The sequence below is a fragment of the Flagellimonas sediminis genome, from assembly GCF_010500845.1.
Lineage (GTDB): Bacteria > Bacteroidota > Bacteroidia > Flavobacteriales > Flavobacteriaceae > Flagellimonas > Flagellimonas sediminis.
In genome coordinates this window covers 519,043-576,713 of the sequence record NZ_JAAAMI010000001.1, presented here as the reverse complement: position 1 = coordinate 576,713, position 57,671 = coordinate 519,043, and the positions used below count along the sequence as shown (strand labels likewise).

Annotated in this window: 57 protein-coding genes and 1 pseudogene (2 of these 58 only partly in view); 13 read left to right on the top strand and 45 right to left on the bottom strand. The window is 41.5% G+C overall.

The window, feature by feature from the left end; translation table 11 throughout:
* The 17 genes from GTK07_RS02485 to GTK07_RS02405 all read right to left on the bottom strand — a co-directional run.
* Positions 1 to 582 carry the 5' end (the start) of a murein hydrolase activator EnvC family protein gene (locus GTK07_RS02485; protein WP_163632698.1) on the bottom strand. It extends 645 nt beyond the left edge of the window, so only the first 582 of its 1,227 coding nucleotides appear in the window; its start codon is at positions 580 to 582; its stop codon lies off the left edge, out of view.
* Between the two features lies 1 nt (position 583).
* Positions 584 to 1,333 carry a lipoprotein insertase outer membrane protein LolB1 gene (gene lolB1 / locus GTK07_RS02480; protein WP_235855427.1) on the bottom strand — a complete coding sequence of 250 codons (750 nt, stop codon included), beginning with the start codon at positions 1,331 to 1,333 and terminating at the stop codon, positions 584 to 586.
* Between the two features lie 32 nt (positions 1,334 to 1,365).
* Entirely contained in the window at positions 1,366 to 2,286 is a 921-nt protein-coding gene (locus tag GTK07_RS02475) for a tetratricopeptide repeat protein (RefSeq protein WP_163632696.1), read from the bottom strand.
* Between the two features lie 39 nt (positions 2,287 to 2,325).
* On the bottom strand, positions 2,326 to 3,342 hold the full coding sequence (locus tag GTK07_RS02470) for a sugar phosphate nucleotidyltransferase (protein ID WP_163632694.1): 1,017 nt from the start codon (positions 3,340 to 3,342) through the stop codon (positions 2,326 to 2,328).
* A gap of 90 nt (positions 3,343 to 3,432) precedes the next feature.
* The gene (gene dut, locus GTK07_RS02465) at positions 3,433 to 3,867 is read right to left on the bottom strand and encodes a dUTP diphosphatase (RefSeq protein WP_163632692.1); all 435 of its coding nucleotides are present in this window, start codon (positions 3,865 to 3,867) and stop codon (positions 3,433 to 3,435) included.
* Positions 3,857 to 5,323, bottom strand: coding sequence for a lipopolysaccharide biosynthesis protein (locus tag GTK07_RS02460; protein WP_163632690.1), 1,467 nt, complete (start codon positions 5,321 to 5,323; stop codon positions 3,857 to 3,859). The genes dut and GTK07_RS02460 overlap by 11 nt, the downstream gene beginning before the upstream one ends.
* A gap of 124 nt (positions 5,324 to 5,447) precedes the next feature.
* Positions 5,448 to 6,308 (bottom strand): ATP synthase F1 subunit gamma, encoded by an 861-nt coding sequence (atpG, locus tag GTK07_RS02455; RefSeq protein ID WP_163632688.1) that lies wholly within the window; start codon positions 6,306 to 6,308, stop codon positions 5,448 to 5,450.
* A 100-nt stretch (positions 6,309 to 6,408) separates the two neighbouring features.
* Positions 6,409 to 7,989 carry a F0F1 ATP synthase subunit alpha gene (atpA, locus tag GTK07_RS02450; RefSeq protein ID WP_163632686.1) on the bottom strand — a complete coding sequence of 527 codons (1,581 nt, stop codon included), beginning with the start codon at positions 7,987 to 7,989 and terminating at the stop codon, positions 6,409 to 6,411.
* A 2-nt stretch (positions 7,990 to 7,991) separates the two neighbouring features.
* On the bottom strand, positions 7,992 to 8,531 hold the full coding sequence (gene atpH / locus GTK07_RS02445; protein WP_163632684.1) for an ATP synthase F1 subunit delta: 540 nt from the start codon (positions 8,529 to 8,531) through the stop codon (positions 7,992 to 7,994).
* A 4-nt stretch (positions 8,532 to 8,535) separates the two neighbouring features.
* Positions 8,536 to 9,036 carry a F0F1 ATP synthase subunit B gene (locus GTK07_RS02440; protein ID WP_163632682.1) on the bottom strand — a complete coding sequence of 167 codons (501 nt, stop codon included), beginning with the start codon at positions 9,034 to 9,036 and terminating at the stop codon, positions 8,536 to 8,538.
* Between the two features lie 91 nt (positions 9,037 to 9,127).
* The gene (gene atpE, locus GTK07_RS02435) at positions 9,128 to 9,319 is read right to left on the bottom strand and encodes an ATP synthase F0 subunit C (protein ID WP_053970734.1); all 192 of its coding nucleotides are present in this window, start codon (positions 9,317 to 9,319) and stop codon (positions 9,128 to 9,130) included.
* Between the two features lie 31 nt (positions 9,320 to 9,350).
* The gene (gene atpB, locus GTK07_RS02430; protein WP_163632680.1) at positions 9,351 to 10,490 is read right to left on the bottom strand and encodes a F0F1 ATP synthase subunit A; all 1,140 of its coding nucleotides are present in this window, start codon (positions 10,488 to 10,490) and stop codon (positions 9,351 to 9,353) included.
* A 505-nt stretch (positions 10,491 to 10,995) separates the two neighbouring features.
* Positions 10,996 to 11,226 (bottom strand): AtpZ/AtpI family protein, encoded by a 231-nt coding sequence (locus GTK07_RS02425; RefSeq protein ID WP_163632678.1) that lies wholly within the window; start codon positions 11,224 to 11,226, stop codon positions 10,996 to 10,998.
* Positions 11,204 to 11,629, bottom strand: a complete 426-nt coding sequence (locus GTK07_RS02420; RefSeq protein WP_163632676.1) for a bactofilin family protein — start codon at positions 11,627 to 11,629, stop codon at positions 11,204 to 11,206. Before GTK07_RS02420 ends, GTK07_RS02425 begins: the two co-directional genes overlap by 23 nt.
* Positions 11,630 to 11,635: 6 nt before the next feature.
* A complete protein-coding gene (gene porW / locus GTK07_RS02415; RefSeq protein WP_203583700.1) occupies positions 11,636 to 14,188 on the bottom strand; it encodes a type IX secretion system periplasmic lipoprotein PorW/SprE in 2,553 nt (850 codons plus the stop codon).
* A gap of 163 nt (positions 14,189 to 14,351) precedes the next feature.
* Complete coding sequence (locus tag GTK07_RS02410) at positions 14,352 to 15,047, bottom strand: ABC transporter ATP-binding protein (protein WP_163632674.1); 696 nt, start codon at positions 15,045 to 15,047, stop codon at positions 14,352 to 14,354.
* Between the two features lie 27 nt (positions 15,048 to 15,074).
* A complete protein-coding gene (locus GTK07_RS02405; RefSeq protein ID WP_163632672.1) occupies positions 15,075 to 16,544 on the bottom strand; it encodes a DUF5687 family protein in 1,470 nt (489 codons plus the stop codon).
* A 117-nt stretch (positions 16,545 to 16,661) separates the two neighbouring features.
* On the opposite strand from GTK07_RS02405, the gene GTK07_RS02400 reads away from it, so the two are divergent.
* Complete coding sequence (locus GTK07_RS02400; RefSeq protein WP_163632670.1) at positions 16,662 to 17,708, top strand: ferredoxin--NADP reductase; 1,047 nt, start codon at positions 16,662 to 16,664, stop codon at positions 17,706 to 17,708.
* Here GTK07_RS02400 and GTK07_RS02395 read toward each other — a convergent pair.
* Positions 17,705 to 18,487 (bottom strand): patatin-like phospholipase family protein, encoded by a 783-nt coding sequence (locus GTK07_RS02395; protein ID WP_163632667.1) that lies wholly within the window; start codon positions 18,485 to 18,487, stop codon positions 17,705 to 17,707. The two genes, GTK07_RS02400 and GTK07_RS02395, sit on opposite strands and share 4 nt — an antisense overlap.
* 239 nt (positions 18,488 to 18,726) lie before the next feature.
* On the opposite strand from GTK07_RS02395, the gene GTK07_RS02390 reads away from it, so the two are divergent.
* From GTK07_RS02390 to arsS, 3 genes are all read left to right on the top strand, one after another.
* On the top strand, positions 18,727 to 19,284 hold the full coding sequence (locus GTK07_RS02390; RefSeq protein WP_163632665.1) for a fasciclin domain-containing protein: 558 nt from the start codon (positions 18,727 to 18,729) through the stop codon (positions 19,282 to 19,284).
* 317 nt (positions 19,285 to 19,601) lie between these two features.
* On the top strand, positions 19,602 to 19,937 hold the full coding sequence (locus GTK07_RS02385) for an arsenosugar biosynthesis-associated peroxidase-like protein (RefSeq protein WP_119639159.1): 336 nt from the start codon (positions 19,602 to 19,604) through the stop codon (positions 19,935 to 19,937).
* Between the two features lie 101 nt (positions 19,938 to 20,038).
* Positions 20,039 to 21,127, top strand: a complete 1,089-nt coding sequence (gene arsS / locus GTK07_RS02380) for an arsenosugar biosynthesis radical SAM (seleno)protein ArsS (RefSeq protein ID WP_163632663.1) — start codon at positions 20,039 to 20,041, stop codon at positions 21,125 to 21,127.
* 139 nt (positions 21,128 to 21,266) lie between these two features.
* Here the strand turns inward: arsS and GTK07_RS02375 are convergent, their stop codons facing one another.
* Positions 21,267 to 21,818, bottom strand: coding sequence for a hypothetical protein (locus GTK07_RS02375; RefSeq protein WP_163632661.1), 552 nt, complete (start codon positions 21,816 to 21,818; stop codon positions 21,267 to 21,269).
* 307 nt (positions 21,819 to 22,125) lie between these two features.
* Here GTK07_RS02375 and GTK07_RS02370 point away from each other — a divergent pair, with 307 nt between their 5' ends.
* Positions 22,126 to 22,743, top strand: a complete 618-nt coding sequence (locus GTK07_RS02370) for a TetR/AcrR family transcriptional regulator (protein WP_163632659.1) — start codon at positions 22,126 to 22,128, stop codon at positions 22,741 to 22,743.
* On the opposite strand, the gene GTK07_RS02365 is transcribed toward GTK07_RS02370, so the two are convergent.
* The 3 genes from GTK07_RS02365 to GTK07_RS02355 are packed head-to-tail and all read right to left on the bottom strand — an operon-like array spanning position 22,740 to position 25,347.
* Positions 22,740 to 23,789, bottom strand: a complete 1,050-nt coding sequence (locus tag GTK07_RS02365) for a glycosyltransferase family 9 protein (protein WP_163632657.1) — start codon at positions 23,787 to 23,789, stop codon at positions 22,740 to 22,742. The genes GTK07_RS02370 and GTK07_RS02365 overlap by 4 nt on opposite strands.
* The gene (locus GTK07_RS02360) at positions 23,773 to 24,378 is read right to left on the bottom strand and encodes a DUF4254 domain-containing protein (protein WP_163632655.1); all 606 of its coding nucleotides are present in this window, start codon (positions 24,376 to 24,378) and stop codon (positions 23,773 to 23,775) included. Before GTK07_RS02360 ends, GTK07_RS02365 begins: the two co-directional genes overlap by 17 nt.
* 36 nt (positions 24,379 to 24,414) lie before the next feature.
* Positions 24,415 to 25,347: a DUF6427 family protein gene (locus tag GTK07_RS02355; RefSeq protein ID WP_163632653.1), complete on the bottom strand. Its 933-nt coding sequence runs from the start codon at positions 25,345 to 25,347 to the stop codon at positions 24,415 to 24,417.
* Between the two features lie 39 nt (positions 25,348 to 25,386).
* Here GTK07_RS02355 and GTK07_RS02350 point away from each other — a divergent pair, with 39 nt between their 5' ends.
* On the top strand, positions 25,387 to 25,608 hold the full coding sequence (locus GTK07_RS02350; protein WP_163632651.1) for a DUF6341 family protein: 222 nt from the start codon (positions 25,387 to 25,389) through the stop codon (positions 25,606 to 25,608).
* Here the strand turns inward: GTK07_RS02350 and purD are convergent.
* The 19 genes and pseudogenes from purD to GTK07_RS02260 form a co-directional block, all read right to left on the bottom strand.
* Complete coding sequence (gene purD, locus GTK07_RS02345; protein ID WP_163632649.1) at positions 25,597 to 26,874, bottom strand: phosphoribosylamine--glycine ligase; 1,278 nt, start codon at positions 26,872 to 26,874, stop codon at positions 25,597 to 25,599. The genes GTK07_RS02350 and purD overlap by 12 nt on opposite strands.
* A 146-nt stretch (positions 26,875 to 27,020) precedes the next feature.
* On the bottom strand, positions 27,021 to 27,992 hold the full coding sequence (locus tag GTK07_RS02340; protein WP_163632647.1) for a UDP-glucuronic acid decarboxylase family protein: 972 nt from the start codon (positions 27,990 to 27,992) through the stop codon (positions 27,021 to 27,023).
* A 65-nt stretch (positions 27,993 to 28,057) separates the two neighbouring features.
* The gene (locus GTK07_RS02335) at positions 28,058 to 29,425 is read right to left on the bottom strand and encodes an exopolysaccharide biosynthesis polyprenyl glycosylphosphotransferase (RefSeq protein WP_163632645.1); all 1,368 of its coding nucleotides are present in this window, start codon (positions 29,423 to 29,425) and stop codon (positions 28,058 to 28,060) included.
* A complete protein-coding gene (locus GTK07_RS02330) occupies positions 29,422 to 30,150 on the bottom strand; it encodes a WecB/TagA/CpsF family glycosyltransferase (protein WP_163632643.1) in 729 nt (242 codons plus the stop codon). The genes GTK07_RS02335 and GTK07_RS02330 overlap by 4 nt, the downstream gene beginning before the upstream one ends.
* 46 nt (positions 30,151 to 30,196) lie before the next feature.
* The gene (locus GTK07_RS02325; RefSeq protein WP_163632640.1) at positions 30,197 to 31,456 is read right to left on the bottom strand and encodes an O-antigen ligase family protein; all 1,260 of its coding nucleotides are present in this window, start codon (positions 31,454 to 31,456) and stop codon (positions 30,197 to 30,199) included.
* A 175-nt stretch (positions 31,457 to 31,631) separates the two neighbouring features.
* Complete coding sequence (locus GTK07_RS02320; protein WP_163632638.1) at positions 31,632 to 32,897, bottom strand: O-antigen ligase family protein; 1,266 nt, start codon at positions 32,895 to 32,897, stop codon at positions 31,632 to 31,634.
* Between the two features lie 8 nt (positions 32,898 to 32,905).
* Entirely contained in the window at positions 32,906 to 34,030 is a 1,125-nt protein-coding gene (locus tag GTK07_RS02315; protein WP_163632636.1) for a hypothetical protein, read from the bottom strand.
* Positions 34,031 to 34,238: 208 nt separating this feature from the next.
* Positions 34,239 to 34,988, bottom strand: coding sequence for a glycosyltransferase family 4 protein (locus GTK07_RS02310; protein WP_235932407.1), 750 nt, complete (start codon positions 34,986 to 34,988; stop codon positions 34,239 to 34,241).
* A pseudogene (locus GTK07_RS19510) lies at positions 34,989 to 35,375 on the bottom strand (glycosyltransferase); the annotation flags it as partial. It abuts the gene before it with no gap.
* Positions 35,372 to 37,534 carry a polysaccharide pyruvyl transferase family protein gene (locus GTK07_RS02305; RefSeq protein ID WP_163632631.1) on the bottom strand — a complete coding sequence of 721 codons (2,163 nt, stop codon included), beginning with the start codon at positions 37,532 to 37,534 and terminating at the stop codon, positions 35,372 to 35,374. The pseudogene GTK07_RS19510 and the gene GTK07_RS02305, both read right to left, overlap by 4 nt.
* 100 nt (positions 37,535 to 37,634) lie before the next feature.
* On the bottom strand, positions 37,635 to 38,936 hold the full coding sequence (locus tag GTK07_RS02300) for a flippase (RefSeq protein WP_163632629.1): 1,302 nt from the start codon (positions 38,934 to 38,936) through the stop codon (positions 37,635 to 37,637).
* 114 nt (positions 38,937 to 39,050) lie between these two features.
* Positions 39,051 to 39,605: a dTDP-4-dehydrorhamnose 3,5-epimerase gene (gene rfbC, locus GTK07_RS02295; protein ID WP_203583699.1), complete on the bottom strand. Its 555-nt coding sequence runs from the start codon at positions 39,603 to 39,605 to the stop codon at positions 39,051 to 39,053.
* Positions 39,602 to 40,471 carry a glucose-1-phosphate thymidylyltransferase RfbA gene (gene rfbA / locus GTK07_RS02290; protein ID WP_163632627.1) on the bottom strand — a complete coding sequence of 290 codons (870 nt, stop codon included), beginning with the start codon at positions 40,469 to 40,471 and terminating at the stop codon, positions 39,602 to 39,604. The genes rfbC and rfbA overlap by 4 nt, the downstream gene beginning before the upstream one ends.
* Before the next feature lie 8 nt (positions 40,472 to 40,479).
* Positions 40,480 to 41,538, bottom strand: coding sequence for a dTDP-glucose 4,6-dehydratase (gene rfbB, locus GTK07_RS02285; protein WP_163632625.1), 1,059 nt, complete (start codon positions 41,536 to 41,538; stop codon positions 40,480 to 40,482).
* 59 nt (positions 41,539 to 41,597) lie between these two features.
* On the bottom strand, positions 41,598 to 42,374 hold the full coding sequence (gene rfbD, locus GTK07_RS02280) for a dTDP-4-dehydrorhamnose reductase (protein ID WP_163632623.1): 777 nt from the start codon (positions 42,372 to 42,374) through the stop codon (positions 41,598 to 41,600).
* 74 nt (positions 42,375 to 42,448) lie between these two features.
* Positions 42,449 to 43,498 (bottom strand): hypothetical protein, encoded by a 1,050-nt coding sequence (locus tag GTK07_RS02275; RefSeq protein WP_163632621.1) that lies wholly within the window; start codon positions 43,496 to 43,498, stop codon positions 42,449 to 42,451.
* A gap of 3 nt (positions 43,499 to 43,501) precedes the next feature.
* Complete coding sequence (locus tag GTK07_RS02270) at positions 43,502 to 45,190, bottom strand: DUF6909 family protein (RefSeq protein WP_163632619.1); 1,689 nt, start codon at positions 45,188 to 45,190, stop codon at positions 43,502 to 43,504.
* 51 nt (positions 45,191 to 45,241) lie between these two features.
* Entirely contained in the window at positions 45,242 to 46,741 is a 1,500-nt protein-coding gene (locus GTK07_RS02265) for a GH3 auxin-responsive promoter family protein (RefSeq protein WP_163632617.1), read from the bottom strand.
* Positions 46,742 to 47,611 (bottom strand): M23 family metallopeptidase, encoded by an 870-nt coding sequence (locus GTK07_RS02260; protein WP_163632615.1) that lies wholly within the window; start codon positions 47,609 to 47,611, stop codon positions 46,742 to 46,744.
* A 165-nt stretch (positions 47,612 to 47,776) separates the two neighbouring features.
* On the opposite strand from GTK07_RS02260, the gene tatA reads away from it, so the two are divergent.
* The 3 genes from tatA (at position 47,777) to GTK07_RS19150 (ending at position 50,682) form a co-directional block, all read left to right on the top strand.
* Complete coding sequence (gene tatA, locus GTK07_RS02255; RefSeq protein ID WP_163632613.1) at positions 47,777 to 47,974, top strand: twin-arginine translocase TatA/TatE family subunit; 198 nt, start codon at positions 47,777 to 47,779, stop codon at positions 47,972 to 47,974.
* Positions 47,975 to 48,197: 223 nt separating this feature from the next.
* On the top strand, positions 48,198 to 50,258 hold the full coding sequence (locus GTK07_RS02250; protein WP_163632611.1) for an OmpA family protein: 2,061 nt from the start codon (positions 48,198 to 48,200) through the stop codon (positions 50,256 to 50,258).
* Positions 50,259 to 50,511: 253 nt separating this feature from the next.
* Positions 50,512 to 50,682, top strand: coding sequence for a DUF6747 family protein (locus GTK07_RS19150; protein WP_203583698.1), 171 nt, complete (start codon positions 50,512 to 50,514; stop codon positions 50,680 to 50,682).
* A 78-nt stretch (positions 50,683 to 50,760) separates the two neighbouring features.
* Here the strand turns inward: GTK07_RS19150 and GTK07_RS02245 are convergent, their stop codons facing one another.
* The 3 genes from GTK07_RS02245 to GTK07_RS02235 all read right to left on the bottom strand — a co-directional run bounded on the left by GTK07_RS02245 (position 50,761) and on the right by GTK07_RS02235 (position 54,682).
* Positions 50,761 to 51,759: a DUF4837 family protein gene (locus tag GTK07_RS02245; RefSeq protein ID WP_163632609.1), complete on the bottom strand. Its 999-nt coding sequence runs from the start codon at positions 51,757 to 51,759 to the stop codon at positions 50,761 to 50,763.
* 12 nt (positions 51,760 to 51,771) lie between these two features.
* On the bottom strand, positions 51,772 to 53,376 hold the full coding sequence (locus tag GTK07_RS02240; RefSeq protein ID WP_163632607.1) for a lytic transglycosylase domain-containing protein: 1,605 nt from the start codon (positions 53,374 to 53,376) through the stop codon (positions 51,772 to 51,774).
* 115 nt (positions 53,377 to 53,491) lie between these two features.
* Positions 53,492 to 54,682: a phosphoglycerate kinase gene (locus tag GTK07_RS02235; RefSeq protein ID WP_163632605.1), complete on the bottom strand. Its 1,191-nt coding sequence runs from the start codon at positions 54,680 to 54,682 to the stop codon at positions 53,492 to 53,494.
* Between the two features lie 133 nt (positions 54,683 to 54,815).
* Here GTK07_RS02235 and GTK07_RS02230 point away from each other — a divergent pair, with 133 nt between their 5' ends.
* Genes GTK07_RS02230 through GTK07_RS02215 form a run of 4 tightly spaced genes read left to right on the top strand, consistent with a single transcriptional unit; the run spans position 54,816 to position 57,493 of the window.
* A complete protein-coding gene (locus GTK07_RS02230; protein ID WP_163632603.1) occupies positions 54,816 to 55,967 on the top strand; it encodes a DNA polymerase III subunit in 1,152 nt (383 codons plus the stop codon).
* Positions 55,968 to 55,980: 13 nt separating this feature from the next.
* A complete protein-coding gene (locus tag GTK07_RS02225; protein ID WP_163632602.1) occupies positions 55,981 to 56,376 on the top strand; it encodes a DoxX family protein in 396 nt (131 codons plus the stop codon).
* Positions 56,377 to 56,420: 44 nt separating this feature from the next.
* Positions 56,421 to 56,987 (top strand): Crp/Fnr family transcriptional regulator, encoded by a 567-nt coding sequence (locus tag GTK07_RS02220; RefSeq protein WP_163632600.1) that lies wholly within the window; start codon positions 56,421 to 56,423, stop codon positions 56,985 to 56,987.
* 50 nt (positions 56,988 to 57,037) lie between these two features.
* The gene (locus GTK07_RS02215) at positions 57,038 to 57,493 is read left to right on the top strand and encodes a DoxX family protein (protein ID WP_163632597.1); all 456 of its coding nucleotides are present in this window, start codon (positions 57,038 to 57,040) and stop codon (positions 57,491 to 57,493) included.
* 50 nt (positions 57,494 to 57,543) lie between these two features.
* Here the strand turns inward: GTK07_RS02215 and GTK07_RS02210 are convergent, their stop codons facing one another.
* A protein-coding gene (locus GTK07_RS02210; protein WP_163633454.1) for an OmpH/Skp family outer membrane protein crosses the window boundary here: on the bottom strand, positions 57,544 to 57,671 show its 3' end. Its footprint extends 379 nt past the window's final position; only the last 128 of its 507 coding nucleotides appear in the window; its start codon lies beyond the right edge, outside the window — the gene reads right to left on this strand; it ends in the stop codon at positions 57,544 to 57,546.

Sequence of the window (57,671 nt, the reverse complement as noted above, 5' to 3'; positions counted from 1 at the left end):
TGCCTTGGTGTTCTCTGCCAACAATTGTTCCTTTTCTTTACGCTGACGTACCAAATCTTGATTTAATTGGGTCAATTCCTCTGTCTTTTTGATGATATTCTCCCCCTGTTTCTTCCGGTGCTTGGCATATTGTTGCATATACTGAAAGCGTTTGAATGCCTGAAAGAAGTTTTCGGCGGAAAGAAGGAACATCAATCTATTGCTCTGCGATTTGTTCTGATAGGTCTTTTGGATCAGGTTGGCATAATCTTCTTTAAGCAGCTTGAGATCCTCTCTTAATTTACTGATGTTCCTGATGTTGACATTGATCTGCCGATTGAGTAGATTGGATTGCTGGTTGGTGACCCGAATAAGCTCTTGACGAACGTTGATTTTATTGTCCAACGCCTCCATTTGGTCCAAAACGGTACCCTTTTCCTTTCGTTCCGCGAACAATAAACGGTTAATTTCCTTGATTTCCTCCTGAAGACGTTCCCGTTTGGCCTCCAAGGATTTCTGCTCACTGGTCTGAGCAAAGGAATTTTGCGATATAAAAATCGTAAGTATAAGAAAGTAAAAACAATATGAAATTTTACCTTTCATATTACTTTAATGTAATTTTGTCAAATCCTTTAGGCACTTTGTAAGGAAAATTCATAGGTTTGTTCAGTTCCAGGTTACGAAAACTAAGGTCGATCTTGGTCAACTCCCCAGCTTCCTCAGCCGTAATCAGGATTTCATCGGGCAACACGTTCCCTGAAATATCCTGATAGGTATATTTTGCGCTCAACTGTCTTGCTTTTTCAGGCTGTGAAATTTCTTGGGTCGCAATCTTGAAGTTTTTCGGTTCCAATTGGAACAAGATTTTAAAAAGCTCCTGGGCATTTTTGGGCTTTAATTGGTAGTTGCCATCATAAATCTCGGAGTTATACTTTTCCTTTCTCAAATCCATTACGGCATTGCCCAACAACAGGTTCTGTACTTTTTCAAAATCGAGGTCCGTTCCCAACAAATGGCTTAAATAACTAAAGTCACCATCAAAATATTCATTTTCCAATTTGTTATAGAAGGAAACTTTATCCGGTGTGATGTGGGCCTTGACCACTCCAAGAGGAGCACTCATCCAGATTACCTTGTCCTTTTCCATCCGAAGGCTCACATTCACCCCTTGTGACTCGTCACCATTGGTATAATCAATCTTCACCCGACCACTCAACGTTTTAAAACGGGGTTGGTTGGTATAATGGTTGTTGATGATATTTTTTGCGGACAACCTAGCATCCGCTTCGCCTCCAGTAACGGATTTGGTGCTTTTACAAGCTCCTAGGGTAAGCACAAGAAGTAGCATTCCCATTGTTCTAACATATTTGACTCTTCGCTTCATCATCATAATCCGGAATTTATCTTGTTCAAATATTCGTTCGCTTTTTGGGTGTTACCAATTTGGGTATACGCTTTTGAAAGTTCCCTGTACATATTGTTCTGCAAAGGTCCGTCTTCCAAAAGATAATCGAGACCACTCTCCAAAACCTCAATGGCCTTATTGGCATTGGAAGTATTGTTAAGGGCAGTGCCATAGGCAAAATAAAAATAGGGCTGTAAAGGATAGGTGTCCAACGCCTCCTTGGATACGGTCAAGGCATTCTTATAATCCGAAGCGGCCAACAGTTTCTCCAACTGCGTCCGCAACTTGGCAACAGGGTCATCTGTATTCCTTTCTTCTTGTTGCACAACCGGAACAGCGGTTTTTTCCTTTTCCCCTTGGATGGAATCATTGATTTTTTGCCCCAATTCCAATACCAAAGGTGAATTGTTCAATTCCTTCAAGATTTTTTGGGCATCGGCATATTGCTTTCTTTTGAAATAGCACAGCGCTAGGTTTTCCTTCAACTTTTGGTTTTCATATGGAATCTGTGCCTTGATGGTTTCCAAAGGACTTTCTTGTTGTTCCAATACAGAAACCAAATTGTCCAAATACCAATAATCCGAAGGTTCGGCAAGAAGCGCTTCAATGGCATATTCCTGGGCCTGAACGAATTTTTTGTCCAACAAATACGCTTTGGACAGTTCGTAGTCTACCACATCGTCATTGGGGTCCAGCTGTTTACATTTTAAGAACAGATCAATGGCGCGGTCGTAATTTTGGATGCCTTTTTGCTTGAGTGCCTCAAAAAAGTTTTCTTGAAACTCATCGGTATATTCTTCCAGATACACCTCGGCACTTTCCTGTTCTTCTTGGGCATAGGAGGCATTCCATGTCATTGCTGACACTGCAACTCCCATCCAAAGAAAAAACATCTTTTTCATATGATTCAGGTCCCCATCTGTTCAAAAATCGTATCGAAGTTATTCCAAAACGGAATAATCCCCTATGCTAATGGACTCAAAATTACCATTAAAAACCACATAATTGCCGATCATGGCATTATCAAGGTTGGCATTGTAAATTTTACTCTCGTTTTGGATGATACTGTTCTTTACAGTGGAATTTTCCAAAACGGTATTGTCCCCAATGGACACATAAGGCCCAACCGTGGTGTTTTTAAGCACCACGTTTTCACCAATATAACATGGCTCTATGATGTTGGCGTTTTCCAGCGTCACGGAATCCGAAATCATATTTTCGCCTTCCCTTTCCAAAAAGCCCAACATCCTCTGATTGGTTTCCACCGTCACATTTTTGTTGCCGCAATCCATCCATTCATCCACTTTACCTGGAACAAATTTCATGCCCTTTTCCATCATCCTTTTGATACCATCATTGATCTGGTATTCCCCTCCATTGGTAATATCATTATCGAGGACATGTTGTAGTTCATTTCTAAGCACGCTCACGTCCTTGAAGTAATAGATTCCGATTACGGCGAGGTCGGAAATAAACTCCTTTGGCTTTTCCACCAATTCCACAATTTCGGAATCCACGTTCAATTTGACTACGCCATACGCTTCGGGTCTATCGACCTGTTTCACCCAAATAACACTATCGGCGGACTTATCCAGATCAAAGTCGGCCCTGATCAAGGTGTCGGCATACGCAATCACTGCAGGCCCACTCAAGGATTCTTTGGCACTCATGATGGCGTGACCGGTGCCCAAAGGTTGGTCCTGCCGGTAAATGGAACCTTTGGCACCCAGTTCAGCGGCCAGTTCCATTAAACTTTCCACCACGTCATCGCCGAAAAAAGCTGGTTCACCCAAAATAAAGGCAACTTCCGTAATGGGCTCTCCCAGTACTTTGGCAATATCGCTTACCAAACGATGCACGATAGGTTTGCCTGCAACGGGAATGAGCGGTTTGGGAATGGTCAACGTATGTGGTCTTAAACGGGATCCTCTTCCCGCCATGGGAACGATTATTTTCATAATATATGCCCGACAAAGCGGGTGTCTTTAATGGTTAAGTTTCTTTTTCACTTTAAGTCTCGACTTGTGCTAGACCTGACAATTGGTTATTTATTTTGTGCCGGTACTTCCAAATCCACCTTCACCCCTTGTCGTATCGGAAAGTGCATCAACTTCTACCCAAATGGCGCGTTCGTGCTTGGCGATGACCAATTGGGCTATGCGCTCCCCATTTTCAATCACAAAATCCTCAGAAGAGATATTGGCCAATATCACACCCACTTCTCCCCGGTAATCGGCATCAATGGTGCCAGGGGCGTTCAAAACTGTAATGCCTTTTTTAGCCGCCAATCCACTACGTGATCTTACTTGGGCTTCATAACCAATGGGCAATTCTATAAAAATACCGGTTGGTATTATAGCTCTTTCCAAAGGTTTCAACACAATTGGTTTTTCTACGTTAGCCCTAAGATCCATACCTGCAGAGGCCAACGTTTCATAGTGGGGCAACTGGTGTTCTGATCGATTGATGACTTTAATTTCCACGTTTTAAAAAAATGATTTTTAATTTATCCCCTTCCATCTTATATACTAACCCCAAAAATAGCAAAAGTAGCATGCTGCCCGCTATTAAATTTCTATTAAAAACATAGAAGGAAAGGATTGAAAACACCAGTGAAACCGTAAGATAGAACACGATCTTCCGCATGTTATAGGGAATGGGGTAATACTTTCTTCCAAAATAATAGGACAACATCATCATACTTCCATAAGCGGTCAAAGTGGCCCAAGCCGATGCCATATACCCTGCCTTGGGAATAAAAACAAAGTTGATGCCCAGGGTCAATATCGCCCCTACGGATGAAATATAGGCGCCGAATTTGGTTTTATCGGTGACTTTGTACCAAACGGACAGGTTATGGTAGATTCCCAAGCAAAAGCTCGCCAGAAGGATGATGGGCACAATATCCATCGCTTCCCAAAACGCGGCATCGCGAACCAATAGTTTTTTCAGGGGATCGATAAAGACCATGACACCCAAGAAAATAAGGCTGCCCATGAGTACAAAATAATTGGTAATCTGGGCATAGGTCTTTTGCGGGTTCTCTGCCCCTGCGTGGCTAAAGAAAAAGGGCTCTACCCCCAACCGAAAAGCGGTGCCGAACAATGTCATAAAAACCGCCAGTTTATAACAGGCCGAGTATTTCCCTATTTCCGCCTTGGCAACATCTTCGGGCAACAAGCGATCAAGGAGCACACGATCAAAAACCTCGTTTACGGTAAATGCGAGTCCCGCTACCATTACCGGTAGCGCATATTTGAGCATCTCATTCCACAAACGCTTATCAAACTTATACTTACTGTCAAAATAGATGCCACTGACCCATAAAAAGGCAACCCCACTGGAGATTACGTTAGCAATAAAAACATATTCTATCTGAAAATCTTCTTTATGCATGGCGGTCCAGAGCGATCCGCCATTTTCAAAGGCCATTTTTGGCAGCAGGGTCAAGAAAAATATGTTCAACACCAAATTCATTGCCACGCTGGCCACTTTTACTATGGAATACCGAAGGGGGCGTTCCTGTGCCCTAAGCCAAGCAAACGGAACAATGGTCAAGGCGTCAAAGGCCAATATCAGGATGATATAGACTATAAGTGATTCCTTGACATCTATCAACGAGGCTAAATCCTTTTTGAATATTAGGGCCACCACAAAAAACAGTACAGAAGATACCAGTAATGATATCAGCGAAGTTGAAATGACCCTTTCTTTATCGACATTTTTGTTAAAAAAGCGGAAAAAAGCCGTTTCCATTCCGTAGGCAAGGACCACATTAAAAATGGCAAACCATGAAAAAACCACCGAAATCTCACCATACGTTTCGGGGCTCATAACCGATGTGTACAGCGGTACCAGCAAAAAGGATAGCACCCTTGGCAAGACCGTGGCCAGGCCATAGATAAAAGTCTGCTTAAAAAGCCTCTTTAACGGATTCAATCGGTGCGTGTTCTTTTAATCCTTGTTTAGGTGGCTACAAGTTACGGAAAAGCCTTTATCCACAATGGCAGAAAAACAAAAAGGCCACCCGAAGGCAGCCTTATCTGTTTTATATGTTCATGGATTAACCGTTCAACGCTTCCGCTCCACCAACAATCTCCAAAATCTCGTTGGTAATGGCGGCCTGACGGGCCTTGTTATAGGTCAATTTCAATTGGTCCCTAAGATCTTTGGCATTATCGGTCGCCTTGTGCATGGCCGTCATACGGGCACCGTGCTCACTGGCAAAAGAATCTCTGATGGCCTTGTACAACTGCGTTTTCAAGGATTTGGGAATCAATTGCTTTACGATTTCCACTTTGGATGGCTCAAAGATATAGTCCGCTGCTTTAGAAGCATCGCCTTCCGTACTTACAATGGGCAAAAATTGCTCTGACATCACAATTTGGGTAGCGGCATTCTTGAATTTGTTATATACCAATTCAATCTTGTCATAATTCCCTAAGGTGAATTGCTCCATCAAAAACTCGGCAATTTCAGCAACATGGTCAAAGGTCAAATCATCAAACACCTTACTATGGTTGGCAACAATGGTGTTCTTTTTGCGAAGGATGTCGTTTCCTTTTTTACCGATGGCCACAAAATCTACCTGTTTTCCGGCATAAGTTTCGTTTACCAACGTGTTGCATTGCTTTATAATATTGGAATTGAAAGCTCCACAAAGTCCCCTGTTGGATGAAATGGCCACCACCAAAACTTTGTTTACGGCCCTATTTTCGGCAAATACGCTACCTCCGTCACCGTCCAAGCTGGCGCTTAGACCTTGAAGAAGTTCCGTTAACTTATCCGCATAGGGGCGCATGGCCGTGATGGCATCCTGGGCCTTTTTCAACTTTGCAGCAGATACCATTTTCATGGCACTAGTAATCTGCATCGTTGAGCCGATGGATGAAATCCTATTCCGTATTTCCTTTAGATTCGCCATATTCTATTTTGTCATTCCGCACTTGATGCGGAATCTTTTTAGTTATGGATTCCTGCCCTTTCCTTCTACTATGCTCAGGAACCAGCAAGAATGACAATTGTTATGCCTTATACTTACTTGAAAGATCCTTGCAAACAGCGGTCAAAGTATCGGTTACCTCGTCGGTCAATTTACCGGCTTTAAGGTCATCCAATACATTTCTGTGCTTGGCATTCAAGAACTCCAAGAAATCCTTTTCAAACTCTTTTACCTTATTCACCGGAACATCCCTCAACAAGTTCTTGGAACCGGCAAAGATGATGGCTACCTGATCTTCTACAGTGTAAGGATCGTTCTGACCTTGTTTCAAGATCTCCACGTTCCTACGTCCTTTTTCGATCACGTTCAAGGTAGCGGCATCCAAATCCGATCCGAACTTGGCAAAAGCTTCCAATTCACGGAACTGTGCTTGGTCCAACTTCAAGGTACCGGCCACTTTTTTCATGGACTTGATCTGCGCGGAACCTCCCACACGGGATACGGAGATACCCACGTTGATCGCAGGACGAACCCCTTGGTTGAACAAATCCTGCTCCAAGAAAATCTGACCATCGGTAATGGAGATTACGTTGGTAGGGATATAAGCCGAAACGTCACCTGCTTGGGTTTCGATGATAGGAAGAGCAGTCAACGACCCACCCCCCTTTACTTTGGATTTCAAAGATTCGGGAAGGTCGTTCATGTTCTTTGCAATATCGTCATCGGCAATAACCTTGGCGGCACGCTCCAACAATCTTGAGTGAAGGTAGAAAACGTCACCAGGATATGCTTCACGACCTGGAGGTCTTCTCAACAACAAGGACACCTCACGGTAAGCCACCGCCTGTTTTGACAAATCATCATAAATAATCAAGGCAGGACGTCCGGTATCCCTAAAATACTCCCCGATGGCAGCACCAGCGAAAGGAGCATATACCTGCATTGGTGCAGGATCGGAAGCGTTGGCGGCAACAATGGTGGTATAGGCCAAGGCTCCTTTGTCTTCCAAAGTCTTGGCAATGGCAGCTACAGTGGATGCTTTCTGACCTACGGCAACGTAGATACAGTAAACAGGCTGGCCTGCATCAAAAAATTCTTTTTGGTTCAAGATGGTATCGATACAAACGGTAGTCTTACCTGTTTGTTTATCCCCGATCACCAACTCCCTTTGTCCACGACCAATCGGAATCATGGCATCTACGGCCTTGATACCGGTCTGCAATGGCTCATTTACCGGTTGTCTGAAAATTACACCAGGAGCTTTTCTTTCCAATGGCATTTCAACAGTTTCACCAGAGATAGGTCCTTTTCCATCGATTGGGGTACCTAGGGTGTCGATCACACGGCCAACAATTCCTTCACCAACATTGATGGATGCGATACGTTCTGTTCTTTTTACAGTGGCACCTTCCATAATTTCTTTGGATGGGCCCAACAATACTACGCCTACGTTGTCCTCTTCCAAGTTCAACACGATACCCTGCATACCGCCTTCAAACTCCACCAACTCTCCATATTGGACGTTGGCAAGTCCATAGACACGGGCAATACCGTCACCTACCTGTAATACGGTACCCACTTCGTTCAAAGAAGCGGTCGCTTCGAAACCTGATAACTGTTTTTTCAAAATTGCTGATACCTCAGCGGCTTTTACTCCTGCCATTTTTATAGACTATTTGTAAATTCTCTTTTTAATCCGTTCAACTTGTTCGCGATGCTAGCATCGTACTGGGTGTCGCCCACTCGTAGCACAAAACCGCCAAGAATGCTCTCATCCACCTTGTTTTCAATGGTCACCTTGTTACCTGTGGCCTTGGTCACTTGGGCCAAGATTTTCTTCTCCAATTCCGCGGTCAAAGGAACGGCCGTGGTCACATAGGCCACTTCCTCTCCCTTCATTTTTTCGTATTGGATGATATATTTATAGGCCACTTCCTGCAACATCGCGATACGCTTGTTGTCGAGCATGGTCTGTACAAGTCCCTTGGTGATCTCGTTGGCTTCCTTGAAGACTTCCAACAAGACGTTTTTCTTGATTTCCGATTTTACGATAGGGCTTCCCAAAAGACCTTGGAGCTCCTTGTTTTCGGAAATGGTGGCAGCAATGGAACGCATGTCCTTCTCAACGGCTTCTGCCGCTTTCTTTTCCACTGCGTATTCCAACGTTGCCTTTGCGTAGCGAATGGCTGCCCTGTTCTCGTTCATACGCTTAGTTCAATTTGATATTGCCCAACATATCGTCAACCAACTTCAGTTGTTTGTCTTTGTTGGACAGTTCTTCCTTGATCACTTTCTCGGCGATCTCCAAAGAAAGGTTGGCCACTTGAGCCTTGATGTCGGCAACCGCAGCTTTTTTCTCGGCTTCGATAGTAGCTTGCGCCTGCTTGATCATTTTATCACCTTCAACCTGTGCATGTTCCTTGGCTTCGGAAATGATGCTTTCCTTGATTTCCCTGGCTTCCTTCAAAAGAGCATCCCTCTCTGCTCTGGCTTCTTTCAACAGTTTTTCACTATCGGCAGTAACGTTCTGCATTTCCTTTTTGGCCGCCTCGGCTGCCTCAAGGGCGCCTTTAATGCCTTCTTCCCGTTTCTCAACGGCATTCAAAATGGGTTTCCATGCAAACTTTCGCAATAAAAGCAGCAGTCCGATAAAAAGCACCAACTGCCATACAAACAACCCTAAGGAAAACTGTTCAAGTAACTTTTCCATGTATCTCTACTGTTTTTTAATCTTTATACTATATCATTTTTAATGAAGGGCCATAGCCAACCGCTATGGCCTTCACTTTTTCTTCAGGTGATTAAGCTGCAAAAAGAGCGGCGAAACCGATACCTTCAATAAGAGCGGCAGCGATCAACATAGCAGTTTGGATTTTACCAGAAGCTTCAGGTTGACGGGCAATGGCTTCCATTGCCTGACCACCGATTCTACCGATACCCAATCCTGCTCCGATTACGATCAAACCGGCACCTACGATGTTTGGAATTGTCATGATATATGAATTTAAATATTAAACGTTCTAACTAATGATGGTCTTCCTCGGTTGCCATTCCAAAATAGAGGGCAGACAACATGGTGAAAATATAGGCTTGCAATGCGGCCACCAACAATTCCAACAAGGAAAGGGTAAAGGCCAAAACAAACGACAACGGACTTCCGATCCAGTTCTTGAAAATGAACATCAACCCTATGATGCTCATCAGTACCACGTGGCCCGCAGTGATGTTGGCATACAAACGAATCATCAACGAGAAAGGTTTGATGAAGGTTCCCAACAATTCGATAGGGGCCAATATGATCTTCATGGGAACAGGCACGCCCGGCATCCAGAAGATGTGTTTCCAGTAGTTTTTGTTACCTGAAAAGGTGGTGATGAAATAGGTAATCAATGCCAGAGCAAAGGTTACTGCAATGTTGTTGGTCACATTAACACCCAGTGGGGTAAGACCCAATAGGTTGATAATCCAAACGAAAAAGAACACGGTCAACAAATAGCTCATGTACTTTTTATACTTGTGTTCGCCAATGTTGGGGATGGCAATCTCGTCACGAACAAACATGACCAATGGCTCCAATCCCCTGCCCAAACCTTTGGGCATGTTGCTTTTCTTATAGTTCGATGCAACGGAACGGAACATCAAAAACATCAACAGACCAACAAGGGCGATAAAGACCACATTTTTGGTGATGGAAAAGTCCAATGGCCTTTCGTTGGATGGATGGGCATCTTCAACCACGAGGTTTTCACCAAATGCATCCTCGGAATGGGTGTCCTCATCATGCTGGGCACCGAACTTGATGGTCCCTTCAGCATCGGTCTTATAAATTTTATTGTGGTAAAGTGCGTAATAGTTGCCATCAACTTCGGCAACACCTTCACCGTGCTTTAATTGGGAAGAAGAAAATATTTTCAAACCATTGTCCCAAAGGATCACGGGCAATGGAAACCCAATGTATTTGTGTTCCCCTTCATCCGTGGTATAGGAAAACAGGCTGAAATCATGCGAATCCAGAAGGTGGTGGTCGATATATTCCTTGATTTCGGTCTTCAAATCATGGGCGCCGGTTTCAACTTCCTCTCCTTCATGACTTTGGGCCGATACAATTCCCGTAAACAATACGAATACGGTTACTAAAATTTTACTTAAAATAGAATATCGCATATCACTGCAACTATGGGTCCTGAAAAATTGGTGCAAAAATACATTCCTTGTTCAAAAGAAAAAAGCTTTTTACACTATTATTTGTGCCTTTGATTTTTTTGTCAAAATCTTGGGCTTTTTCACACAGTATTAAGCAGTTTCACCAAAAAGTAGGTTTCCAGAAAAAGTGAAAATAGATACGGCACGAAAAAAGCCAAGAACTCTTCTCGTTCCAAAACACCGTCAACATGGTATCCTGGATATAGAAAAATGAAAAAAAGCACGAATTTTAACAAGCTCCCACCCAAAAAAAAGAAACCAAGTAGGTCCCGGTATTTGTTCCTAAAAAAATAAATGGCAAAAAAGACCATTGATGCCATGGCCACATTCAACAGGTAACTTTTCACCAATTGATTGCCATAGGGATCAAGCCCATAGTTTTGCAGTACCCAAGAATGACCAAAAAAAAGTAGCGTGAGACCGATTATAAGAAATGTTAGAAAGAAGTAGGGGAATGACCGAGTGTTCAATTCTGGATTCTTTTCAATTGCTGAATGACCAAATATATGGAAATGGCCACACCCAAAATGGTACAGATGGGCATAAAGACCTTCTCGGTCCCGAAATGACCATCAAGCCATTTGCCGCCACGTACGGCCAAATAAATGACAACGCCCATTTGTATGGCCGAACCAGACAAACGGGCTGCTGTATTTAAATTGTCCTTTAGGTTTCTAGGAGACTTTTGCTGGCTCATTGCTCTTAGTGGTCTCCAATTTGGGAACAGAAGCAGGAGTAACAGATTTGCCCATGGTACAGGCCGCATTGAAGGTAGCCCCAGGCTCCACTGCCAATTTGGCCACGCTCACGGTCCCTTCGATCACCGCGGAAGCCTTTAAGGAAAGAAGGTCCTTAACCATAAGCTCACCGTTGAACTTGCCTTCGATATCTGCATTCACACATTCCACTTTTCCATGGATGTAGCCATCCTTGCCAATGACCACCTTGCCAGAGGTCTTTACATTACCTTCCAACTTCCCATCGATTCTAAAATCGGCTTCGGAAGTGATATCACCTTTTATCTTTGTGTTCTTCTCAATTCTGTTGGGTTGTCCGCCAAATTCATTCATAGGTCGTGGTTTTTTGTTGTCAGAAAACATTGTGTTCTAGGGTTTTGGGGTTAACATTTGTGCTTTGTATGATTCTAAGTTCTTATGGACCTGGATGATTTTATAGTTGTCCGATAAAACTACAAAATTCTCATCTTTAATACGGTAGTCCTTGTTGTTTTTAATAAGCTCGGCAAAGCCCAAGGCAAAGTCTTGGGATCTAAAACCATGTACCACTACAAACTCGTCCTCAAGGTTATAAATATCTTTGGACACCACATTTTTATAACGAAGGTCCGTGATGGCCTCTTCCAAACGGGTCTTTAGTGCCAACGCCTTTACATCGTCCCTGATCTTAAAAGGGAATACCACTTTCCAATTGCCTGCTCCTGTGGAACCAGTTTCGGGTGAAAACTCTTTGCTCTCCAATTTTGGCAATTGCTCCTCCACAATCTGCTCGGCTTTTTTTCCTTCAGGATTGTTGGGATAAGTGAGTGCCACATAGTTCAACGCTTCCTTGAAAGGCTCAAAACCTTGAAGACGGCCTATGGCGTTCGCTTTCAACAATTCGAACTTGGGCACAATGGGATCACCCGTAAATTTATTGGTGTACTCTTGCGACAAGGTAATCACCCTAAGGAATTCCTGCTGCTCATATAATTTGTAAAGCGCATCATAGCGCGCATCGGGACTATCGGTATTGCCTTCCAACACTGCTTGGGGGTTCAACAAGATTTCGGCATAACGCGTATCAGGATGGTTCAGGATGATGTCCTGCTTCATGTTCTGGGCCAATGGGCTACCGGATTCCTCATAAATCTTGTACAGATTATACTTGGAGGGAAGGATGAGCCTTTCCTCCGGATCTGATGCCAGCACCCGCTCCAGTTTGGCCGCGGCCAACATGTTGTCCTTGAACTTTTCCATATAGATCAAGCCCAATTGATAGTTGGCAAAGTTCCGCTCGGTCTTTAAGCTATCTATGACACCAACATCCGTGGGGATTCTTCCCAAATAAAAGTCCAGGGAATATTTTTGGTCCTCGGTCAGGTTTGCAGACTGGCCGTTCTCCACAATTTCTTCACCAGTTGCCTCGGAAACCAAGGTTCGGGATTTGTTACTCCATCGCCAGTCGTCTTCTAAAGTTCTATTGCCCCATTGGGTCTTGAACTCATTTTTACCATATCCCAAACTGGTGATGTTGTAAAAATAAAACTTGCCCTTGTTCTCCTTGCCGCCCTTACTGTTGGCAAAAGTGGCGAACCCAGCGGAGGCGCGTTTTTGCTCTTTTTCTGCAGCCGCTTCGTCCTTGCGTTTCAGCTCGGCAATGATATCCTCAAAATAAGCCTTTCGCTCCGCTTCCGGCATTTGATATAGGGTGATGATGCTATCCGCATTTTGAACGATATCCTCGTACTTGATGACATCTTCCAAATTGTCCAGCTTTTTCTTGATGGTACGGTGTTGCCTTGTGTTTTCTGCCAAGTTGGTCAAGGTGCTGTCATAATAGGCCCCTGCAGTCTTGTATTCGTCCTGGTCAAAATAATAATCAGCCAGACTTTGGTAGTTGAGGGCGTTCAGTTTCTTTTCGCCTTGGGTAGCCCTGAGGGATTTGTTGTAATAGGCCAAGGCCAGACTGTCGGACCCATTGGTCAGATGGAACTGGGCCACTTCACGATAAATCTTGTCCAAAAAGGGTCGGTTCTCCCGATTCTCTTCCAAATCGGTGAGGTACTCCAACATGTCTTCTTTATTGGAATCCGTAAGTTCGGTATTCTGGATTTTTTTCAAGTGGGCATTAATCATGTACACCCTGGGCGAACGGCGGTTCAAGGCAATGACCTTGTCAAAAGCATAGTTGGCGCTGTCCTTATGCCCCAATTGGTTGTACAATTGCCCTATAATGAACAGGTAACGTCCTTTTTCAGGATTCTTTTTGGTGTAAGCTTGGGCCACCTTTAATTTTTGGATGGCCGTATCTGGAGCCTTCAGGTTGATGTAACATTGTGCCAAAACCGCATTGGCATCCGCGTACTCCTGATCTTTGAGCGATTCATATTTGAACAACCTTTTCAGGTTTTTGATGGCCACTTCCGGATTATCCAAACGCATGTTGGTCTTTTCCCGCCAAATGGTGGCCTCGTTCAATTTATCGCTTTGCGTATACTTTCTCAGGATATAGTTGAACGCTTCCAAGGCAGGAATGTAGCGTTGGTCAAAATATCTATTTTTTCCCAGTAATAGGAAAGCTTCATCAATTTGGGAGTTTCGTTCCTCGTCCTTGATGTCCATGCCGTGCTTTTGGATAGCCTTGGTGGCCTTTTCCTCAGCAATGATAAAGTTGGGGTTGTTATCCTCGGAGTCGAGTTTGATCTCATCGGTCACTTCCAAGCGTTCCACGGGAAGGACTTCCCAATAGTCGTCACGGTAATTTGCATTGATCTCTTCCAACCCCTTTTCAAAGGCGAGATTACCATTGTATAGGGTGTTGTACTTGGTGTTGAGAGCGTGCCAATTTCTGTTGATGAATTTGTCCTTTTGGGTGGAACAGGCGTTAAATGCCAGTCCCCCAACAATCAAGGCTATAAAAAGTGCGTGACGAAATTTCAAAATTATCGATAAACGTGTGTAACCTTAACTCAAAAAAGTTCAGATTATTATAAGGCTTATCGATAAAATACGCTTTTCAGTTTTTAGGGATTAGTTTTAGGTAAATAGTGTCCTTTTTTCCCTTCGCTACTCCGGAATTTAATTTATTGATTTGATTCCAAAATCATCCCGCAAAGAACGCTTCCAGTTCCTTCAAGGTTTCGGTAGAGGTATGGATGTCCTTTACGATCTCTCCCTTGTTGAGCACCACAATACGTTCACATACTTCGGTTACATGGATCAAGTCGTGACTGGAGACCAATACAGTCACGTCTTCTTTTGCCGCAAGGTCTTTGATAATGCCCTTTAATCGGATCTGTGTAGTGGGATCCAAATTGGCAAAGGGTTCGTCCAAGATCACCACTTCCGGATTGCCGATAAAGCTGGCCACAATGCCCACTTTTTTCTGGTTTCCTTTGGAAAGATCTCTCAAATATTTTTTCTGACCCAAGATTTCTCCGTGGAAGAAATCGTTATATCCTTCCAATAGGGCATCCACATCGGCCTTGTTCCTACCGCGTAGCTCCCCTATGAAGTAGAAATATTCCTCTGGCGTTAGGTATCCGATCAAAAAGGATTCATCAATAAAGGCGGAAGTAAAGGGTTTCCAAGCTTCGCTTTCATCCACTTGCACCCCATTGTTGATGATGTGCCCCGAAGTTGGCTGGATCAAATCCAACAACAAACTAAAAAGGGTCGTCTTACCGGCCCCGTTGTTTCCCACTAATCCAAAACTTTGTCCTTTCGGGATTTCCAAGTGATCGATATTCAAAACGGTCTGTTCTCCGTATTTTTTTGAAAGGGTATGTGCTGTTATCATGTATTGTTAGTATTTAAGGTCGATTTGTTATTTCTGTTTGTAAGCCAAAAGGGTCTTGTATTTTTCCTTTTTGTAGATGTTCTCTATCATTTTGAACACCCGCTCCTTGAACACAAAGCCGAGTAGGCCAAAAGCCGCCACAAAAATGTATCCGGCCACGGGGCCTATGAATATTTGGCCAATGGCATAAATTACAATGGGCAACAAAATCTTCGGTAAAGTCAGCAATAGGGTCTTGGCATTAAAGGCTTGTTTGTCTCCAAACGCTTTTTTGTTGGAAGTCAATTCAATCGGGGTTTTTACATAGGCCCCTCCCCAAAGTACCAAATAACTGTTGATGCCCACATTATAAATGGCTCCCACCAAAACTGCGGCATAGGCCTCCCAGCCGAAATACGCATAGAAGCTGGCCAAAATGGTAGAAATGATGGTTGCAATGATGACCAAGTACCACTTAGAGGTCAAATATTCCCGATACTTGATGTTCTGGCTCATCATCAACGGGTAGTAGCTGCTGTCCCAACTAGGCACGTATTGCCCAAAACTGAACAGGAAGCCACCGGTGACGAAGATACCCGCAAATATTTTCCAATAGGCATTGTCGTACACCTCAATAGCGCTGGTAAAAAACAACAATCCGTAAAAAATGAAGAAGAAGCCCATGATCACAGCGGTGCGCGAACGCTTGTTCCGCTTGATCAGTTTAATGTCGTTCTTTAAAAAAGTCCCCAAATTGCCAAAACGGTTGAGCCAGTCCAGATTTTCGGTCCGGGCCTCGGTTTGTTTTTGGGCCAATCCCCCATCCAGGAACATATGTTTCTTGAAATAGGCAAAAGCGGAAAAATAGAGGGCTACCGCCAACACCCATGGTACAATGGCCGTCCACGGCAAATCATATAAATAATCAAAAATGGGATAGGTGTATTGGGTAATGTCAAACCATGCATAATACTGTGAGGCCCCTGCCAAAATGAACAACGCAGCAAAGACATAGAAAACCGAGTCCTTGTTGTTCACCATAATATTGATGAAGTTGTTGCAGTAAAAGAGGGCCATCATCCCCAAATGCCAGCCGATTACTTGTAAGGGCGGATACCCTTCAATCAATAAAACCACACTGAAAGGAATAAAGAAAAACGCATGGGCCACATTAAAGAAGGAAATCACGGTTTTCCCCAAGGAAAAGTTCACCACTTGGCTTTTCTTGATGGGCAGGTACAACATGGGTTTAATATTCGTCACGGGCATTTTCTGTAGCATGTACCGAAATACCAGATCAAAGGCCAGATAGTAGATCATAAAGCGGTTGACTACGCGCAGGGGGTCACCCAAGCCCGTTTTTTCGATGATGTAAAAGGCACCAACGCCCATACTTAAGAATACCAAAGTAAAGTATAGGGCTCCCAAGGCCATTAAAATCTTGAACCAGATCTCGGTCTTGAAGGATGCCGATCTAAAAAAGGATTTCCACTGGAGTCCAATGAAGTGTTTGAACATGGTCGGTTTTTTTTAGTTGGTATCTAATTTATCGGATTTGTTACAAAAGTTCTCCTTTTTTCAAAAATACCTGTCCAAAAGATGGTTAATGCTTAATTTTGCAGCAAATTTTATTTCATGAGCGATTTTCATGCCCTAAAAATAGCCTCGGTGGATACCTTGACCCCCAATTCGGTGGCCCTTACTTTCGAAATTCCGGATAACCTTAAAAATGTCTATGCTTTCAAAGCCGGACAGTACATCACCATAAAATACAATACAAACGGCGAAGAATTGCGCCGCGCCTATTCTATCTCATCGCCCCCATCTTCTGGAAAGTTGACGGTTGGAATAAAGAAAATGCCAAACGGTACATTTTCGGTCCACGCCAATGAAAAGTTGAAAGCCGGGGATATTTTGGAAGTGATGCATCCCGAGGGGCGTTTTATTTTTGATGCCGAGGGTCCAAAACATATTGCCGCCTTCGCTGCCGGAAGTGGCATTACCCCGATCATGAGCATTGCCCAAACCGTTTTGGAACGCCATCCTGCCAGTACCTTTGTTTTGGTCTTTGGCAATCAAACGCCTCAAGAAACCATGTATTTCAAAGAAATACAGGTACTTAAAGAGAAATATTCTGAGCGGTTTTTTGTTCAGTACGTATATAGTCGATCACATGAAGACGATTCTTTATTTGGACGCATTGAAAAATCGACCGTCAACTTTGTAGTCAAAAACAAATTCAAGGAAACCGCTTTTGACGGTTTTTACCTCTGTGGTCCCGAGGACATGATCCATATGGTTTCGGATACCTTAAAAGGCAACGGTATTGCTGAGGACAAGATTCATTTTGAACTCTTCACCACCACTGAAACCCAGGATAACTTGGCCGAAGACTTGGAAGGGATGACCAAGGTGGAAGTGATTTTGGACGATGAAACTTATAATTTGGTCATGGACCGCAAACATTTGGTGCTCAATGCCATTCTAAAAGAGAAGATTGATGCACCGTATTCCTGTCAGGGAGGTGTTTGCAGTAGTTGTATTGCCAGAGTAAAGGAAGGTTCGGCACAAATGGTGAAAAACCAAATCTTGACCGATAGGGAAATTGCCGAAGGGTTGATCTTGACCTGTCAGTCGCACCCAACAAGTCCCAAATTGGTCATCGATTACGACGACGTTTAGGAATTTGCTGGCTTTTGCACGATTTTTTCCATGGCCCGGCTGCCATGGTCATAACCGATGATGAAAGCATTTTCAATGCCTTTTTTGTCCAACACCCCAATCTTATCCAATTCCTTGGGTTCAATGTACAGGTCGCATTCATGCAATTTCTCATCATTGGAGGCATGGATCATTAAACTGGTCACCCGTCCCGTTAATTGAATGGAATTCCGAAGATCTTTTTTCTGCATGGGCACCGTGATGGACACATTGCTTCCTATAATGAACCCTGTCCGTTCTTCCAGATATTCCTTTGGAAAGTTGTTCATAATGCCTCCATCGGCATACAAAATACCATCAATATCAACCGGACTAAAAACAGGTGGCAAAGCTGCAGATGCCAATAGTGGTTTAATGAGTTGACCCGAATGGAACATGGTTTCCTTCCCACTCAATAAATCCGTAGCTGCTATGAACAAGGGCTTTTTCAAGCTTTCAAAGGAATTGTGGGGAAAATAGCTCTTGAAAATAGATGCATACCGTTCGGTATCTATAAATCCCGGTTTGTTGATGGTGAAAAAGCTATATTGAAAGATTGGGGTCTCCTTGAAAAAAGTGAGCATTTCATCCACCGTGTTGTCATTGGCGTACAACGCTCCCACCAATGCCCCAATACTGGTTCCGGCCACCATTTGGGCATCCACTCCGTGTTCCCTCATGGCCTTGATCAACCCGATATGGGCCATGCCGCGAACGCCTCCTCCAGATAGTACAAGTCCTATCGATTTATCAGTGAGCATTTTACAAAAGGTATATCAAATCTTGTAAAGGTACATTATTGCTCCCTTCCGTGGCCCGAACTACCATTACTATTCGATTAAAAAATCATCAATCTTTTCAAAAACCAAACCCTGTTCACCAAAACTCCGTAAGTGATGTTGTAACCCCAAAATCAAATATCATGAAATGCTGTAAAGCTTTACAAAAAGAAAATCAGATGAATCCAGAATCTATTATTAAAATCAAAAAATCAATTCTTATGAAAAGTTTTAAATCGTTGACGTTTATTCTATTCCTAACAGCCTTCATGGTTGCTACTAACGGGTTCGGCCAAGTAAAAATGGTCGGTGGTGCTCCCATGTACCCTAAAAAGGACATTGTTTCCAATGCGGTGAACTCAAAAGACCATACTACGTTGGTAGCAGCGGTTAAAGCGGCCGGATTGGTGGAAACTTTGCAAGGAGACGGACCTTTTACCGTATTTGCCCCTACCAATAGTGCTTTTGAAAAGCTTCCCGAAGGCACCGTGAACACCTTATTGATGCCTGAGAACAAATCAAAATTGCAAGCGGTGCTTACCTACCATGTGGTTGCCGGCAAGTATACCTCAAAAGATTTGATGAAACTGATCAAAAAAGGAAAAGGGATGGCCACGCTGATCACCGTAAACGGGGACACCCTTACCGCTATGATGGATGGTAACAAAATAGAAATCAAAGATGGCTCTGGGCATGTTGCTACAGTGACCATTGCCGATGTGAACCAATCCAACGGGGTGATTCACGTTATTGATACCGTGGTATTACCCTCTGCATAGCTAAATTGCCAAAAGATGAATGAAAAGGGCGGTCAAAAACCGCCCTTTTCCATTTTAAAATCATGAGGGTAACCGACCGATCGGTCGGTTTTAGAGCTGATCCTGCTCAAAAACAAACGTTTACCGATCCTTTTCTTTTTCATATCGACGTTTTCGTAACCCCTTCATAATCAAAACCGACCCAGCGGTCTGTTGCACAAATTTTGTTTTCCAGCACAAAAAATGTAATCTTCACCATGTCCTTTCGACCAAAATCCATAGTGATAATTGTCGTAGTTTAGGAACACGAAACGGTTTTTACCACAAAAGAAGCAATTATGGCCAATTCATATTACGACCCAGCAGACCTAAGAAAATTTGGAAACATTACCGAGTGGAGCGAGGAGCTTGGGAAAAAGTTTTTTGATTACTACGGAAAGGTTTTTGAGGAAGGCGCCCTAAGCGCCCGTGAAAAATCCTTGATCGCCTTGGCCGTGGCCCACGTCGTGAAATGTCCCTATTGCATTGATGCCTATACGAAGGACGGATTGCAACGGGGCATTACCAAAGAGGAAATGATGGAGGCCGTACACGCCGGTGCCGCCATAGAAAGCGGAGCCACGTTGGTACACGGGGTCATGATGATGAACAAGTACAACAAACTTTCCATGTGATTTGGACGCACTTCGTTTTTGGACATTGGACCGCTTCGCGGTTGGATTTCAGAGGAAGCAATACATGGAAGTAATAAATCAATTGTGATTGTAAGATTAAAATGGAGCAAAGCATATTGACGGAGATAAAGAACGCCGCTAAAAAATCCTTGAAGGCACGGCATAACGAACTGGCCGATACCCACAGGCAGATGGATATCCTGAACGGGGACCTGTTTGCCGATGGGGAACTTCCCTATTTTAAGGACAAGATCGCCCAAACAGGACAGTTTCCGCTAAAACCCAAGAAATTGGAGATCCTTCAAATCAATGTAGGGTACATGTGCAACCAAGTATGCGAACATTGCCATGTGGATGCAGGTCCGGACCGCAAAGAGATCATGACGCGTGAAACCATGGAGCAGTGTTTGGAAGTCATCCGGAATACTGGGGCACATACTTTGGACCTTACCGGGGGGGCACCCGAAATGAACCCCGATTTTAGGTGGTTTGTGGAAGAAGCCTCCAAGGCGGGCATCCAGGATTTTATCGTGCGTTCCAACCTCACCATTATTTTGGCGAACAAAAAATACCACGACCTACCGGATTTCTTTAAAAAACACAATGTGCATGTGGTTTCCTCCATGCCGCACTACACCCGAAACAAAACGGACAAGCAACGGGGCGATGGCGTTTTTGACAAGTCCATACAAGCATTGCAGGCCCTCAACAAAGTGGGCTATGGCATGCCCGACAGTGATTTACGATTGGACTTGGTATACAACCCCTCCGGGGCCTTTTTGCCCGGCGACCAGACGGCTTTGGAGCACGATTTTAAAAAAGCCCTGAAAGAGGATTTTGATATTGACTTTCATAACCTTTTTGCCATTACCAACCTGCCTATTTCCCGGTTTTTGGATTATCTGTTGGCCTCGGACAATTATGAGGACTATATGTATTCCCTGGTGGAGGCCTTTAACCCATCTGCAGTGGCCAATGTGATGTGCACCAACACCATTTCGGTGAGTTGGGACGGGTGGCTGTACGATTGCGACTTTAACCAAATGCTCGACCTAAAAGTCGCCAGTAAGGTTAAGCATATTAAGGATTATAATGAAGAGGTGTTGAACGACCGAAACATTGTGATCTCCCAACACTGTTATGGCTGTACCGCCGGTGCGGGCAGTAGTTGCCAGGGAACGGTGGCTTAGTTTTTGGAAAGAAATTCGGAAATTGCACTTATCGGTCTTTGGCTATGATTCCGAGCGGAATCGGGCCTTTGTTAAAGGTAAGGATTTTCGTTTGAGGAAATCCGCCACAATGAATTATAGCCAGTGTTGTGCTTAGTTTTTATTTCCAAAATTCCCACCACTTTCTTTCATTTGATTTCCTGTCATATGAGTCGGCATATCCATTATGATTCAACACCATTTTTGCGTGATGAGCCACCAAGTCAAATTTGTGGTCAACAAATTCTTCAATCCGTTTATTTATTCTCGGACTGTTGAACTTTATCAAATCCATAAAAATCCCACCTTGCACAGCATAAATGAATTCCAATTTTTCAAATTCTTCAAAAGCTATTTTTTCCATTTCAGGATCTCCTTTTTTCAGGTCATTTATAAGTCCTGCCAAAGTGATTTTTTCAAAAGGAGATTTTTTCAATTCCAGTCGTTTCAAAAGAGTGGGCAAAGCATTTTCGGACTCCATCTTGACCAATGTTTGCGCAATTAGAAGGTCGTCTTTTTTGTCCAGTTCTTGAATTAATCTTTTTTCAACCGCTAAAAATTCCTCAACAGTTAATTCTGAAATAATTTTATCATTAGTAAATGCATCCCTTTCCTCTCGTGTGTCTGGAGGAATAATTTCACTTACTAAATTTTCAATATTTCGGTTTCGCATTTGAGAAATTAAGCACAACGATCTTTGGCTATGATTCGTTTTTAATGAATTAGATCGGCCGATAAGTGAAGTTAGGGTTTTTTTACTTTAAATGTCTTGACCAACTGATTCCTTCTGGATGTTATTTAACGATTCAATCATTTCACTTGACCGACCCGCAAGTCGGTTCGGATTTTTCTATTTTCGGTATTTGGTCGGTTTTTTATCCTTTCACCGATTTTTAAGGCAACTACATCTTGAATTGTTTGGGTTGGTCGGTTTCTGCCAAATCTTTGTCACAGACTCAACGGTCTAAAACCCAAATCTTATGGAAACCACTCTTAAAAGCAGGGAGACCATGCACCGTTTGTGTGGCAAGGGCCTCGAAATCTTCAACGAGAAAGGCTACTACAATACCAGCCTGGACGATATCCTAACCCAACTGTCGCTCTCCAAAGGCGCCTTTTACCATCATTTTAAATCGAAGGAAGATTACTTTATCAGTATTGTGCAGAACCTTATCGTACAAAAGGTATATGCCCTATTGATCGAGCCGTTGAACACCGAGGAAAACCCGTTGCCCATTATTGTGGACAGTCTGGAAAACGCTTTGGAGCCCGGTAAGAAAAATGAAATGGCCTACGGCTTCATGCTGAACGACTTTTTAACGGAGTTCAACAAGCGCAACGAGGAAATCAGTGGGTATTTAAAGGACATTCTGAATGTTTGGGAGGTAAACTTGGTTTCCGTGCTTAAAAAAGGCAAGTTGGATGGATACATTGCCCGCCACGTGGATTGTGAGGGTGTGGCCACCTATATCATTGCTTCTTATTTGGGTATGCGTTCATTGATGATGGACAGTAGCAACCGCCAGTTGAAATACCAATACGTGCAGCAGTTGAAGCACTACTTTAAGTCCTTGGAGCCACAGCCTGTGATGGCCTAAGCTTCCAAAATTTTCAAAAGTCGGTCCACCACCTGTTGGGGATCTATCGTTTCCATGACATTTTCGTACCCTTTGGGTACTTTGTTCCCATACACCGAAGTGGGGATCAAGGGATACTGCTCCCGATCGGCCAGCAATGCATTTTCCATGGATTGATGAAAGGGGTAAAACCCTGCATACGGATGCGTAACGCCCCAAAGCGTGACCACAGGAATGCCATAATTGGCCGCCAAGTGGGCATTGCCACTGTCCATGGATAGCATTACATCCAAATTGGAAATCAGTTGCAATTCTTCGGATAAAGTCAGTTTTCCGGCCATACATTGGGTGTTGGCATATTCGGCTGATAGCCTTTCCAACTGCTGCACCTCATTTTCCCCACCTCCGAACAACAAAATTTTATACTTATCGGTATCGGAAAGGGTCTTGATGACTTTTTCCATCAAAAACAACGGGTACATCTTCCCAGAATGGGCTGCAAAAGGGGCAATGCCCACCCACTTTTTGGTATCCTGATGGACCAAATCCAAGATTTTTTCGGAAAGTGGCAAGCGTGCCAGCGGCTGGGCAACGGACACTTCTATAGGGAATCCCAATTGTGCAAAAACATCGGCATAACGTTCCACTGTCGTCTTCAGTGGCCTAAATTCCTTGTTTTTGGCTCGGGTCAATGCTTTCTTTTCGCTTCTCCCCTTATCGAGTTGGACAAAGGGAACCCCGCTGGTGGTAAAATACTTTTTCAAAATCCGGCTTCGTAATACGTTATGAAGATCGGCAACGGCAGTAAAATGATACGGTTTTAATTCCTGATAGAGTCGCCACAGTCCCATCAGGCTTTTGTGTCGCTTTTTCACGTCGGCTTCCAAGACATTTACGCGTTCCAAACCTTCAAAAATGGGCAAGAAGGGTCGCTTGGTCAATACTGTTACGTGAAGATTTGGGTATTTTTCTAGCAACGTACCAATAACCGGAACTGTCATCGCCACATCGCCCATGGCAGATAAGCGGATGACCAACAAATGGGGGTTGCTACCCTTTTTGTCCACGGAGCACTGGGTTTAGTTCCTCGTCGTTGTACATTTTCATCTGTTTGTAGACCTTCATGTACTTGTTGCCCGCTTCGATATCGGCCAATAATTGGTCAATGGCGGTTGATAGATCTTTTTTCTGTTCCAACAACACGGCCAGTTTATCACTGCATTTTTTAATGTGATCTGCTGAAGCATCGGTGCGGTTCACCTCTTCTTGCATGTGATAAATTTTCAAGGCCAAAATAGAGAGTCGGTCAATGGCCCACGCCGGACTTTCCGTATTGATGGTGGCATTTTCATTGACTTGTACCGATTGGTATTTTTGAAGGAAATAGCTGTCGATATATTCCACTAAATCCGTTCGGTCTTGGTTGCTGGCGTCTATTTTGCGTTTCAGGTCCAAGGCATCTACAGGGTTTATGGCCGGGTCACGGATGATATCCTCGTAATGCCATTGTACGGTATCTATCCAGTTCTTTCGGTACAAAAGATGCTCAATCTTATCCTTTGGATAAGGATTGGAAAATGCTTGGTACACATCATCTTTAATGTGGTAGGTGTCGATACTTTTCTGGAATATGCCAAAAGCAAAGTCGCTGAACATGGTGTTGAAATTTCGTCAAAGATATTGCTTTATGGCTTAACGATTAAGCTCCAAGGCAAAAAGCAGGAACGATAACAGCATGCTAAGGATCAATATCGCCTCTTGAATTTTGGTTCTCTTGATGGCCTCAAAGTAATTGGTCATGAAAATGGCCGCCGGAAAAAAAGTGATGACCACCGGGGATTCGTCCTCTGGCGTGACCAAGGTAATAAGAACCCCAAAAGCCAGCGCCAAAAACAAAATCCTTAAGTGCAACAGCTTTCCCCCGCCCACACTACGCATTCGCAGAAAGACCAAAATGGCAATAACAACCATCAAAATAAAATACACCAGTGCCTTTACGTTCAAAACCTGTAGAAAGGAGTAGGCCTCCAAAAAACTAACTGAAAACTGATAGTGTTCCTGAAAAAAATCAAGCGAATCAGTGACTTTGAGGGTGGTAAACGTTAAAACAAAAATAGTGGCCACCCCTAAAAAGGGAACCAGCCAGTTTTTAAGGGTTGTACGATCATACACATTGATTACCACGAAGACCAGTACCAAGAACACCAGTGCCCAATCATAGAACAAACTGGCCAACGCGATCAAAAGAGAAGCATCAAAAATCTTGTGCTTTACGTTTTTGATGGATTTGATGGAGAGCAAGCGCCAAAGGGCCAGCAGCAGGAACAAATTAGTGAAAATGGCATTTTTCTGTTCAAACTCTTCGGAAAAAGCGATTGCGAAAAATACAAAAAAGAGCTCGGCGTAGGAATTGAAGTCCGTTATCTTTTCAGACCTAACGATTTGGTTCATAATGACAACGAACAGGGTGAGCACCCCAAATGCAAGAAGTTCCATTGGAAAATCCTTCAAAAATTCGGTGCCGTCATGGGAGAAAACGATCCTACCGAAATAAAAAAGGAGCAATAAAAGGACAAGGACAAAATGGACAATGGGTTTTGTTTTTCCGAAAAAGCTTGAAATCATCCTATCTTTTGCTACTTTTGTAAAGTAAATATAGCCAAGATGAGCAAGTTTTTTTACGGTATAGAAGACTTATTTGTAAACTACCTTTTTGCCCCTTACGATTTCTTCCGCTTTTTGCAAAGTTGGTGGGCCTCCAACACCATGAACTGGATTTTCATGATTATTGGGTTTGTGGCCTTTGCATATTGGATGGGTCAGTTGAAAATATTCAACGACAACGGCGAGGAGGACAAGAGCATCAGCTCTCACTCATACATCTAGATCAAAACCTAAATCCTTTCGGTAATACATGCCATCAAAGTGGAGTTTCTCCATATTTTGATAGGATGTTTTTAGTGCTTCCTTGAAATCTTTTCCAAAGGAAGTAATGGCGATTACGCGACCGCCATTGGTAACGACTTTACCTTCCTGTAATTTGGTTCCCGCATGAAACACCAAGGAGCCTTCAATGTTTTCTGCCCCAGTGATTTCTTTGCCCTTTTCATACTCTTCCGGATAACCCCCGGATACGGCCATGACCGTTGTAGCCGCTCTTTCATCAATTTGAAGGTCAATTTGATCCAAAGTGCCATTGGCCATCGCCATAAGTACCTCAACCAAATCGCTTTTTAGCCTAGGAATGACCACTTCCGTCTCTGGATCTCCCATTCTTACATTATACTCGATTACTTTGGGTTCCCCATCGACCTTGATCAACCCGATGAAGATGAACCCTACATAGGGCAGATCATCCTTTTTAAGGCCTTCTACGGTAGGTTTCACGATTCTGGACTCCACCATGTCCATAAACGCCGAATTTGCAAAAGGAACAGGGGAAATCGCCCCCATGCCGCCTGTGTTGAGTCCGGTATCTCCCTCTCCTATACGTTTGTAGTCTTTTGCGGTCGGAAGGATTTTGTAGTTGGAACCATCGGTGAGCACAAAACAGCTCAGTTCGATGCCGTCCAAAAACTCTTCGATGACCACCGTGGCACTGGCAGAACCAAATTTGGAATCCAACAACATGGATTTCAATTCGGCTTTGGCTTCATCCAAATCCTTAAGGATCAAGACACCTTTACCTGCTGCCAATCCATCGGCCTTGAGTACATAGGGTGGTTTTAGGGATTCCAAAAAGGCATAGCCCTTCTCCAAAGATTCACTGGTAAAACTTTCATAGGCGGCAGTGGGAATGTTATGCCTCATCATGAACTCCTTGGCAAATTCCTTGCTGCCCTCCAAAGCTGCTGCTGCCTTTTGTGGGCCAATGACGGGAATAGATTTTAATAAGGCATCGTTCAAGAAAAAATCATGTACTCCGTTCACCAAAGGATCCTCAGGACCTACCACCACTAAATCAATGCCCTCCCTTAATACAAGTTCCTTTATACCATCAAAATCGTTTACACCGACTGGTATATTTGTGGCAATGGCAGCAATTCCAGCGTTGCCAGGAGCTACGAACAATTTTGTGGTTTTAGGACTTTGTGAGATTTTAAGGGCTATGGCATGTTCACGTCCGCCAGAACCCAGTACTAGGATGTTCATGATTCAAAGTTTTGGCAAAAGTAACCCAATTCGTTTTTAATCTAGGATTAAAATATCTTTTTAAGGTTAATCCATCTGGACACGAATGTCTCGAATAGCCCGAATTTTCATCAATCCCATATTGGAGTTCTTAGAAAGTAATGTACTTAGGATTGAAAGTCTCTGTGTGCCTGGTATAATTCGTCCTGGGAAAGGGATTTAAAGTATTCGTATACTATTTTAAGTCCTTCGAAGCGATGCACCTTGGGTTCCCATCCCAAGATTTCCCTGGCTCGGGTGATATCTGGTTGACGTTGCAAAGGGTCATCTTTAGGCAACGGTTTGAAGATGATTTTTTGGTCGGTTCCTGTCAGTTTGATGATTTCTTCGGCGAATTCCAGGATTGTAGTCTCATCAGGATTTCCAATGTTGATGGGTTCCACATAATCGCTCATCAATAAACGATAAATGCCCTCTACTTGATCATCGATATAAGTAAACGAACGGGTTTGGGAACCATCGCCAAAAACGGTTAGATCCTCACCACGGAGCGCTTGACCAATAAATGCAGGAACCACACGACCGTCGTTCAATCTCATTCGAGACCCGTAGGTGTTGAAAATGCGAACAATACGGGTGTCCAATCCATGGTGCCTGTGGTAGGCCATGGTAATGGATTCCATAAAGCGTTTGGCTTCATCGTACACTCCTCTGGGCCCTATGGGACTAACGTTTCCGTAATAGTCTTCATTTTGCGGATGTACCAGGGGGTCACCGTAAACCTCGGAGGTGGAAGCCACAAGAATCCTGGCGCTTTTTTCTTTAGCCAACCCCAATAAGTTGAGCGTGCCCAGGGACCCCACTTTAAGGGTCTGAATAGGAATCTTCAAATAATCAATTGGACTTGCTGGAGAGGCGAAATGCAGAATATAATCAAGATTCCCCGAAATGTGCACAAATTTTGACACATCATGATGGTGAAATTCAAAACGTTCCAAAGGAAAAAGATGTTCTATGTTTTTCAGGTCACCTGTTATCAGGTTATCCATTCCAATCACGTTAAATCCTTCGGCTATGAATCTGTCACAAAGGTGTGATCCGAGGAACCCCGCTGCGCCAGTAATAAGTACTCTTTTCATTTGCTAATTTATTTACTTCAAAAATAGGAATTGTTTAATCAGGTGACAACTAAACATTCTTTTTGTCAATAGGCGTTTTCTTCCCCCTTAATCACGTTAAGGGCTGTTTGAACAATTATTCGAACATCAAGCAAAAAGGACCAGTTTTCAATGTAGAACACATCATAACGTATCCTATTGACAATATCGTCCCTTGTTTCAATCCCCCCACGAAATCCTTTGCTCTGTGCAAGACCAGTTATTCCTGGTTTGACGTAGTGTCGAACCATATACTTTTTAATTTCTTCCCCATATTCTTCATTTTGTTTCCATAAATGTGGACGCGGTCCTACCACGGACATGTTTCCCATCAAAACATTAACAAATTGTGGGAGCTCATCAATACTTGTCCTCCTCAAAAAGCGTCCCAACTTGGTAACCCTAGTATCGTTTCTTGATGCAGAAACCTCGGTTGAATTATTGATTTTCATGGTACGGAATTTATAACAAGTAAATCCTTGTCCCTTATATCCCGGTCGGTTTTGAATGAAATATACCGGGCCTGGGTTATCAATATAAATAAGGATTGCAATCAGTGGTGTTAGCCATGACAACAAAAAAACATAAACCAATATGGCAAATACAATATCGAAACTTCGCTTTATAAAGGCATTAAATGGGTGATCCAAGGGTATGTCCCTAAGTGAAAGCATGGGTAAAAAATCATAGTACTCAAACTTTAATCTTTTTTGAAAAATATTCTTGTTGTCTGGAATGAATTTAAGTGTTTTGATGTTATTGTCGCAAAAGGTAATGATTTCTTGAATTTGCTTGTTTTTAAGCTCATTGATTGAGCAATAGATCTCATCTATTTTGTTTTGCAGAACAAAATCGTAAACCTTTTCCATGTTAATTGCCCCCTGTTTTACAGAAAATTGTTTTACAAATTCATATCCAAATTCTTCATGGTCCTGGAGTACCCTTATCAACTGTTCCGGTTTTTTGCCGTTTCCTAGTACAACGACCTTTCGTATATTTCTACCAAAAATTCGTCTATACTTTATAAGAAGATATCGAAAGGAAAACTTAACAACGACTATCAGGACAAAAACAATCAACAGGTAAATGCCCAAATTCCAACGGCTAACAAATTTTTCCATGAAAAAGCCGATATAGGCATATAATACAACGAAAAAAATCAGGAATTGTCTTATAAGCAAAGATCCTATATGGGTTAGCTTAGTGTATCTATAAATTTCGTAGTACTGATTAAGAACGGAGATGAATACCCACATGAACGATATGTAGATATAAAAAATCATTGGATACTTGAAATCCATGTCAAAGGGCAAAAAATACGCTGTAAGGTTGAGTATTCCCAAATCAAGCGCAAATGCAATAGACTTAATAAATTTAGAGTATCCCTTATTTGTTTTTTTGTCTATTTTGTTCATTTCTTTCTATCTCTCATAAATAGTTCATTAAGAACCATTAATCCAAATTTGGAATTCGTATAAAAATACCTCTTAAACAATCTTTTGGGGTTTTGAAGAAGCCTATACAACCACTCCAATCCCATTTGCTGAATTAACTTGTTGGGCCTTTTTTCTTCTCCAATTACCGTATTCACTGCATTACCTATTCCCAAACATACCGCATTTACACTAGATGAGTGATTCAACATCCATTTTTCCTGCTTTGGACACCCTAGGGAGACTAACAAAATATGGGTGCCGGCATTATTGATTTTGCATATGTCTTTCTTGGTTTCACCTACAGAAAGTACTCTAAACGGTGGAGATATAAGGGCCCCAATACTTAGATCGGGCATGTTTTGCTCCAAATATGACTTAAACTTTTGTAGATTGGTATTCGTATTGCCGTAAACTGACACAACCAAACCTTCTTGATCTGCCCTGTCCAAAAGTTCAGGGGTCAGGTCCATTCCCGCCAACCTAGGTTGGGAAACTTTGTTGAAATAACTGTACGCCCATTTTACAGGCATTCCATCAGTGACTGCCCAATGAGCCCCAAGAACAGCATTTTTTAGCTCCTTGTCCCTTTGAGCTTCTACCATCATGTGAACGTTTACTGCACAAAGATATGATGGAGTATGAGATTTGGCATTGTAAATGAGATCCTCGATCAATTCTGTTCTTGAAATATTGTTTAATTCCAAACCGAACAAATTCCTTTTTTGTTGCTTCATCATTCTTTTTGGTTGGTTAACCTTGGTCATCCATTCTCTGTTTGGAAGGATTTAAGCATAGAAATAATCCAAAGAAAAAAGAAAAGAAAATAATTCCTTTTTCCCGAACCAGAATTGACTCTGTTGCACCCATTATCATAAAGAACACCAGCATCAGCAATAGTAATATATTCCATTTTTTTATTGCCGTCATAACCAATAACACCAATAACACCAGAAATATCAGGAACCCTATTAATCCAAACTTTAAAAACACATCTAAATAAACATTGTGCGAGTTGAATACGGTTCCTTTGTTCTCCATTAAATATGTCAAAGATTGATAGCCCTTTTCTCGGTAACAAGTATCTAAATATTCCTGTGAATGTGATATTCCAATACCAGTCCATAAATTTTCTTTAATACCGTCAATTGAGCATTTCCATGTCCCATACCTTATGGCTAGCCCCTCATAAGATGAATTGCCTTGATAATCAAAGGAGGTATTAAAATTTAAAACATCATCTACCTTAAATTGAAAGGATTTATTTAGTGAATAATTTAAAATGAATAATGCACCAAAGGATAAAATTGAATATATCAGTAGCTTTCTCGATTTAATTGCACATATGATACCCACGCAAACAATAGTTGCCAAAATGGCTGTACCAGAACCAAGTAGAAATAAAAATATAAAAAGAAAAAGCACCTCAAAATAGTAAATATAGTTCTTCCTTTTATCTGGGTCAAAAAGTAATAACCAGCAACCAAAAACTATACTGGCCCCAACGAAAATGGAAAAATAAACAGGCTCGTGGTGCACTAGAGACCCTGAAAATTCCCTGTAGGCCAAGTTAACCATTGAGAGCGGGCTAGAAGCCCTGGTAAGTGTTTTTACAACAGCAATAGCCAAGGTGCCAACCGACAAAACAAAAACTGAATGAATAAATAATTGAAGGACCTTTCTATTTTGGGTTTCAGGAATTTTACCCGCCATTAAATAGAGCATTGCTGGCAAGTACACCACGGTGGATATCCGTGCCAAATAGGCCAGCCCGGAATAATCTGTACTGATTAAAACCTTTATTAATATAAGTGACAAAAAAGCGAGGCCAAAAACCAAAAGCATTTTTTGAATTGCCCTTAACTTGATTCTTGTTCGCTTGTTGGTTATTATGTTTTGGATGATAAAAAGAACACCCCCGGCCAATAATAGGTTAGTAAGTGCATTGCTCCAAGGAATTACAACCGCCAAACATATAAGATACCCAAACGCCAAAAATTCTTTTTCTTTCAAGATCTATGATTTAAAATATTCTGAAAACTAGATTTTATTTATGTTTTAGAGTTAATTTTTTGACTAACAACCAGAGACAAATACTACCTTAAGAATTTCAAGATTTTTTAAAAACCTATGTAATAAAAACTAAAATGGAACAATGGTTTAAATTCACAACAGTTATTAGTGTTTCTTAAGCTAATGGTATTTCTTTTCGCCTTAAACTAAATAAAAGGCCCAACATAAATGAGAAGAAAACAATTCCCTTTTCCCTTACTAACAAAGATTCTGTAATGCCGTTTATCAGAAAAAACATAATTAACAAAATCATCAATATGTTGTGATCCTTGTATGCCAATATCAGCAATATAGAAAACAACAATACCATAACCAAAAAACCTAAAAAACCTGTCTTGACAAATACATCCAAAAACATACTGTGTGAATTGAATTTTGTCCCTTGATGCTCACCAAAATACAATAAAGAACGATATGAGTTTTTTTTATAACAATCATCAAGGCATGGTTGTGCATCAGTGATACCTGTTCCAAACCAAAAATTCTCAGAAATACAACTTAACGAACAGTTCCAGGTCATATAACGAAGCGCTAGACCCTCATAGGCCCAATCACTATGATAATCAAAATCTGTATTGAACTGTACCACGTTGTCAATCCGTTTTTTAAAAGAATCATTATAACTATAATTGATTACAAAGAACAACAGACCACATCCCAAAAAGGCAAAAAATGCCTTTTTTGACTTCCAAAATGTCAAAATGGCCAAACAGACAAATGTTGCCAATATACCTGTACGAGAACCTAAAAGAAAAATAAAAGCCAATAAGAACAAAAATCCAAAGGCATAAATAACATTTAGCTTGTGCCTTTTTTGGGTAAATAGAAACAAATATGCCAAAGCAATAATGGCGAAGCCCACATAAATAGAAAAATAAATTGGTTGATGATGCACTATCACCATAGCCAAATTTTCATAGGAAATTTTACTAAAAAAGCTTCCATTGCCAGAATTCCATAAAGCCTTATATGCAGCCAATGCGAATGAGCCTATTGAAAGAAGCGTTGTTGAAGCAATGAAGGCTTCAAGTATGGTCTTCAATTTATTAACCCCCAAACTTGAGGTGTAGTGCAGTATCATCATAGGCATTAGTATAAACTCAACCATCCGTGTTGCATAATTCAGTCCTGCCCAATCATTGTTAACCACTACGGAAAGAATGAGCAATAGCATAAAAACCATCATTATTACCAAAACCGACATCGGCCACTTTGGTGAATTGGTGTTTAACGGTTTTTTTTTAATTATGGAGACTAAATAACAGGCTGCCCCTAAAAGAAAAAGTACATTGAAAAGTGCATTGCTCCATGGCATTATTACAGACATAATAATCACATAGCCAAACATATAAAAGTTAGTTCTTCCAGCTTTAGTTTCCATGTAGTTTATCAATTTTCACTGTTTAAAGGTTTATTCATTTCATACACTTTAAACAAGAGTAGAATTGGCAACATGAACTCTATGACTTCCAGATAATATACCATGGAAAACAACAAAAATGTTAATGTCAAAGTGAATTTCAAAGCAACCTTTTCTTTTTCATCTGTACAATTGGAGATAGCATTTCGGCCCATTTTCAAAAAAGCTAAAAATATAACTATGAACACCAAAAGACCATATTCCACCAATACCGATACAATACTTGAAAAGGGCTGATGTCTTGTTCCGCCCATCCACGATACCCGCGTGCTAATGCTATTGAACAAATAATATATATCCTTCTCATGATACGTAGGACGAATTTGGACATTGTCTTTTAAAAATGCGGTCTTTGAAAGATCTCCATTTAACAAAAAGGCAACTCGTGAATTATATGTTCCAGGAGATGTGCCATAAAGGAGGATTTGAGGGTCTTCAATCAATCGATGGTATACCCCGGCAAAAAAAGTTATTTTTCTAGGTGTTGAGGACGTTTCGTAGTTCCTCGCATTTTCCATTTCTTTTTCATAATCAAAATCCTTTATCAAAAATGAATTTAAAGTGTTTTGAACATAATTATAATTATGGGGATTAACTATTTTAATGACCATTGCTGCGGCATAAACCAAAAATCCCATTAACAGCATGTATTTTGCCAGTCTTATATTGAAAATGAATTTTCTAAACACCCATACTAATGCAATAATTGTCAAGACCAGACCTAGACCATAAAAACCAAGAATTGACGACACCAAAAAAAAGGTGGCTTTTTTATATTCCTTTACCGCAAAAAACCGAACGGCAAATATAATATTGAAAATGCTCAATATATGCCCACCAAGCCCTCCTGAACCATATATCCCATGAAATGAATCATCCAATACGTCCGAGCCAAGAGGTCTGATAAAAAAATTGACAAACCGTAGCCATAAAAATGTACCAAAGGCTGAGATATCGACAACGATTAAAAAAAAGGACGAAATATTCCAAAACAATTTTATGGAATTATACCCCTCCGGTCTTTTATTTGATGGCCTTGATAAAATCAAGGTTAATGATGGAAAAATCAGATACAGTGATAAAATCAAATTCATTGTCCATAAACCATTCACGACATAGGAAAATATGGACAAAACAAAAACACATAATAATGTCAATATGGATTTAACTGAAAGCCTTAAATCCATTATCCAAAAAACTAAAATGCACAATATAGGATAAACAAGAATCAATATCTTGCGTATGGCAGTAAAGCTTAATAAAAAGATCAAGCAAAACAAAATAAAAACCCCTGTCCTTCTATTAACCGACATATAAATGCTTCATAAGATTCATCAGGTTTTCCTTCCCAATGGGAAAAGAATATCTTGATTGAAATTCGATTTGAGCGTTTTCAGATAGAGGAGAAAGATCTTTTGCCTTCAGTTCACATACAATTTTTTCAAAATCTTGGAGGTCAGAATAGAGATACCCTGTTTGTTCATGCTTAATCATTGTTTCCATTGCTCCTAATTTTCTAGCAATAACGGGTACTCCGGCAGAATACGCCTCAATGATGGTCATGGGCATGCCTTCATACCAGATAGAAGGAAACAACAAATATTTTGATCTTCCCAAAAGCTCGTAGACCTTTTCCCTGTTCACGGCACCAAGTAAGGTTATATGTTGATTTTCACCTATGATTTTAGTAGCCTTTTCAAGTACAGGACCATCCCCTGCCAAAACTATTTTGAGATGGCAGCATTTTACCAATGATGGCAATACGTCTAGAATGCCCTTTTCTATTGTAAAACGACCCACAAAAAGTACATCAATATCTTTTATAACCTTTTTTAACTTAGGAGAATTGAACAAAAAATTAGGTTTTACCACACTATTAGCAAACAATTTTGGGTGCCATTCTAAATGAATGTCCTGGGCAAAAGGAGTTAAAAAAATAAACTTGTCCACTTTTTTAAAACTACCAATAAATTCATTAAACTTATAAATAATGGCCAAAACCCCTGTTTTGAAGATAGAATCTTGATATACTCCCCGAGCAACATTCTTCATCAACCCCCTAAAGGTTTTGGATTCTAAATTTAAATTGTTCTTGTAAAAAAGTGTTCCGCTAGGACACAAAAAACGATAATTGTGAAGCGTGAGCCATATTTTGGCTTTCTTTGATTTTACCCAAAAAATGGATGGCGATAAAATGAATATGAAATTATGCACGTGAATAACATCAGGGTCAAAATCCTTAACCGTTCCCTTAAGTTCCTTCCAGGACCTAAAATTGAAGATTGATAGCAGAAGGTCCGCCCATTTTAGTTGTTGGTTATTCTTTAAGAAAAGTCTAACCTCATGTCCCAATTCCGTATAGGCCCTTGCCTCTTGATCTACAACGGTATCTTCACCCCCATACTGTTTGTATTGATTGTGTACTATTAATACCTTCATTTTCCATCATTCAAAAAGGCCACAATTCTTTTTGGGTCCAGGGTCATGATATTTCCATAGTTTGGATCATTGAATGAATCAAAAAGTCCTGCAACCTTGCCCTTTTCCCCAGCTGTATAATCAATACCATAGACAGGAATATTCATGCTTTTCATAAATATACAGGCATGAAACCTCATACAGATGCCCATGTCAAAATTGGCAAGTAGGTAGAGCATGTCCCTGGCATCCAATTCCCGATCAAAAAGATGATAATTCTTTATTGCCTCCCTTTTGCACAAGTCTTTCAATACCAAGGCTGGTTCCATGTCTGAAAAACCATAATGGTCTGTATTGAAGGGAACAGAAACAAACTGGTAAGAATCTCCAGCCATTTTTAAGGTTTCAAAAATCTTTAGAATTACCTCTTCATCTAGTTCATCCGAAGATTTGTTTGACTTGTTGTACTTGTCCCAAAGAGGGCGAAGATTTACCAATACCAGCTTTTGGTTTTCTTTTTTGATCTTCTTTAAAAAGTCATCTATTTTAAAGCGACTCCAAGACCAGTCTAACTTGGATTTAGTTTTTTGGGAATACAGATAATCAAAGGCTGGGTCTTGATTTACAGTGTGCTGAGATCCCAATGATGAATATTTATCCCGCATTTCAACTTCTGAAGCGCTGTTCAAAACTTGGTGGGCCTTTTTTAACGAATATCTTGTTTTAAAAGGGCCCCAACCACAACCGGTAACATAAAATGGAATCCCTTTTTTGGTAAATGCCTTAATTGTCAGTAGATGTTCAAAAAGATCAACGGGCATTTCCATAATTGGGCCGCCTGCCCAAACCAATTTATCGTTCTTTGAAACTTTTATATTGTTGAGGACCTTGTAATCCTTAACTTGGATATCTGAACCAATTTCCAAATCAAGACCCTTCACCCAAAATTGAGTCCGGTCAGCCCTTTTACTGTAGACAACAATGTTGTTCAGCGTAGGGTCTTTTTTCCAATGTCGCAATAGAACACCTCCCAATATCGCCGAATCTCCAACATGCTCTCCTCCATAGGCGCCAATTACATGAAGTGTTTTTTTGTTTTCGGTAAGATCAAGGATTACATTTCTTTTGATAAACCCAATTGAAGCGCTAATATTTTTAAGTCCAAAACTGAACAATTCTTTAAATTTAATGAATTTTGAAAGCTTGGGGGACAATACCTCCTTAACCACTTGAAGTGGACTCCAAGAACCTGTTTGGTCATGTATACAATTGGGGCAAACCTGAGATAAAAGCTGATCCAACTGATTTTTGGATTCTTTGGAGAAATATATTTTTGAAGGACTTTCCTTTCTGCAATTGCCTAGGGGCTTTTCATCAATCGAACAGTGGAACATTTCTCCATGAGCAGAAATTAGCACACCATTATACTGAAAATGGCAAGGCGCCCCTCTTTTGGTTCCCTTAACCAACCTTTTAACCAAATCTTTGTAAAAAAGTCTGCGTCCGGGATTCCCAGTGGCCTCATTTAGGGATTTTGATTGTAAGAAGTCAGCAAAAAATGAATCTTCGTTATTACTGGTAAAATACTCATCCGTAATAGATTCGTTATATAAACGGTTTATACTTGTTGCCTTTCTAAAAATCAATTCAATATTGTTTTCTTTGGCAAAGTGCAGCACTTCATTTATTCCGTAAACATTGTGCTTAGAAACCGTGCACTGAATCTGTAATGGGCAATTGTTTTTTTTGGCTACGGCAATTGATTTCAATACCTTTTTCCATCCTCCTTCTATTCTTCTGACCTCTTCGTGTAATTCACCAATACCATCTACACTAATATTGAGTTTGAAAAGAACATTTTTTTTTTGGCACTTCTTCAGAATTTCCGGCAACATTCTTTCCCATTTTGACGGGTGAAAACCATGGGAAGTAATTGAAAGGCTTTCCAACTTTGGCAAGGATTCCAAAATTGCATCAACACAATCGAGCAAATCGTTTCGCAATGTGGGTTCCCCTCCTGAAATTCCCAAGTGCTTGACGTTTGCAAAAAGTTGATCTGAAAAGATATCCGCAATTTCTTTAGGCAGCAACTCATTTTCAGACTTGTCTTTCCAAACATTGCACATCTGACATTTGGAGTTGCAATTGTCAGTGATTGGAAAATTGACATGTGTGGGCATTGTATACCTTTTTTTGTAGGTGCCCTGAGTAATATAATACTGTAATAAGTAATTTAAAGTTTTCTTTATTGCCATTATTTGACGATTCTTTAGCGGCTTTTTAAGCTTGTTTACTTGACTTGATTATTGCAAAGATACCTGTAAGTTGCAAGATTATAAGTGGTCTTAAGTCTTTGAAGAAAATATTTGACCCGTATGAGGCCATAAAATAAGAAATCAAAGTTGCTATTGCTGCACCTTTAAGTCCATATTCTGGTATCAAAACAATATTGAGGGATATGTTTACAATTAAACCAATCAACCCTCTAATAAATATTAAATCATTCCGTTCAATGACCAATAAAAACTTACTGCTACTTACCTGCCACCCCATAAATACAAGTGACCAAGCATATATTTTTAGAACTTCTGATGAATTTTCATATACAGGTCCGAAAATCAATTCAATGATGTTGTCTGAAAAGAAGTAAATCAACAAAGATGTCAGGAAGCAAATCAAAGTAACTATTCCATAAAGCTTTTTTAACATGACCTCTCTTTGTTCCTTCCTGTTTTTAATCTCTATTATTCGCGGGAAAAAAACACTTGAGATGATTACAGGAACCGCATAGACCATTTCGGTAATCCGTGAAGCAGCGGAATATATGCCCACACTGGCATTGTCCATAAAATATCCAATTAGAACTTGGTCTACCTTTAGGTATAGTATAACTACCATAGCGGACAACATCAACGGCAATCCTTTGACGAACAATTCATTGGAAACTGCTCTATTCAATTTTATCCGTAACGAACCAATCTTAATGTTGCTAATCCAATAAGAGACATACAGAAAAATCGCATATTCCAAAATAAAGGTCAATGCAAAATAAATTATGGTAAGGTTAAACTGAATACACAAAATCCTTGCTGCCGAACCTAAGGTCAACGCAATGTTCCTTGACAAAACAGTGTCTCTGTTTTGAAGTTGGGCCTCATTGTCATAGACAAATACATTTATGTTGAGAATGATCTGGGACAAGAAAAGTATCCCGACCGCAAGTAAATAATCTCTTTCAATGTTAATTCCAACCATTACATAAATGATAATAAACAATGCAGCTGTAATCAAACCACCTAGGAGTCTAATTGCCATTGCGTTTATAATCGTCAATGTCCTAAGAATTGGACGCTCCTTTATCAATTTAACAATTATAAAATTCATCCCAAACGATGAAATGGCGGGAATAATTGAAGAAAATGCCATTAAGTAATTCCAAACACCGAATATTTGTTTTCCAAAATAGTTGGCAATCCAAGAATATACAAACAGTGTTAAAATTGCCCCATATCCTTTATCAAAAAAAAGCCAGCCGACATTTGAAATTAAACGCCAATTATCTTGATCAACAAATTTTGACAACCTCTTATTCATTTTGCCTAAAGTAGCTGTAAATTGAATTCACAAAAAATGTAAGAATAAAACCTTGGGAACGAAGAAAATGTTTCTGGCCAAATCAAACAAGGTAAAATCATTTCATTTCTTGAACCGAAATACTTCAAAACTGGATAATTGACTGTCCTTATGTGAAATAGATAATTCAACGGATTCAATGTCCCAATCAATTGAAAGTTCATTATCATCAAACCTAATACCCCCCTCCATGTCCCTGAAATAATAATTATCACACTTATAAAGAACCTGTGCAGACTCACTCAAAGTCAAAAATCCATGGGCAAAACCCCTTGGTATAAATAGCTGCCTTTTGTTCTCACTATCAAGTTCCATTGAAAGATGTTGGCCAAAGGTAGCGGAGTCTTTCCGCAGGTCTACCACAACGTCCTGGATTCTTCCTTGCAATACCGAAACCAATTTGGCTTGGGCATGATGACCTTTCTGGAAATGCAACCCCCTGAGCACTCCTTTTTTTGAAAGCGAATGGTTGTCCTGCACAAAGGTTATTTCCTGACCTATGGCATTACAAAAATCATTTTGGTTAAAGCTTTCAAAAAAATAACCCCTTTCATCTTCATGGATGATGGGCTCCAGAACGAAACAGCCTTTGAGTTTGGTTTCCGTTACCTTGATCATAGTTCCTTGTTCAAAATGCCCAACAGCCTTTTGCCATAACCACTATTCATTAAGGGTTCTGCTAACTGTTTAAATTGTTTTTTGTCAATATATCCCATTTCGTAAGCGGCCACTTCAATGGACCCAATGATCATGTCTTGCCGTTCTTCCAACACCTCAACAAACTGCGATGCCTGCATCAATGCCTGGAACGTTCCGGTATCCAGCCAGGCTGTTCCACGGTCCAAAATGCTTACATGGAGCTTTTCTCTTTTCAAATATTCCTTGTTCACATCGGTAATCTCCAGTTCCCCCCTTTTACTGGGTTTTATATTTTTCGCAATGGCAACCACCTCATTGTCATAAAAATAAATACCCGGCACCACATAGTTGGATTTGGGTTTTTCCGGTTTCTCTTCTATACTTATGGCTTTCCCTTCCTCATCAAACTCCACCACTCCATAACGTTGTGGGTCGTTTACTCGATACGCATAGATGATACCCCCATTAGGGTCATTGTTCGCCTGTAACAGTTTTGATAGGCCGGTGCCATAAAAAATATTGTCCCCAAGGATAAGGGCCACTTTATCCTTCCCTATAAAATCCTCACCAATAATAAAAGCTTCTGCAAGACCATTTGGTTCTGGTTGCACAGCATAGGAAAAACTACAGCCATATCTTTTTCCATCCCCTAAAAGCTCCTCAAAAAGTGGTAGGTCTTTTGGGGTAGAAATAATCAATATTTCCCTAATTCCCGAGTACAGTAATGTGGACAAGGGATAATAGATCATAGGTTTGTCATAAATGGGCATCAACTGTTTGCTCACCGAAAGGGTCAGCGGGTGCAACCTACTGCCTGTTCCTCCTGCCAAGATGATTCCCTTCATATATTGCTTTAAGATTGATATTGGGTTTTATAATACTCTTTATAATCTCCCGAGGTAACATGATCTAACCACTCGTGATTCACCAAATACCAATCGATCGTTTTTTCCAATCCCTCTTGAAACGTAACAGAGGGTTTCCATCCAAGTTCCTTATTTATTTTGCCTGCATCGATGGCATATCGGACATCATGTCCGGGGCGGTCTTTCACAAAAGTGATCAGTTTTTCCGAAGCCCCTGCTTTTCTATCAAGCTTTTTGTCCATTAGTCTGCATAACAACCTGGCCAAGTCAATATTCTTCCACTCGTTAAAGCCTCCAATATTATAGGTCTCCCCTATCCTGGCCTGATGAAAAATCAGGTCCATGGCCATGGCGTGGTCTTCCACATAGAGCCAATCCCTGGTATAGTTGCCATCACCGTACAGGGGCAATGGTTTGTCTTGGATAATATTATTGATGAAAAGCGGTATCAGCTTTTCTGGAAATTGATTGGGCCCATAGTTATTGGAACAATTGGAGATAACAAAGGGCAATCCATACGTTTCTCCATAGGCCCTCACAAAATGATCGGAACTTGCCTTGGATGCCGAGTAGGGAGAATTGGGACTATACGGGGTATCCTCTGTAAAATGCCCATCAATGCCCAATGAGCCATACACCTCATCTGTGCTGATATGATAAAATAAAAACTTTGGCTTTTCCTTATAAATGGACAAGGATGCGTTCAACAGGTTTACGGTCCCCAGAATATTCGTTTTTACAAAAGAAAGTGGATCGGTTATGGAACGATCCACATGAGATTCCGCGGCCAAATGAATGACGCCTTCAAATTTGAGTTCTAAAAAGAGCGTTTCAACGAAGAAAGCATCGGTAATGTCCCCTTTTAGAAATGTATAGTTTGGGGCGGATTCTATATCCTTTAGGTTTTCGAGATTCCCGGCATAGGTCAGGGCATCCAAATTGTAGATATGGTAGTTTTGATAGGATTGAACGAAGCGTCTCACCACATGGGAACCAATGAAACCAGCCCCTCCCGTTATTAAAATGTTTTTTTGGTTCTTTCCCATTAAAGCATTTTTACGCCTGAATAACATGCCTTCTTTACTTTAAAAGGCAATTCATTTCTTCAACCAAGTACGCTGTTCTTTGGTCTTTTTGCGAAAGTACGATAATTCCTATCCAAAACAAGATTGACCTTGCCGCTTAAGCCATTTTCTTCCAATATCTGTTGCGCAAAACCATACCAGGTAGTGGGTTGACCATCGGAAAAATGATATGTGCCAAATGGAGTTTTTCCAGTTAAGATCTCCTCATTTATAAACCTTGACAAAGCCTCAGTGTTGGTTGGGCGCCCCATTTGGTCATCGGTCACCCTTAATTCCTTTCCTTCCAAAGCATTTTTTAAAATGGTTCTATAGAAATTGTGGCCAAACTTTTTACTGTATAACCATGAGGTTCTTATAATGTAATGGTCTGTTAAAATTTCCCTGATATATTCTTCCCCTTTTAGTTTCGATTTGCCATATTCATTGATGGGGTTTGTTTTGTCCTGAACGGTATAGGATTCCGTTTTTTCACCATCAAATACATAATCCGTAGAAAGGTGGATCAATGTAATTTGATGTTCTTTGCAAAGTAATGCCAAATTTTTGACTCCCTCTGCATTTACATCATATGCTATTTCCGGAGTTATTTCAGCTTGTTCCACATTGGTAAAGGCCGCGCAGTTGATGCATATATCATATTGGCCCAAGGACAATAGTTTATCCAAATTTTCCTTGTTGGTAATGTCCGATTCCTTAGAAGTCTTAAAATCGAATTGAAAACCTTTCCATAGAGGAGACAAGTCCATAAGGGTTTTGCCCAATTGTCCACCTGCACCCGTTACAATGACCTTTTTCATGTGGCAAGTTTAAGCCATTCATTTGGAAATGGAATGGAATAATTGGGAATAAAGACATATGAAAAGGCGTGATATCATGCCTTGTTATATGTTTTCAAATAATTGTTAAGCTCCAGTAATGCCAATACAAATATCACTAGGCCCAATAAAACCAAAGGGAGTATAAACTTATAACTGTTCCACACTCCTTTTAGCTCTACGCCCCTAGTTGGAAAATCGCTGATTACGTTGATAATGGAGGATTTATTCGCCCTTTCTCTGTTCAAATCGACCAAACGCTGTTTTAAGACATCTCGCTCTTGAATTAAAGCCAATTCTTTATTTTGGGATTCACCATTATCGGCCAAGTTTATATTGGTCCCTTGCATTGGCTTATCAGCCTCCTTAACCATTACGGTTTTGTAAAGTTTTTGAAGTGAATCTATCTCAACCAACTGTTGCCTGTAAATGGAATCCTGTAAGGCAAGGTTTTCGTCATTGATTCTTTTTTGAAGCTTAAAATACCCATTGACCGAAATGGAACCCAGAATAGCGGGTTGGGTTTTCTTGGCGACGCGATTATCGGTACTGATCAAGGATATTTGATGAAACCTCGCATCCAAGGAATTGAAGTTTTTCAGATAGTTTTCAAAATCTATGGTTTTGATAGTCGTGGTATCCAACTCCCTTACAAACTCATCGAACAATTTGATCTTTTGGTTCTCATCCGAATAGGAATCAGCAAAGACTTCTTTAATACTTGCTGCTTCATGTTCGGTAATGTTAAGGGCAGTGGCCAAAGCAACCGAGTCTTGGGCCTCTGCCAGGTCATTGTAAAAGGCAATGTTATTGTACAGCTGCTGAACACTATTGAAGTTCGGCTCCACCACCATTTTGGAGATATATTTTTCGGGAAGAATCTTGTCCAAGACATAGCCGCCAATACCTCCTAGAATCAGAGCACTCCCAATTACGATGATATTTTTTTGAATAAACAAAAGGAATAAAATCAATACGTGGAAAATGCCCTTGAAAATGTTTCCAATAAAATTGAAGAACTTTTGAAAGCCCCTTCCTATCATTTGAAACAATTGTCCCAAGTCTACTTCATCCGAAGAACCTTGCTGTATCGGTTGATCTGCCATAGCTTATGAATTGAATATCTGTTTTAAAATCCTGTCCGTAATCAAATATGTTGGTTTTACCCCTGTAGTGCCCAATCCGCCAGATGCCAAAGTACTTCCCGTTTCCAGGGGATTGTCCGAGGCATAATAGGCGTATCTTACCTTTACGTCTTTTTTAATGCTTTTTCTGATCCTTGATGCCGATTGAATGGCCTTTTGGTAATGAACGCCTTCCATTTCCAATCCAATTACATTCCATGTGGATTCATGAAAGAACTTGAGCACGTCCTTATTCTGCAATGAGGTTCCCAAAACGGTCACCATGGTGCCTTCCAAAACTTTCAATCCATTCCCCTCAAAATCGGAAGCACTCAATTCATTGTTGAAAGGATAGTTATCCGCCGTTCCTTCAAAAATATGTGCTGTGGGAATCATCAAATCTCCTTTGCCTCCTTCCAAAATACCAGCTTTGCCCATAATGGACAAGGAATCCACGTTCAAAAAATACTTCTGGCCATCTTCTTCCAACGGCTTCAACAATTCGTCAATGGTTTCGTAAGCCTGCTCACCAAAGGCATAGTCCATCACAAATATAACGGGTTTTTGCTCCGATGGCATATTTTTGGGCAAATCATAGCAACAGGTATCCTTGCCAAATTTGGCCGTATCAAAAATTTGAATGTCAATATTGGTTCCCGATCGGTCGTCCATAAAGATCATCCCATTCTTTTCGGCAACGTTCTTTACCTTTTCATTGAGCTTTTTGTGCTTCTCGGAACTCAAGGCCTCATAAATCTTGAGGGAATTACTGTCAGGGAACTCCTTGGCCAAAGCCTTTTTCGCGAAAAGGGAATTCATGATGCTGTGCATGTTGGCGCTGATGATATGCAACGGCCTTTCCAGCAGACCATTTTCCTTAAGGGTCTGTTTTATGGTCTGGGCCCATTTTTCCCCATGGAGGTGGTGTCCTAAACGCTCCCTTAACAAAGGACTGAAAGTGATGGTCCTTTTATTGCCCGTGGTTTCTTCTTCCAAGGCCAATTTGCCCAACCAATAGATTACGTTCAGGAACCGATCGGGATCTTCCGGGGTCTTTAACTTATTGTGAATGTCCCCAACCTCATCAAATGTTCTTCCCAGAATATTGGCAGTATGGATCATGGCCACTTCGCGCTCATCATCACTCTTTTCATCACTCAAAACAAACTCGGTAAGTTTGTCCCAATCGCGGATAGTGGCATTTCCGCCATCAACCAGTACCCGTTTGCAAATTTTTCCGGATTCGATGAACAAAAAGGTAAGGTGGGTCAAAATATCATAAATGTCGCTCCTGCCCCGTGTAATTTCAATGTTCATCTGCTCGTCATCAATACGATAACAGTTTCTTCGTCTTTTGGGTGGAACAATAGGTTTTATATGTGATTTTGAAAATCCTTCGTCTGAGGTTAGGTTGATGAAACGACATTCCTCGATCCCTTCCGGTAGTCGTTCCAAAACATAGATCAAACCGTTGAGTTCTGCCTTGTCCTCGGCAATGGTCCCATAAATTTCGGGGCGTAAAAGTAGTAGTGCACTCCTAAGGGCATTGCCCGATACGCCGGAAGGCTTGTAAAAACCCCTGTTGAGCAAATGCCGCATGGTGATGTACAATCGCTCAATAGCATTGGTGGATTCCTGTGCCCTTGTGGTCTGTTTTACTTCTGTTGCCATCATTACTTCTTGGCAAAAATAAACGAATTCCTACGAAAGTAAGTCCGTATGTCCTCAACTAATTTTGAAAGCTTCCAGACCATCGGCTACTTTTCGGTCGTTGGAAAGACGTTGAACCTTGTTCTGACCGCCCAATTTACCAATAGTTTTCATATAGTCTTGAAAGCCACCGGGTTTGATCTTGGTAATCTTTAAGGGCTGAAGAATATTACCTACAATCAAATCGTAGTAGTAGCTGTTCTGCTTTTTCATACTTTCCTCAATGATCGTGACAAATTTGGGCATATCCGAAGGTACGCGCTCAAACTCTATAAACCATTCATGATAGGGAAGCTCCTCATTACTTGGATTGATCTGTGGGGCAACGGTAAATTCGTTTACCAAGGCATCGGTTCCATCAACCGCAAGCTTCATAGCTTCCTCAACCTCTTTGGCAATCACATGTTCACCAAATGCGGAAATAAAATGTTTGATCCTTCCCGATACAATGATCTTGTATGGATTTTTGGAAATAAACTGAACGGTATCCCCTAGGTTGTAGGCCCATAATCCGGCATTGGTGGATATAATCATGGCGTAGTCCACATCCAGTTCCACTTCGGAAATGGTCAACCGTTTTGGGTTTTCATCAAAAAATGTATCGGCCTTGATGAATTCATAAAAAATGCCAGAATCCAACAAAAGGAGCATCCCTTTTTCTTTTTGGGAATCTTGGTACGCAAAAAACCCTTCACTGGCCGGAAAGAGTTCAATACTGTCCACTTTTCTTCCAATCAAATTTTCGAATTTGGCGCGATACGGTTCATAATTTACCCCGCCGTAAATGAACAATTGAAATCCTTTAAAAAGCTCTCCTACCTTTTTGCCTGACTTGGCTTGGAGCTTTTCAAAATACATCTGCACCCATGAGGGTATGCCCGCGATAACGGACATGTTCTGGGTTTCGGTCTCTTCAACGATTTTGTCCACCTTCGTTTCCCAATCCTCAATGCAGTTGGTCTCCCAACTGGGCAACCGGTTCCTTTGCAGATAATTGGGGACATAATGGGCCGAAATTCCGGAAAGCCTTCCAAACTTAATGCCTCCCTTTTCCTCAAGCTCAGGGCTGCCTTGTAAAAATATCATCTTGCCATCCACAAAATCGGCATTACCCGTCTCGTGAATATAATGTAGGATGGCATTTCGCGATGCTTCCACCTGGTATTGTATGGAAACCTTGGTAATGGGAATATATTTTGCTCCCGAAGTGGTTCCGGAAGTTTTAGCAAAATAAAGAGGTTTACCTGGCCAAAGAACATCTTCTCCCCCTGCGATTATTTTGTTGATGTAATCCTTTATTTCCTCATAGTCACGAATGGGTACCCGTTGAACAAAATCTTCATGGGATCGGATGTTGGAAAAATCGTGGTCTTTTCCAAAGACAGTGCTTTGGGCCGAAGATACCAATTCCCTAAAAACCTTTTTTTGGGTTTGCACGGGGTTGGCCACCCATTTTTGGGTCCTCATGGCCACCCTATTGGCAAAAATCTTTGCGGCAAATGCTTTTAATGACATTTAATTGAAGTCCATATAGTTTTGGGGATTCACGGGTTTTCCTTTTCTCCAGAGCTCAAAATGTAGATGCGGCCCCGTGGTAAGCTCACCTGTGTTTCCTATAGATGCTATTACTTCGCCGGCCTTTACCAGATCTCCCTGTGATTTGCTCAAAGAGCCATTGTGTTTGTAAACCGAAGTAAAACCATCTTGGTGTTCAATGATGATCACATAGCCCGTTTCCGAGGTCCACTCAGCAAAGAGAACCGTACCATCGGCAATGGATTTTACCGGAGTATCTTTTGGTGCCACCAAATCAACGGCATAATGCTTGGTCTTGGGGTCGAACCCTTGGGACATTGTACCAGTAATTGGCGCAAAAAGTAAGGTTCCCAAATTTTCCACATTTCTTTCAAATAGGTTGTACTTGTCTTCCAACTCCACTTCTTCACGCAACAACAGATCTTCACGAATGGGCGTAAGATCTACGGATGCCGGATCCAATTTGTATTTCTCAAAAAGGGAGTCCCGGTTCTGTTGGTTGTTCTCCACATCGCCACGCAGTACCTTGCGGACATTGTCCAAATACCGATTGGTATAGTTAAGGACCGTCACCAAGGAATCTGTTTTGTAGGTGAGCTCTGTGGCCTGGCGCTTTAACTTGGTAGAGGAATACCCCGGTATATATTCTCGGAGAGGGGTAAAGGCAATGATAAGGGTGGTCAATCCAATCAGTACAATGATGAACAACGTGCCTGTTACAAAAACATTGAGCCTGCTGAGTTTGAACGATATCTTTTCCTCAAAAGTGCTTTCATTGAGGATCACCAAGCGGTACTTATGCAATAGTTTCCGTTTGATCTCTTTTCTTTTCTTCTGCTCCTTTGCCATATGCAACAAAGATAATCTTAGATTTTAATATTGGTGTTAAGCTTTTTAAAAAGCCCACTCAAATACAACCCGTTCAGAATGATGCATTTGCTAATTTTCGTTAATTGAGCGCGCTCTTCCAGTTCTTTTTACTACTTTTATCATTCAATTAAAGGTTTTGATGTTATGATTGCTCAAACAATATTTCTTGGTGTACTTGGTCCATGGCAGATTGTGTTGATCGTTGCGGTGGTGCTTTTGCTTTTTGGAGGCAAGAAAATCCCAGAACTGATGAGGGGACTTGGTAGCGGTATCAAAGAATTCAAGGATGCCTCCAAAGAAGAGGACAAATTGGGTAGCGAAAGCAAGGAATCTAAGTCCTAACGCCCATCCTTTTTGGATTTTGTGCCCGAATTGCCCTTTAACTCAAAGGGCTAATCGATAAAGAACCACATTTTTGATTCGTACATGCCACAAATCCATTCTTTCACAACAAAAAGTTATTCGCCCCCTTGCCATATTCTATTTTAGCGGCACAAACTAAAGTTAAGCCCTCTATGCTTAACCTCCAAATGGCCTGTTGGCCATTTGCGCTGATGGAGTGGTAATGAAAAAACTGATTTTTCCTTTTATCCTATTATTGTCCTTTGGGATGCAATCCCAAGACGTATCCTTATTGGAGTTCAACGGGGATATCGCCAGCAATTCCAAACAAGGACCGGCAGAGCCATTTTATCCTGACGAATCCTTAAAGCATCTGGATGGACTGAGCGATAAAAAACTTACCCGCTACGTTCGTAAGGAGGGTATTGCCGAAAAACTCATTGAAAAAGGGAACGATTACTTTAACAAGATGTGGTATGCCGAAGCCGCCAGGATTTATGACATTGTCCTGGAAAAAAGTGAGGCCAAACACACCATGTCCCTTCTTTCCAATGCCGGAGATTCCCATTATTATAGCGGGAACATGGAAAAATCCTTTAAATGGTACAACGAACTATATGAATTGTATACGGATGAAATTCCCGAAGACACCTTCTTCAAATACACCCAAACCCTAAAAGGTACAGGGAAATATAGAAGAGCGTCGGCTTTGACCAAGTTGTACTACAACAAAGATCAAAATGACCTTAGGGAAGCCGCAATGGCCAAGCCACTGACCTGGAAAGGAGCCACTTCGGTAAAGGTTAAGAACCTAGCCATCAATTCACCCTATTCCGATTTTTCACCCATGTACCACAATGGTACCGAAATTGTGTATGCATCGGCCAAGGACTCTTCTTTTTTAACCACCCGTCGTTACCGTTGGACCAACCAGCCTTTTCTGGACCTATATGTGGCCAAAACCAAAAACGATGAAGGCGATCTTACAGGTTCTAGAAAATTCTCCAAAAAAATAAATACGAAATACCATGAGGCTTCCATGGCATTCTCCCCTGACCAGAAGACCATTTACTTTACCCGTAACAATTATGGCAAAAAATTGAAACGCGGTGAAAACGGAATCAATCATTTAAAAATTTACCGCTCCCAATTGGTTGGTGGCGAATGGACAGAAGCCGAAGAGCTTCCTTTTAACAGCGACGATTATTCCACCGGCCACCCAAGTATCAGTCCTGATGGTCATAAAATGTATTTTGTTTCCGACAGGCCAGGTGGATTTGGGCAAACGGACATTTATGTTGTGGACATTTTGGAAAATGGCGGGTTTTCCGAGCCTCAAAACCTGGGCAGGTCAGTGAATACCAGCGCCAAGGAAATGTTCCCTTACATCACCGATAATGCCCTTTACTTTTCATCCAACAGGGCTATGGGCTTTGGTGGATTGGATGTGTACAAATCCGATTCCAAGGACAACATGTTCAGTGTGGGCATCAATTTGGGTGAACCCATTAATAGCAATAGAGACGATTTTTCATATATCATCGATACCACAGGAGAAAAAGGATATTTTGCCTCCAATAGAAAGGGAGGAAAGGGTGATGATGATATCTACTCGTTCCAATATACCCTTAATTTGAACGCGGTTACGGGCAGCATTCAAGATGCTGAAACGGGCGAGGTCATGGAAGGTGCCAAGGTTTCCCTGTTGGACAAAGACGGAAACCTCTTGGCAGAAACCACTACGGATGCATTCGGTGCCTATACGTTTAAAAATTTGGATCCTCTGGCTGAATACGGTATAAAATCACAAAGTGAAGACTATTATGAGGATAGAATTTCCTTCAAAACCAAGGAAAATGAAAATATAGAGGTTTCACAACATCTAAAGAAACTTAACAAAATCCTGGACGAGGAAAAGGTCAAAAAACCATTTGAACCCAATGCGGTCCATTTTGCCTTTGATAGCTATAAAATAAGTCCGGAAGCTGCAGTAGAACTGGATAAACTGATTGCTGTATTGAAAGAAGACCAAAATCTAACACTTAAAATTGAATCCCATACGGATGCGGTCGGCAGCAACGCCTATAACAAATATCTTTCGGACCGAAGGGCGAAGGCCACACGGGACTATATAATTTCGGAAGGCATTGATCCAACACGTATTCTCAGTGCAATCGGTTATGGTGAGGAACGATTATTGAACGATTGTTCAGATGGCAAACCCTGCCCCCCGGATAAACAATTGTTGAACCGAAGGTCCGAATTCATTCTGGTTTCAAGATAAAAACAATAAAGCCCCAAAGATTTTCGGGGCTTTTTCTTTGGTTAAGGAGGCTAAAACGCATTTCATCGATTTATATCTCCGTCCAACCGTTCGCATACAATATGCGTTTTATCGATCAAAGAAAAGGCTTTGCGGATATTAACGCCCCCGCTGTTGTTTTCACCCTTGTTTTCTAACCTTTTGTCCTAATGTTTTTACCTCCAGCTTACAAAGTCGAACCTTTGTCATGTCTTTAAATCTTAAAATCTGACTTATGAAGAAACTTTTACTTGTTAAGGAAATTTATTTGGAAGGGTTCCGCAACTTGGGACACATCATCATTGAAAAATATTTTAAGGTGTTCGCCTGGTTTAGCTTTGTTATGTTCTTTATTGTGCTTTACGCCTTTGCCTATAGGATTGCTACCGGTTTCGCCTTCGATTAACTAACGCTCAAAGCATTTAAAGAACAGAAAAGCCCAGACATTTGTACTGGGCTTTTTTGGTCCTTTATTTAGATTGGTTCACTCCACAGGAGCTTTAGGTTCAAAATTGACCGTTTTGAGTATGGCCTCCAACTCAAACATATAGTCGCGCTTTTCTGTGGATGGAGCGAAGGTGAAGCCTTCCAAAATCATTTTCCTGTTGTGTTCCCTATCGTTGATGATATAGGTTAAGAACGGCCCTGCCATGGGATACCCGTGGATTTCCCAAACCCCCTTCACCTCAGCTGCCTTTTTACCTCCGATTTCCGCTGGGAAAACATACGGCGCAAAAGCCTTTTCAGTAATCATATAGGTATTCTCGTAGGGGCCAGGAATATATTTTTCGCCTATGGAGTCACGCATTTTCATAATGTCCTGCACAAAGGTGGAATCGTTTTCAAAACTGTTCCAAGGCATACTGTAAGCGATGATGTTCATGGTTCCCTTCGGGATTTGGATATCCATCCACACAAAATTCTTCTCTCGCTTGCCCACTTTATATAAGGAGGGAACATTCATGGTGATGCCAAACTCTTCTTCCAAGGCTTTGTCTTTACTCAATGAGCGATTAAATCTTTTTTGTGCTTCGGCCAACTCAACCTCTTTAAATGCCTTGATCGCTATTGGCGCCAAAGAGTCCAGGTTTTTGATCATAATTTCTTCCGTTGGTCCCGTAATCACCGCCACTTTTTGAGGTTTTGAATAGGCATCGGGGCTAATATGTGCCAATATTGTAGAATCCTTTTCCACGAACAGGATGGACCGTGAGTACATGGTAGTCCCTTTAAAAACCTTGGGGGGCAATTGGGTTATGTTAAAAAGCGGTTCAATTTGGGGCAACCCTATGATCTGTGCCGCAAATTCATCCCGGATTTTATCCCCGACCGGTCCTTTCCAAAGTTCGGTGTCCATGACTACCAGCAAAGAATTGACTGGACCGGTTGATTGTGGGAGAAATCTTTTTTTAGGTCCGGAATCGTTACAGGAGCCTAATGCCAGGACAATGCTGGCAACGAGTAGTGTTCCAAATTTTTTCATCTTGTGTTAAATTTACGAAGAACAATCGCACAATCTAAGTTTTGTGCCCGGTTTTAGATTATTCCCACTAAGACCGTTCCATTCTCGTAAATTTTCAACAGAAACTCCAGGATATTTTTTGGAAATGGTCCACAGGGAATCCCCTTGTTGGACCGTATGTACTTTGGAACCATTGGCAACAGCACCGGAACCATTGGATGAACTGTTTTTTGCCACGGTACTGCTTTCTATATAAGGCTTTCTAGGGAAGATGGTCAATCGTTGCCCAACCCTTAGGTTATTGCTCCTTAAACCGTTCCATTCCTTGATCTGGCTAACACCTACCCCATATCGCTCAGCGATCTTTCCAAGATAATCACCACTTTTCACCTTATACCGGATTTGGTCATTGGCAGTTACCAATTGTGGCAACGGCTTTTCCATGGAGTCCATTTCCTGTTTCACATAGGCGTAGATCTGTTCCTCATTGGCCACGAACTTACCGATCATGCTTTTGGGCAATCGAAGGGAATAATTCTTTCCTTTTACTTTAGGAATGATGTTGAGCTTGTACGCGGGGTTCAGCATTTCCAATTCTTCGGTACTGATGTCCACCAATTTTGAAATCTGGTCGAAAGAAATCATGTTCTTCACGTGAACCGTATCAGTTTCAAAATAAGGGCGGTCGGCTTTTTTATATGAGAGACCGTGCTCTTCCGCATATTCAAAGATGTACATGGTGGCCAAAAATGCCGGAAGATATCCCGCTGTTTCACGTGGAAGAAATGGTCTGATGTTCCAATAGTTTTCATAGCCACCTGACCTACGAATGGCCTTGTTCACATTTCCAGGACCTGAATTGTAGGCCGCAAGGGCCAAATCCCAGTCGTTGAATATTTCATACAGTTTGGCCAAATACTTACTGGCTGCCTCCGTTGCCATAATGGGATCGTGGCGTTCGTCCACATAACTGCTCACATCAAGACCGTACATTTTACCGGTACCGTACATAAATTGCCATAGCCCTTTGGCCCCTACCCTGGATCTAGCCTTTGGGTTCAAGGCAGATTCTATAATCGCCAAATATTTGATTTCCAGAGGTAGATCGTGTTTGTCCAATTCCTCTTCGAACAACGGAAAGTAAAACTGACTGGCCGTCATCATACGTTGCATCAGGTCCCTTCTTCTGGTCAAAAATGATTTGATCACACTTTCCAAAGAGGGATTGTAAGTGATGTTGAACGGCGTTTTCTCGTTCATTCGGGCCAAACGCGCTTTTAAGGTATCCGTTGGAAGATCTACTACAACAATGGAATCCTCTCCGGGGCCATTTTCGATTTCCAACAGCATGTCACTGAACAAATTGGCACTGCTGTGGAGTTCCTTCAACCAAAGGCTATCATATTTGCGGGCAGCCTCCAAATCCTGCAATTGAAACTTGCCACTTTCTTTTTTCTCCAAGGCCACATACTCGCCATCGATTTTCATATCGGACATTTGAATGGCCGGCGTTTCTTCAACGGAAAGTAAAACGGAATCCTGTTGTGCGGCCGGTGCGGAATCCACTTGCTGGGCCACCATTATCGGTGTTGCGGAAAGTAGCGCTACAAAAGCAGCATATTTCAATTTTTGGTTCATTTGGACAGGGTTTGATTTTTGGGAAAAACGAAAATGGTGTTTTTTTCCGAAAAAATAAAATTCCTTAACAAAAACACCATGTTAAAACCTTCCCCAACAACTCATAACGTGATAGTTAGTCCAATATTGCAGCGATGCCTGGAAGAATCCTACCTTCCAAACTTTCGAGCATGGCACCCCCGCCAGTGGACACATAACTCACTTTGTCCTCAAAGCCGAATTGCTTCACGGCAGCTACGGAATCACCTCCTCCAACAAGGGAGAAAGCGCCTTTTTGCGTGGCCTCATCAATGTAGTTTCCAATGGAAATGGTTCCTTTGGCGAAGCTTTCCATCTCAAAAACCCCAACCGGACCGTTCCAAAGTATGGTCTTGGAAGCCAATATTACCTGCTTGAAGATTTCCAATGTTTTGGGTCCGGCATCCAAACCTTGCCATCCATCCGGAATCTTGTCCACATCCACAAATTGGGTGTTGGCGTTGTTATCAAATGCGTCAGCTGCCAAAACATCAACAGGAAGGTATACTTTTACGTTTTTGGCCTCTGCCTTTTTCAAAATATCAAGGGCCAACTCCATTTTGTCATCCTCGCAAATGGAATCACCCACTTTTCCACCGTTGGCCTTTACGAAGGTATAGGTCATTCCCCCACCAATGATGAGGTTGTCCACCTTGTCCAGAATATTTTCGATGATGGTAATCTTTGAAGACACTTTGGAACCACCTAAAATGGCAGTAACGGGCTTTTCCCCTGTTTCCATTACTTTGTCGATGGCCTTGATTTCCTTGGCCAACAAGTACCCGAAACATTTATGATCGGGGAAGAACTTGGCCACAATGGTGGTAGAGGCATGTGCCCTGTGAGCGGTACCAAAGGCATCGTTCACATAAATGTCGCCCAATTTGGACAGTTCCTTGGAGAAGGCCTCATCCCCTGCTTCTTCCTCATCATGAAAACGGAGGTTTTCCAACAGAAGGACCTCGCCATCCTTAAGATTTGCAACGGCTTCTTCGGCTTCTGGACCTATACAGTCCTTGGCGAACTTTACCTGAACCCCAATGATCTCGGCAACCGTCTCACAAATGTGGGAAAGTGACATGTCGGGGTTTGCCTTTCCATTGGGACGTCCCAAGTGGCTCATCAAAACGGCAGAACCCCCATCTTCCAATATTTTAAGAATGGTTGGCTTTGCGGCTTCGATCCTACTGGTATCGGTAACATTGAATTTACCATCCAACGGCACGTTGAAATCCACGCGGATCAATGCTTTTTTTCCTTCAAAATTGAAATCGTCAATCGTCTTCATGTATTGTGTTCTTTTTAAGCGTCTCAAAAGTAAAGATTTCCTTCCTTTATGATTGGAAGGAATCGTTATATTTTCGGGTTTTTTCGCAAAAAGCCGTGAAATATAGCACCCTTAAATAATGTATCTTTGAAACATGCTTTTTAAAAATGTTTTAGGACTCGAGCATATCAAAAACCATTTGGTGACCACTGCAGAAACTGGCAGGGTGGCCCACGCACAACTTTTTGTGGGTCCCGAGGGTTCCGGCATTTTGCCCATGGCTCTAGCCTATGCCCAATATTTGCTTTGCAACAATACGGACGGTGAAAACGAAGGTGGCAACCAAGCATGCAACACAAAATGTGCTTCCTTAACGCATCCCGACCTTCATTTTGCGTTCCCGGTTTCCAACTCGGAAAAGATTAAAACACATGCCGTGAGCGACCATTTTTTAGAGGAATGGCGACAGTTCGTTAGGGAACAACCTTACGGCAATCTTTTTGATTGGTACCGACACATCGGCATTGAAAAAAAGCAGGGGCAAATTGGTGTGGACGAGGCCCAGGATGTGGTCAAAAAACTTTCGTTGAAATCTTACGAAGGTGGATATAAGGTTCTTATTATTTGGATGGCCGAAAAAATGAACGTGTCCGCAGCCAACAAGTTGTTGAAATTGATTGAGGAACCGCCCAATAAAACGGTCCTATTGCTTTTGGCCGAAGAGGAAGAGCAAATCATCAACACGATTCGGTCCCGTTGTCAAATACTACATTTCCCCCCATTGGCGGAACAAGTGATCAGCAAGGCACTAATAGATCGGGGTGTGGCATCTGCGGAAGCGCATACCATTGCCCAGGAGGCCAATGGAAATTTTAACAAGGCCATGGATCTGTTGAACAAGGATTCCGAAGATTTGGTGTTTGAACGTTGGTTTGTACAATGGGTAAGGAGTGCTTTTAAAGCGAAAGGAAATAAGGGCGCCATTCAGGAATTGATTTTATGGAGCGATGAAGTGGCCAAAACCGGTAGGGAGGTACAAAAGCAATTCTTGAACTATTGCCTGACCATGATGCGTCAGGCACTGCTTCTGAATTACAAGGCCGATGAATTGGTCTATACCAAAATCCATATGCAGGGCTTTGATCTGGGCAAATTTGCCCCTTTTGTTCATGAAAACAACATTTTGGAGATAGTAGAGGAGTTGGAAAAAGCTATTTTTCACGTGGAACGCAATGGGAATTCCAAAATCATTTTTACCGATTTATCTATAAAACTGACCCGGCTCTTGCATGTCAAGGCCGCTTAAATACGTACTGACCATGGAAAATTTATTTTTAAACGCCACGGAAATTCTACTGTTGGTTTTTTTAACAATCACCTTTTTGCAAAGTGGACTGGACAAACTCTTGGACTGGAAAGGTAACGTGGGCTGGTTAACGGGCCACTTTTCCAAAACCCTGTTTAAAAGCGGGGTGCCCTTACTTTTGGGAGTCATTATGGTGCTGGAAATGCTTTCGGGAATCCTATGCGGAGTCGGGATTTTCCAGTTTGCCATTGATGGGGAAAGTTCCATTGGGCTATACGGATCTATCCTATCCGCCATTACCCTTCTCATGTTGCTGTTGGGCCAACGTGTGGCCAAGGACTATGAAGGTGCCAAGACCATTGTGATCTATTTGATTCCCACGGTGTTTTTGGTGTATTTGATGCAGTAAAAGCTAAAACTCACTTACCACATTTTTAAGTAAACTATTTGGTTTTGGATGAGATCAAAAGATATTTTGAAACTTATTTTGGAATTTCCCAAACGGATTGGGACCTGTTTTCATCCAAACTGATCCGAGAAGAATTTTCAAACAAAAAGATCCTGCTTCATGCGGGGCAGACAGAAAACCACCTTTCGTTCATTGAAAAAGGTATTGTTCGCCAATATGTGCCATTGGAACATAAAGACATTACACTCGGTTTTGCTTTCCAAGGCTCGTTTATAAGTGCATACGATTCGTTTATTACGCAATCTCCTTCAGAATATTGCGTAGAAACTCTTCAGGAGACCATTCTATGGAGGTTGGATTTTGGTTCGCTACAAGAAATTTATGAAAAGACCGAAATTGGTCATTTTATCGGAAGAAAGGCGAGTGAAGAACTTTTTTTGAAAAAATCCAAGCGAGAGATTTCATTGTTAAAACATAGTGCCGAAGAGCGATATTATCGATTGTTTGATGAGCGTCCTGAATTGATACAATTTATACCGCTGAAATATATTGCTTCCTACATTGGTGTAACCCCTCAAGCCCTAAGCCGAATTCGCAAGAGAATTAGTTAATCTGGGTTCATTGCGCATCAACATCGGTTAATGGATCTTTGTGAGAAAAAATGAAGCCACTTTTTGTTTTGTTAGCAGCTTTTGCACTATCCACTCTGGTTTTGTATCTGGGCAAGGGAAAGTTAGACTTTGCGTTTGCGGGACGAATAGCTTTGTCTACTATGCTCGTTTTTACGGCAATTGGACATTTCGTTTACTCTAATGGAATGCAAGCCATGGTGCCTTCCTTTATACCATTGAAGTATGAAATTGTTTTTGTTACCGGTGTTTTGGAAATATTGTTCGCATTGGCGATTTTGTTCCCTAAATATCAAAATTTTACTGCATGGGTTCTCATGGTATTTTTTGTTTTGATTCTACCGGCCAACATCAATGCCGCGATCAAGAACCTCAACTATCAAACCGGAAAATTTGATGGCCCAGGGCTTGTTTACCTGTGGTTCAGGGTTCCTTTCCAAATAGTATTGATTTTATGGGTATATTTTTCAATCCTACGTGGCAAATAAAAAACCCATTCAAAAGAATGGGTTTTATCCTTTAGCAAAAAGTTTAAAAACTATTTCTTGTACTTGTCGTTCAAAATCTTCAATATGGCTTGGGTAAGGTCGTTGGCCTCTTCACCATAAAGTACTGAACCACCATCGCCCCCGCCTAAAATATAGGTGTAACCGTTGGCCTTTCCAT

What these genes read in the sequence shown, in the direction of transcription:
- lolB1 (WP_235855427.1), bottom strand. Translation starts at nt 1,333, where the DNA reads ATGGGAATGCTACTTCTTGTGCTTACCCTAGGAGCTTGTAAAAGCACC.
- GTK07_RS02475 (WP_163632696.1), bottom strand. Translation starts at nt 2,286, where the DNA reads ATGAAAAAGATGTTTTTTCTTTGGATGGGAGTTGCAGTGTCAGCAATG.
- GTK07_RS02470 (WP_163632694.1), bottom strand. Translation starts at nt 3,342, where the DNA reads ATGAAAATAATCGTTCCCATGGCGGGAAGAGGATCCCGTTTAAGACCA.
- atpG (WP_163632688.1), bottom strand. Translation starts at nt 6,308, where the DNA reads ATGGCGAATCTAAAGGAAATACGGAATAGGATTTCATCCATCGGCTCA.
- atpA (WP_163632686.1), bottom strand. Translation starts at nt 7,989, where the DNA reads ATGGCAGGAGTAAAAGCCGCTGAGGTATCAGCAATTTTGAAAAAACAG.
- atpH (WP_163632684.1), bottom strand. Translation starts at nt 8,531, where the DNA reads ATGAACGAGAACAGGGCAGCCATTCGCTACGCAAAGGCAACGTTGGAA.
- GTK07_RS02440 (WP_163632682.1), bottom strand. Translation starts at nt 9,036, where the DNA reads ATGGAAAAGTTACTTGAACAGTTTTCCTTAGGGTTGTTTGTATGGCAG.
- atpE (WP_053970734.1), bottom strand. Translation starts at nt 9,319, where the DNA reads ATGACAATTCCAAACATCGTAGGTGCCGGTTTGATCGTAATCGGAGCA.
- atpB (WP_163632680.1), bottom strand. Translation starts at nt 10,490, where the DNA reads ATGCGATATTCTATTTTAAGTAAAATTTTAGTAACCGTATTCGTATTG.
- GTK07_RS02425 (WP_163632678.1), bottom strand. Translation starts at nt 11,226, where the DNA reads ATGAGCCAGCAAAAGTCTCCTAGAAACCTAAAGGACAATTTAAATACA.
- GTK07_RS02420 (WP_163632676.1), bottom strand. Translation starts at nt 11,629, where the DNA reads ATGTTTTCTGACAACAAAAAACCACGACCTATGAATGAATTTGGCGGA.
- GTK07_RS02410 (WP_163632674.1), bottom strand. Translation starts at nt 15,047, where the DNA reads ATGATAACAGCACATACCCTTTCAAAAAAATACGGAGAACAGACCGTT.
- GTK07_RS02405 (WP_163632672.1), bottom strand. Translation starts at nt 16,544, where the DNA reads ATGTTCAAACACTTCATTGGACTCCAGTGGAAATCCTTTTTTAGATCG.
- GTK07_RS02400 (WP_163632670.1), top strand. Translation starts at nt 16,662, where the DNA reads ATGAGCGATTTTCATGCCCTAAAAATAGCCTCGGTGGATACCTTGACC.
- GTK07_RS02395 (WP_163632667.1), bottom strand. Translation starts at nt 18,487, where the DNA reads ATGCTCACTGATAAATCGATAGGACTTGTACTATCTGGAGGAGGCGTT.
- GTK07_RS02390 (WP_163632665.1), top strand. Translation starts at nt 18,727, where the DNA reads ATGAAAAGTTTTAAATCGTTGACGTTTATTCTATTCCTAACAGCCTTC.
- GTK07_RS02385 (WP_119639159.1), top strand. Translation starts at nt 19,602, where the DNA reads ATGGCCAATTCATATTACGACCCAGCAGACCTAAGAAAATTTGGAAAC.
- arsS (WP_163632663.1), top strand. Translation starts at nt 20,039, where the DNA reads ATGGAGCAAAGCATATTGACGGAGATAAAGAACGCCGCTAAAAAATCC.
- GTK07_RS02375 (WP_163632661.1), bottom strand. Translation starts at nt 21,818, where the DNA reads ATGCGAAACCGAAATATTGAAAATTTAGTAAGTGAAATTATTCCTCCA.
- GTK07_RS02370 (WP_163632659.1), top strand. Translation starts at nt 22,126, where the DNA reads ATGGAAACCACTCTTAAAAGCAGGGAGACCATGCACCGTTTGTGTGGC.
- GTK07_RS02360 (WP_163632655.1), bottom strand. Translation starts at nt 24,378, where the DNA reads ATGTTCAGCGACTTTGCTTTTGGCATATTCCAGAAAAGTATCGACACC.
- GTK07_RS02355 (WP_163632653.1), bottom strand. Translation starts at nt 25,347, where the DNA reads ATGATTTCAAGCTTTTTCGGAAAAACAAAACCCATTGTCCATTTTGTC.
- GTK07_RS02350 (WP_163632651.1), top strand. Translation starts at nt 25,387, where the DNA reads ATGAGCAAGTTTTTTTACGGTATAGAAGACTTATTTGTAAACTACCTT.
- purD (WP_163632649.1), bottom strand. Translation starts at nt 26,874, where the DNA reads ATGAACATCCTAGTACTGGGTTCTGGCGGACGTGAACATGCCATAGCC.
- GTK07_RS02340 (WP_163632647.1), bottom strand. Translation starts at nt 27,992, where the DNA reads ATGAAAAGAGTACTTATTACTGGCGCAGCGGGGTTCCTCGGATCACAC.
- GTK07_RS02335 (WP_163632645.1), bottom strand. Translation starts at nt 29,425, where the DNA reads ATGAACAAAATAGACAAAAAAACAAATAAGGGATACTCTAAATTTATT.
- GTK07_RS02320 (WP_163632638.1), bottom strand. Translation starts at nt 32,897, where the DNA reads ATGGAAACTAAAGCTGGAAGAACTAACTTTTATATGTTTGGCTATGTG.
- GTK07_RS02315 (WP_163632636.1), bottom strand. Translation starts at nt 34,030, where the DNA reads ATGAATTTGATTTTATCACTGTATCTGATTTTTCCATCATTAACCTTG.
- GTK07_RS02310 (WP_235932407.1), bottom strand. Translation starts at nt 34,988, where the DNA reads ATGAAGAATGTTGCTCGGGGAGTATATCAAGATTCTATCTTCAAAACA.
- GTK07_RS02305 (WP_163632631.1), bottom strand. Translation starts at nt 37,534, where the DNA reads ATGCCCACACATGTCAATTTTCCAATCACTGACAATTGCAACTCCAAA.
- rfbC (WP_203583699.1), bottom strand. Translation starts at nt 39,605, where the DNA reads ATGATCAAGGTAACGGAAACCAAACTCAAAGGCTGTTTCGTTCTGGAG.
- rfbA (WP_163632627.1), bottom strand. Translation starts at nt 40,471, where the DNA reads ATGAAGGGAATCATCTTGGCAGGAGGAACAGGCAGTAGGTTGCACCCG.
- rfbB (WP_163632625.1), bottom strand. Translation starts at nt 41,538, where the DNA reads ATGGGAAAGAACCAAAAAAACATTTTAATAACGGGAGGGGCTGGTTTC.
- rfbD (WP_163632623.1), bottom strand. Translation starts at nt 42,374, where the DNA reads ATGAAAAAGGTCATTGTAACGGGTGCAGGTGGACAATTGGGCAAAACC.
- GTK07_RS02275 (WP_163632621.1), bottom strand. Translation starts at nt 43,498, where the DNA reads ATGGCAGATCAACCGATACAGCAAGGTTCTTCGGATGAAGTAGACTTG.
- GTK07_RS02270 (WP_163632619.1), bottom strand. Translation starts at nt 45,190, where the DNA reads ATGATGGCAACAGAAGTAAAACAGACCACAAGGGCACAGGAATCCACC.
- GTK07_RS02265 (WP_163632617.1), bottom strand. Translation starts at nt 46,741, where the DNA reads ATGTCATTAAAAGCATTTGCCGCAAAGATTTTTGCCAATAGGGTGGCC.
- GTK07_RS02260 (WP_163632615.1), bottom strand. Translation starts at nt 47,611, where the DNA reads ATGGCAAAGGAGCAGAAGAAAAGAAAAGAGATCAAACGGAAACTATTG.
- tatA (WP_163632613.1), top strand. Translation starts at nt 47,777, where the DNA reads ATGATTGCTCAAACAATATTTCTTGGTGTACTTGGTCCATGGCAGATT.
- GTK07_RS02250 (WP_163632611.1), top strand. Translation starts at nt 48,198, where the DNA reads ATGAAAAAACTGATTTTTCCTTTTATCCTATTATTGTCCTTTGGGATG.
- GTK07_RS19150 (WP_203583698.1), top strand. Translation starts at nt 50,512, where the DNA reads ATGAAGAAACTTTTACTTGTTAAGGAAATTTATTTGGAAGGGTTCCGC.
- GTK07_RS02245 (WP_163632609.1), bottom strand. Translation starts at nt 51,759, where the DNA reads ATGAAAAAATTTGGAACACTACTCGTTGCCAGCATTGTCCTGGCATTA.
- GTK07_RS02240 (WP_163632607.1), bottom strand. Translation starts at nt 53,376, where the DNA reads ATGAACCAAAAATTGAAATATGCTGCTTTTGTAGCGCTACTTTCCGCA.
- GTK07_RS02235 (WP_163632605.1), bottom strand. Translation starts at nt 54,682, where the DNA reads ATGAAGACGATTGACGATTTCAATTTTGAAGGAAAAAAAGCATTGATC.
- GTK07_RS02230 (WP_163632603.1), top strand. Translation starts at nt 54,816, where the DNA reads ATGCTTTTTAAAAATGTTTTAGGACTCGAGCATATCAAAAACCATTTG.
- GTK07_RS02225 (WP_163632602.1), top strand. Translation starts at nt 55,981, where the DNA reads ATGGAAAATTTATTTTTAAACGCCACGGAAATTCTACTGTTGGTTTTT.
- GTK07_RS02215 (WP_163632597.1), top strand. Translation starts at nt 57,038, where the DNA reads ATGAAGCCACTTTTTGTTTTGTTAGCAGCTTTTGCACTATCCACTCTG.